This is a genomic window from Xanthomonas sp. F4, from assembly GCF_011761895.1.
Map to the genome: position 1 here is coordinate 57672 of NZ_JAASQX010000002.1, position 57671 is coordinate 115342.

Consider the following 57671-nt stretch of genomic DNA (forward strand, 5'->3'; position numbering starts at 1 on the left):
CAGGGCGCGAACGGGGCGTTGTAGGAAACTTTCTCCACCGGCGTCTCGTTGCCGGGCTTGGGCCACAGGTAGTCGACGTAGCCGCCGCCGGCCTCGGCCACCTTGACGAACTCGCGGAAGATCGGCTTGCCGTCGGCGCTGAGCACCTGGCCGATGTCCTTGCCGATCAGATCCTTGCGGGTGGGATGCATCAGCATGGTCGGGTGCAGGTCGTGCACGTAGAAGTAGTCCACGCCGTCGCGGGCTCGCATCGACTCCAGGGTGCGCAGGGCGGTGCGCTGCGCCTCCGCCAGCGGCATGCTGCCCTTGTCCACCTCGGCCGCATAGGCGCGTACCACGCCCAGCGCCAGCTCGATCTGGCTCTTCAGCGCCTGCTCGCGCGTGTTGCGGATGTCCAGGTACTGCATCCGCGCGGCGATCACCGCCAGCAGGACGATCCCGGCGCCCAACAACACGGTCTGCCACAGGAACTTGCGGCGCAGCGGCAGATCCGAGAGGCGGGTGAGCAACGAGCGAGACGACATCGACCTGTTCCTTGGAAAGGATCCCAGGGATTTAACGGCCCCGGGAACGATGAAATTGAGCGCGCGGCGCGATCGATTCGTAGACAATCCGCGCGCCGACGCGGCCATCAAAAAAATCCCCGGCGCGAGGCCGGGGAGAGGGATGCAGCGACAGGCCGGGCCGGTCTCAGAACTCCTGCCAGTCGGAATCGGCCAGCGCCGGTTCGACCTTGCGGGCGCGCACCGGCGCCGGCTTGGCGGAGGCGACAGCCGCAGGCTTCTTCGCCACCGGTGCCGGACGGGGTGCGGCCACGGCGTGCGGTGCATGCACCACCACGGCCTGGGCCGACTGCTCGACGCGGAAGATCGACACGGCCTCGGTCAGCTGACCGGCCTGTTCTTCCATCGAGCGCGCTGCGGCGGTGGCTTCTTCCACCAGGGCGGCGTTCTGCTGGGTGGTCTCGTCCATCTGGGTGACGGTCTGGTTGACCTGCTCGATGCCGGCGGACTGCTCCTGCGAGGCCGCGGCGATCTCGCCCATGATGTCGGTGACGCGCTGCACCGAGGCGACGATCTCGGTCATGGTCTGGCCGGCCTGGCGGACCAGGGTCGAGCCGTTGGTCACCTGGCCCACAGAAGCGTCGATCAGGCCCTTGATCTCCTTGGCGGCGTTGGCCGAGCGCTGGGCGAGGGTGCGCACTTCGCTGGCCACCACCGCAAAGCCGCGGCCCTGTTCGCCGGCACGCGCGGCTTCGACCGCGGCGTTGAGCGCCAGGATGTTGGTCTGGAAGGCGATGCCGTCGATCACCGAGATGATGTCGCCGATCTTCTTCGAGGACGCTTCGATGCCGCTCATGGTCTCGACCACGCGGCCGACCACGTCGCCGCCCTGCGAGGCCACCGAGGCCGCGCCTGCGGCCAGCTGGTTGGCCTGACGCGCATGTTCGGCGTTCTGGCGCACGGTGGAGGTCAGTTCCTCCATCGACGCGGCGGTCTCTTCCAGGTTGGCGGCCTGCTGCTCGGTGCGGCGCGACAGGTCGTCGTTGCCGGCGGCGATCTCGCCGGCCGCGGCGTTGATCGCGTTCGCCGACTGCTGGATGCGGCCGACGATGGCCGCCAGCTGTTCGGCCGTGGCGTTGGCGTCGTCGCGCATGGTCGCGAACACGCCCTGGAAGTCGCCGTGCATGCGCGCGGTGAGGTCGCCTTGCGACAGCGCGGTCAGCAGCTTGGACACTTCGCCGATGCTGTCGCCGTTGGCCTGCAGCAGGCCGTTGAGCTGCTGCGCCAGCTGCAGGAAGAAGCCGTGCTTGCCTTCCACGCCGACGCGCCCGCTGAGGTCGCCGGCGGCGGCCTCGCGCACGATCTTGGCCACTTCCTGCTCGACCTGCGCTTCCAGGGTGCGGTCGCGCGCTTCGCAGACGAAGCCGATGTGGTTGCCATGCGCATCGCGGATGGCGGTGATGGTCTGGGCGATGCGCGTGTCGGCATAGACCATCTCGCGCTCCATGACGCCGTTCTTTTCCAGCTCCGACAGGGTCTTGGGGTCGTGCTGGTTGCGGTACTCCAGTACCGTGACCGGCGAGCCCACCAGCGGCAGGCTCGAATCGAAGGCCGGCGCCACCGATTGGATCTGCTGGGCGTACTTGTCGGCCAGGCCCTGCATCGACGGGTTGGCGTAGACGATGTTGTAGTCCAGGTCGACGATGAACATGCCGGTGGAGGAATTGTCCAGCGCGGTGCGGATGCGCAGGTTCTCGGAGGCGACCGCGGCGTCGCGCTCGATGCGCCCGCGCAGGTCCTGCTGCATGCGCTTGAGCGCCTGCATCAGCTCGCCGATTTCGTCCTTGCCGTTGGCGTCGATATGTCCGTCGAGCTTGCCGCCGGCGACATCGCTGGCGACCTTGACCGCATCGCGCACGCTGTTGGCCAGCATCCGGCCGAACAGGAAGGCCATGCCGATCGCGGCGCCAAAGCCGATCAGCAGGCAGACCAGCAGGGTGGCGGCGGCCTTGCGGTAGGTGCCGCTGGCGGCGTCGGCTGCGGTCTTGGCCTGGCGGTCGTTCTCGCCGATCAGCGCGATGACGTCATCCATCACCTTGTTGTGCAGGGTGCGGGTCTCGCCGGTGAAGGTGTCGATGGCATCGTCGTGCAGATCCAGCTGCAGCATTTCGTCGACGGACTGGTAGGAGGCGCTGGCCTTCTTCCAGTCGGCGACCAGGCGATCATAGAGCGCCTTTTCCTGCGGGCTGGCGATCCTGGGGGGATACTTGGCCAGGATCGTATCCAACTGCTTCTTCAGCGCGGCCTGGCGCGCAGCCGATTCCTTCTTCAGTGCATCGCTGCTGCGGATCAGGCTCTGGTAGGCGGCATTGCGGTACTCGCCGAGGATGCCGCGCATTTCGCCGCCGGTGCGCACGCTCGGCACCACCTGCGTCGATACGTCTTTGGTCACGCCATCGAGCGCGTTCAGGCCGCGATAGGCGGCCACGCCCTGGATCAGCATCAGCGCCAGCACGACGCCGAATGCCAGCATCAGCTTGGGCATCACCTTGAGATCTTTTATCCACTGCATGAGCGGTTCCCGTAATTCGGAGGGGGGCGACAAGGGGCAAAAACGACAAACGCCGCCGTGCCGGACCGTCTGTGCGGGTCCAGCGCGGCGGCGCAAAGGCTTACTTGATGGTCGCCAGCTTCAGGCTGGACGGCGCGCTGACCTGGATTTCGGCACGCGAGCTGTCGCGCTCGATCTTGCCGATCACGCAGACGTCCTTGCCTTCCAGGGTCTCCGGCGCGAAGCCGAACTTGCTGCGGTCGGCGCCGGCGATGCGGGCGGAGAAGGTGTGGCGCGGGAACATGCCGCCCATGTACAGGAAGGTCGGCTCGCCTTCGGAGTTCTGCGCGTACTTGGCCTTCTCGACCTTGCCGCAGACCATGCCGTCCTTGCCGACGAAGCGGGTGGCCATCTCCGGCGGGATCATCTGCTGGGACTGGGCGAAGGTGCTGGGGCTGGCGGCGAGCAGCAGGACCAGCAGCATGGGAAAGCTCGGTTTCATGGAACGACTCCTTGGGGGCGGGGGCTGAAGTGAGGGCTGTGTGATGGCCAGCCACCTTTCAGCTATCGGCCTGAAACCGGTTAACTTGATTCTCACAAGTGATAAACAGTTCGCATTTCAAATAAAAAACCCGCCGTGAGGCGGGTTTCGTCTACAGCCGGGCCGGCCGTCGCCGTCAGGCGGCTTCGTCGACGTGGGCGTGCTGCTGGCCGAACTCGGCGCTGTCCAGCAGGGTCTCGATGTCCAGCAGGATCAACATCTTGTCGTCCTGGGTGCCGATGCCGGAGATGAAGCGGGTATCGACCGCGGCGCCGAACTCGGGGGTCGGGCGGATCTGCTCTTCGTTCAACGGGATCACGTCGGAGACGCTGTCCACGACGATGCCGACCACGCGGTTCTCGACGTTGAGCACGATCATCACGGTGAAGGCGTCATAGCGCGCCTCCTTCAGGCGCAGCTTCAGGCGCAGGTCGATCACCGGCACGATGGTGCCGCGCAGGTTGATCACGCCCTTGATGTACTCGGGGGCGTCCGGGACCCGGGTCACCGAGTCGTAGCCGCGGATTTCCTGCACCTTGAGGATATCCACGCCGTAGTGTTCTTCACCGAGGGTGAAGCTGAGGAATTCGCCGCCGGTGGCGCCGGAGGTGGAGGTGGTCTTGTCGTTCATCGTGTGCTCCTGGTGCGCACGGAATTGCGGTGGTGGCGGAATTGGGGAAGCGCGACTCTGATGCTAGATCGGCGCGTGGCCGCCGAACTTTAGACCTCGGCCGGTTGGCCGGGCCCGGCGTTCAGGAAAGCACGCCGCTCTTGCGGGCGCTGCGCTGGCGCTCGATGCGGAACACGTAGCGCTGGATCGCCGCGTCGGCGCCGCGCGGCAGGTCCAGGAAGCGCATGCCTACCCGCAGCGTGTCCTGGCCGTTGGCGAGCTTGGAGACATACATGTTGCAGACCTGCAGGGTCAGCCGGATGGCGTCGGCATCGGGCAACTGCAGCACGCAGTTCGGGTAGCGCTCCTGCACTTTCGGCATCGGCTGGCCGTGCACCAGCGCCACCGCCAGGCCGCCGCCGCTGATGTCCACCACGCGCAGCTTCAGTTCGACCTGGCCGGCGTCGTCCTCGATGCGCAGCACGCACAGCGGCGAGTCGGTGATGGGGGTCTCCAGGCGGAAATGCTCGCGCCGCTGCAGGTAGTACAGCGATTCCGGGAGCGGGGCGCGGAAGCCGTGCTGGCCGTCGTGTTCGACGCGCTGGGGGTGTTCGATGCGGAAACGCACCCGTACCTTGTCCAGTTGGGCGAAGCACAGCAGGTACTCGGCCTGTTCGGCGGCGCGATTGGAGGCTTCGTTGACGCTCAGGTCCAGCAGCACTTCGTCCTCGTCCAGCGCCAGCAGCGCGGTCGAGAAGGCCTGGTCGCGGCCGCCCACGTGCGCGCTGACCTGCGAACGCTGCTGGATCAGCGACTGCAGCAACTGGCGGATCTGTCGCGGCTTGTCCAGCAGGAAACGGTCGTCCTCCACCTCTTCTTCCGGCGAAGACGGGACGTGGGAGTCGCTGGGAGTGCCTTCGGCCATGGTGGACAGTGCGTACGGGAAGTGGGTGGGGCCGCACCGCATCGGCACGCCCCACGCATGCTATCGGCTGAGCTGGGCTTTTTTGTAGACCGGATGCACGTTGCCGCCGCTGGCGGAGACGCCCGACGGCGAGCGCTGCTCCAGGGTGAAGGATGCCACGGCCCGGGCCAGTTCGCCCGCCTCCTGTTCCATCGAACGCGCGTTGGCGCTGGCTTCCTCGACCAGGGCGGCGTTCTGCTGGGTCGCCTCGTCCATCTGGGTGACGGTCTGGTTGACCTGCTCGATGCCGGCCGACTGTTCCTGCGAGGCCGAGGCGATGTCGCGCATGATGTCGGTGACCCGCTGCACCGAGGTCACGATCTCGCTCATGGTGCGCCCGGCCTGGTCGACCAGCGCCGAGCCTGTGGCGACGCGGCCGACCGACTCGTCGATCAGGTCCTTGATCTCCTTGGCCGCACTCGACGAGCGCTGGGCGAGGGTGCGCACCTCGCTGGCCACGACGGCGAAGCCGCGGCCCTGGTCGCCGGCGCGCGCGGCTTCCACCGCGGCGTTCAGCGCGAGGATGTTGGTCTGGAAGGCGATGCCGTCGATGACGCCGATGATGTCGGCGATCTTCTTCGAGGACGCCTCGATGCCGTTCATGGTGGTGACCACCTGGCCGACCACGTCGCCGCCCTGCGAGGCCACCGCCGCCGCGCCGACCGCCAGTTGGTTGGCCTGGCGCGCATGCTCGGCGTTCTGCTTGACGGTGGAGGTCAGCTCCTCCATCGAGGCCGCAGTTTCTTCCAGGCTCGCCGCCTGCTGTTCGGTGCGGCGCGACAGGTCGTCGTTGCCCGCGGCGATCTCGCCGGCCGCGGTGTTGATCGCATCGGAGGCGCCTTGGATCTGCCGCACGATCGTCGACAATTGCTCGGCAGTGGCGTTGGCGTCGTCCTTCATGTTCGCGTACACGCCCTGCAGGTCGGCGTCGATGCGCCGCGACAGGTCGCCCTCGGCCAGCGCGCGCAACAACTGCTGGATGTGGCCCAGGCCGGAGGCGCTGGCAGCGAGCATGGCGTTGATCTGTTCGCCCAACTGCAGCAGGAAGCCGTGCTTGCCGTCCAGGCGGATGCGCCCGCCGAGGTCGCCGGCGACTGCGCCGCGCACGATGCCGGCGATCTCTTCTTCCACCGCCACCTCCTCGGTGCGATCGGCCCATTCCACCACGAAGCCCAGGCGGTTGCCCGCCGCGTCGGTGACCGGATTGACGATCAGGCGCATGGTGTGGCCGCCCACGCGGATCTGCGCACGGTGCGTGCCCTTGAGCTCGGCGAGCATGCGCGCCTGATGTTCCGGGTGGCGGTGGAACACGTCGATGGTCTGGCCCAGCAGTGCGCTGGCATCGAACTGCGGCAGATCGCGGCGCAGATCCTCCTGCACGTCGCTGAGCATCTGCAGCAGCGGCCGGTTGACGTAGACGATGCGGCGCTCGGCGTCGGCGATCATCACGTTGGTGGTGACGTCGTCCAGCGCGCTGCGGATGCGCTGGGTCTCGCGCTGGGCCTCGCTGTCCTGCTCGCGGCTGTGCAGCAGTTGCGCGTTGGCGGCGACCAGGGTGTGGGCGATGGAGCCTTCCGGCAGGGTCAGCGCGCGGATTGCGGCCGGCAGCGGCTGCTGCTGGGCGATGGCGCGCGCGGCCTGCGCCAGATCGTGCGGGTCGTGGCCCACATCCAGCAGTTGCCGGCGCATCTGCACCGCCATCGGCACCAGGATCGCCGCTTCCACCGCCACGTACAACGCGTGGATCGCCAGAATGCCGATTCCGGCCTCGGCGGTGAACACGCGCACCGGCAGGCCGCGATGCTGCAGCCAGAAGAACAACACGTGATGCACGGCGATCGCCGCGGCGGCGACCATGATCGGCCGCCAGTCGCGGTAGTACAGCAACAGCGCGATCAGCAGGATGACGCCGAAGTGCACCTCGATCATGCCGCCGGCCTGCTGGATCAGCGCGGCCGCCAGTACCATCAGGCCCAGCGCCACGGTGCAGCGGCTGAGCAGGCTGCCCGGATACAGCTTCACCTGCAGGGCGATGACCGCCAGGGTCGGCAGGCTGACCGTCAGCCACAACGTCCACGTGCCCTGATGCCAGGCGGCGCCCAGGCTGGCGAGGGTGGCCAGCACCGCCACCACCACGAACAGGCGGTCGGCCTGGGCCGCCAGTTTCTGCAGATAGACGTAGCGCTCGTTGCCGATGAGGAAATTGCCGTGGTGAGGCGACGCGCTCATGCGAGGGATTCCTTGGAGTCGATGGGACATCCGCACGAGGCGGGCGAGATCAGCGGCGAGACGCCGCTGGTGGCGAGTAGCCGGGGGATCAGCGTGGCGGCGGCGATGGAGCTGCCGCAGCCGGCCAGTTGTGCCGGGCCGGCATAGATCAGGCGGGACTGCGCATCAAAGACGATCAGCGCATAGGGCAGGGCCGGTGGTGCCGCACGGTCGCGCAGGTCGACGCTGCGGATGCCCGGCAGTGGCGCCGTCGTCGGTGCGGCGCATGCGCAGTCGGCCACGCGCAGGCGGAACGCGACGGCCTGGCCGGCGGTGACGGCGGCGGGCGCGAAGGCCAGCAGGCGCGCACGGATGGCCTCGGCGCTGTCGGCCGGGGGCGGCGTGGCAGACGCCACCAGGTGGGCGACGGCCCAGACGCTCCAGACCGCCAGCAGCAACAGGCCCGCCGGCAATCGCAGAACGTGCCGCGATCGGTCGGCATCGGTGGGGCGTGTCTGCATGGAAGACCGGCCTGGGCGGCGCCGGCATCTACCGGCTGTTCACGTTATCGACAGCGACCATCGTTCCTTAAGGTGGTATTCATTCCATTTCACGCTGTGGTCACGATACCGCTTTGGTGTGTCCGTACCGAAGCTGAATGTCTCAGGCTTGGAAACGATCGGCCGCGGGACGCCCGCAGCCGATCGGTCTTTCCAGTTGTCGCGTCGGTGGCAGGCGTGGCGCCGCCGGCCGGTGCCGGGCAGGCGGCAGGCTGGCTCCAGGGTGACCCTCGCGCGCAGGCTCAGGCGAGCGTGTGCGCCGGCCCGTGCGGGGACAGCACCGCCGGCGCGCGTGCCGAGGACGCGGTTTCCACCTTGAACACCGCCACCGCCTGGCGCAGCTGCCCGGCCTGATCTTCCATCGAACGTGCCGCGGCGGTGGCTTCTTCCACCAGTGCCGCGTTCTGCTGCGTGCTCTCGTCCATCTGGGTGACGGTGCCGTTGACCTGTTCGATGCCCGACGATTGTTCCTGCGAGGCGATGGCGATCTCGCCCATGATGTCGGTGACGTGCTGCACCGAGGTCACGATCTCCTGCATCGTGTTGCCGGCACGTTCGACCAGGGCCGAACCCTCGGCGACGCGCTCGACCGAATCATCGATCAGGCCCTTGATCTCCTTGGCGGCGCCGGCCGAGCGCTGCGCGAGCGTGCGCACTTCGCTGGCGACCACGGCGAAGCCTCGACCCTGTTCGCCGGCCCGCGCGGCTTCGACCGCGGCGTTGAGCGCCAGGATATTGGTCTGGAAGGCGATACCGTCGATGACGCTGATGATGTCGCCGATCTTCTTCGACGACGCCTCGATGCCGCTCATGGTCTGCACCACCTGGCCGACCACGTCGCCGCCTTGCGAGGCCACCGAGGCCGCGCTGGCGGCCAACTGGTTGGCCTGGCGCGCGCGTTCGGCGTTCTGCTTGACCGTGGAGGTCAGCTCCTCCATCGAGGCCGCAGTTTCTTCCAGGCTCGCCGCCTGCTGTTCGGTGCGGCGCGACAGGTCGTCGTTGCCGGTGGCGATCTCGGCCGCGGCGCCGTTGATGCTGATCGCGGCGGTCTGGATGCGCGCGACGATCGTCGCCAGTTGTTCGGTGGTGCTGTTGGCGTCGTCGCGCATGGTCGCGAACACGCCCTGGAAATCGCCGTGCATGCGCGCGGTCAAATCGCCCGCGGCGATGGCGCGCAGCAGGGACGACAGCGCCTGCAGGTTGCCGTCGGAGGTGGCCATCAACTGGTTGAGGCTGTCGACCATCAGCCGGAAGTCGTACTGGAAGCGCGCGGTATCGCCGCGCACGCTGAAGTCGCCGGCCGCGGCGGCGCCGGCCAGGTGCTTGATCTCGGTGTTCATCGCGGTCAGGTTGTGCTTGACCGTGTCCATCGTCTCGGTGAGACGCGCCTTTTCGCCCGGCAGGCGGTCCATGTCTTCGGACAGGTCGCCGATGGCGTAACAGCCCATGATCTGCGCCAGGCGCTCGGTCACCGCGATGTGCGATGCGGCCAGCGCATTGCTGTCGCGGACCATGCGCCCGTAGTCGCCCGGGAAGGTGCTTTCGTCCATGCGGTAACTGGTCTGGCCGGCATCGTGGCACTTGGCCATCTCGGTCTGCGCGGCCAGCACCTCGCGCAGCTGTTGCTGCATGCGTTGCATGTCGGCCAGCAGTCGCCCGCTTTCGTCGCGGCTGGGCACCACGATGCGGGCGTCCAGGCGGCCCTCGGCGATGTCGGCGGCGACGCTGGCGGCGCGGCGCACGTTGCGGGTCAGGGTGATCAGCGTATGCACGCAAACCGCCGCGATCAGCAGGGTCAGCAGGCCGAGCCCGGCAGCGGCGGCCCACATCGCCTGCAGCGAGGCGTCCAGGTGTCGTTGCGATTGGCGCTGCAGCGCCTGCAAGCCGGTGGCACTGAGGCTGTGCAAGGCGTCGTCCCAGCCATGCAGGGCCGCGTCCCAACGTTGATCGGCATCGGCGTTGCCGCCGTCCAGGGCCTGCGCCAGCTGCGGCAGCGCGCGATCGGCGACCGCCGCCTCGGCGGCGACCGCACGCGACAAGGCCGGATCCGGTTGCTCCAGCAGGCCCAGCGCCTTCTTCAGCTCATGCCGCAGGCGCGCGTGATCGCGGGCCAGTTCGGCGATCTGCGCGTGCAGCATCGGCGTCTCGGCGCCGGCCTGGGAGGGGACGTGCATCGCATCCAACCGGGTCAGCGTTTCGCTGGTGACCGGGGCGTAGATCAGGCTGCTGACCACCAAGTGGTAGCTTTCCACGTACGGCGTATAGACCAGCTGGCTGTCGTCGCGCAGGGCATCCAGCGCGTCGTCGGCCTGGTCCGCCACCGCCGCGAAATCGTTGCGCCTGGTCCGCAAGATCTGCTGCAGCTGCGCCAGCGCCGCCGTGCTGCGGTCGAAGCCGGGCAGGGACGGCACGGTCCGCTGCAGTTCGCGCAGCGCCCGGTCCGCGGTGTCGCGCGCTTTCGCCACGTCTGCGGCGTCGCCCACCTGTTCTTCCTGCAGCGCCCCGAGCAGGACCAGCATGTCGCGCAGCGGCGCGTAGCTGCGCAGTTCGGCGCGGCTGACCTCCACGCCGTCGCTGAGCGTGCGCGTGTACAGCAGCAGCGGAATGGCCAGCCCGATCAAGGCCAGGGCGCCGATCAGGCTGAGCTTGCGCGCGATGGGAAGGTCGTGCCAGACCCGCAAACGGGAGCGGTGTTCGGAGGCGAGCGGAGCGGCGTGGTTCGCGGGATGCGACGTCATTGCGCGGGTCTCTGAGGAAGAGCGAAAGAAGGCGGGCGATCCACAGGGAACCGCGCCATGGGAATGCGGGGTGCAACCGGATGGCCGCGGAACTTCGCCTGTCCAGGCGCGCGCATGCGATGGAATCGGCGGCGCTCGACCGGGTCGGGCAGATCTTTAGCGGCCGTCGTAGACAAATGTTGAACCTGTCATCATGACCGCGTTAAGCCGCCGCCCATGCTGTGCAACCCTTGGCAGAGGGACGCATCGGGCGGGACATACGCGGCCGGGCGTGGCCCGGATGCAGCATGCGTGAGTCTTTTCGCGTGCCGTGCCCGGTGGTCGGCGCCTCTCGGCCGGGCAGCGGCGTCGGGTCAGCTTTGTTCGATGGGGCCGCCCCGGATTGCAGCGTCGGCTGCCTGCGTGATCGGGTGGATTTGAGCGAGGCATTGCATTGCCGATGACCGCGACCGCGGAGTCGTGGCGGGCTGCACGCTTACCCGTGTGAGGGACTGTCGGTGACGTCCGAGATGAGGCTGGGATGAAGCCTCAGGCCGTCACGGCTGCAGTCAAACCGGGCAGACCGTGGCGGCATCGGCGTGAGCCTCGGGACATTGCGAGACGGCAGCCGATCGCAGTGTCGATCGGCTGCCAGGCGCGTCCTTGCGGGGGCGGTGCCAGGCGACTGGTCGCCGTGGGATCAGAACTCCTGCCACGTATCGCCATTGCTTGTCGCGGCCACGGTCGCGCGGCGCGCGGTCGGCGCTTGCGGGCCGACGCCGGCCTTCGCCACAGTCTTGATCGGCGGCTTGGCGCTCCGTGCGGCCGGCGCAGTGCGGACAGGCGCAGGCCTTGCCATCGCGGCGACATTGTCGATCTTGAACAGCGCGACCGCATCGCTCAGTTGCACGGCCTGCTCTTCCATCGAACGCGCGGCGGCAGTGGCTTCTTCCACCAGGGCGGCGTTCTGCTGGGTGGTCTCGTCCATCTGCGTCACGGTCTGGTTGACCTGCTCGATGCCCGCGGACTGCTCCTGCGAGGCGGCCGAGATCTCGCCCATGATGTCGGTGACCCGCTGCACAGAGGCGACGATCTCGTGCATGGTCTTGCCGGCCTGGTCGACCAGGGCCGAACCGGTGGCGACGCGGCCGACCGAATCGTCGATCAAGGTCTTGATTTCCTTGGCGGCACCGGCCGAGCGCTGGGCGAGGGTACGCACTTCGCTGGCGACCACGGCGAAGCCGCGGCCTTGGTCGCCGGCCCGCGCCGCCTCCACTGCGGCGTTGAGCGCCAGGATGTTGGTCTGGAAGGCGATGCCGTCGATCACGCCGATGATGTCGGCAATCTTCTTCGACGACGCTTCGATGCCGTTCATGGTCTCGACCACCTGACCGACCACGTCGCCGCCTTGCGAGGCCACCGAGGCGGCACCCGCGGCCAATTGATTAGCCTGGCGCGCGTGTTCGGCGTTCTGCTTCACGGTGGAGGTCAGTTCCTCCATCGACGCGGCGGTTTCTTCCAGGCTTGCCGCCTGCTGTTCGGTGCGGCGCGACAGGTCGTCGTTGCCGGCAGCGATCTCGGTGGCGGCGGCGTTGATGCTGACCGCCGCGGTCTGGATGCGGCCGACGATGCCGGTCAGCTGATCGGCGGTGGCGTTGGCGTCGTCGCGCATCTGCGCGAACACACCGTGGAACTCGCCGTCCATGCGCGCGGTGAGGTCGCCCGCGGCGATCGACTGCAACAAGGCCGACAGCTTGCCGAGGTTGCGATCGCTGACGTCCATCATCGCGTTGAGGTCCTGCACCATCAGTCGGAAATCGTGCTGGAAGTGCGCTGCGTCGCCGCGGGCGCTGAAGTCGCCGGCGGCCGCCGCCGCGGCCAGGCGCTTGATCTCGGTGTTGATCGCCAGCAGGCTGGCCTTGGCCGCATCCATCGATTCGTGCAGCACCGCGCGGCTGCCGGGCAGGCGACGGGCGTCGCGGCGCAGGTCGCCGTTGGCGTATTCGTTGAGTACGCCGATGGCGTCGACGATGGCATCCAGGTGCTCGAACATCATGGTGTTGATGCCCTTGCTCAGCTCGCCGTACACGCCGGGGAAGTCCTGCGGCATGCGGTGGCTCATGTCCTTGTCCGCATGCAGTTCGATCATCAATGCGGTTTCGCTGGAGAAGCGCCGCAGCTGGTTCTGCATCCGATCCATCGCGACCAGCAGGCGGCCGGGCTCGTCGCGCGCGGTGGTGCTCACGTCGTTGTCCAGGCGTCCGTCGGCGATGGCCTCGGCGGCGCGGGTGGCGCGGCTCAGCGGTCCAGTCAGGCTGCGGGTGATGGTCCAGCCCAGCAGGCCGCTGACCAACAGGACGGCCAGGCCGCCGGAGATCAGGACGATGCGCCCGCGCGCCATCGCCGCCGACGAGACCGCATAGGCCTCCTTGCTCAGGCGCCGCTGCAGATCGGCATTGGCGCGGATCGCGGCCTGCTGCTTCTCCATCGCCACCGATGCATCGCCGAGCAACAGCGCCTGCGCCTGCGCGTTCTGGTCCTTTTCGCCGAGCGCCAGCACCTGATTGTTCAGCTGCACCGATCGTGCGCGCGAGACCTCGATCGTATCCATGGCTTGGCGCTCGGCCGGGCTGGCCGGCATCGCCGACAAGGCATCGTGCGCGGTCTTGTAGCGCGCCCGGTTGCTCTTCACCATGTTGATCATCTTCTGGTTGGCCGCGTCGCCATCGACGATGGTGACGGCCATCAACCCAATCTGCACGTTGGTGTTGGCGTCGAGCATCTCGTTGGAGAGCCGCACCTTTTCCATGTTGTTGTTGACGATGCTGTCCAGCTCGCGATGCGCCCTGGCCATGGTCAACAGCCCCATGGCGACCAGCAGGCCGGACAACAGGATGAGGATGCCGAACGCCACACCCAGGCGCCGACCGACGTTGTAGCGTTGCAGAAGTGCGTTCATAACCGACCTTTGGGACAGAGGGGGAGTCGGGTCGTAAGCGCTGGCAAATCAGCAGTTGCGACGCGTCGTGGCGGTGCCTTGCCGCACCCTCAATATCGACGTGTCGGTGAGAAGTTGAGCAATTCTCACCGAATCGTTGGCGGTCGGTTAGGAAGCTGTCTGCCGGCTACATTGCACCTGGCGGGATGGGGGAAATCCGACGTTGTTCCGACATCCACTGCTGTGTAATGAGAAAGGCTGCATCTTGCCCTTGAGGCGCGCGGGTCGAACTACACCGCATGGCGCCGAGGCCGGTCGTCAGGCTGGCAGCCCGACGACCGACCGAACCGATCAGAACTCCTGCCAGTCCCCGCCGCCCGCGATGGCGACGCGCTTGGCTGGCTGCCGCAATGGACGCGCCGTCGTCTTGGCGGCATGCGCCGGCTTGGCCGCAACAATGGGTACCGATGCCGGTGCAGCGCGCACGCCGGCCACAGCGACGCCGGTGTTGTCGAGCTTGAACAACGCCACCGTGCTGGTGAGCTGGCCAGCCTGCTCCTCCATCGCGCGTGCCGCGGCGGTGGCTTCCTCGACCAGCGCGGCGTTCTGCTGGGTGGTCTCGTCCATCTGCATCACGGTCTGGTTGACCTGTTCGATGCCCGACGATTGCTCCTGCGATGCGGAGGAGATCTCGCCCATGATGTCGGTGACGCGTTGCACCGAGGCAACGATCTCGCTCATGGTCCGGCCTGCCTGGTCGACCAGCACCGAACCTTCGGCCACGCGCGTGACCGAATCGTCGATCAGGCCCTTGATTTCCTTGGCGGCGCCGGCCGAGCGCTGCGCCAGGGTACGCACTTCGGTGGCGACCACGGCGAAACCGCGGCCCTGGTCGCCGGCACGGGCGGCTTCCACCGCTGCGTTGAGCGCGAGGATGTTGGTCTGGAAGGCGATGCCATCGATGACGCTGATGATGTCGGCGATCTTCTTCGACGAGGCCTGGATACCGCTCATGGTTTCGACCACCTGGCCGACCACGTTACCGCCTTGCGAAGCCACCGAGGCCGCACCCACCGCCAACTGGTTAGCCTGGCGGGCGTGTTCGGCGTTCTGCTTGACCGTGGAGGTCAATTCTTCCATCGACGCGGCGGTCTCTTCCAGACTGGCGGCCTGCTGCTCGGTGCGGCGCGACAGGTCGTCGTTGCCGGCGGCGATCTCGGTGGCGGCGGCATTGATGCTCACCGCCGCGGTCTGGATGCGGCCGACGATCGTGGCCAACTGTTCGGCGGTGGTATTGGCATCGTCGCGCATTCTGGCGAACACGCCGTGGAAGTCGCCATGCATGCGTGCGGTCAGATCGCCGGCGGCGATGGATTGCAGCATCCGCGACAACGCCTGCAGGTTGCCGTCGACGGTGGCCATCAGTTGATTGAGGCTCTCGACGATGGCGCGGAAATCGTACTGGAAGTGCACCGTGTCTCCGCGCGCGGCGAAATTGCCGGCCAGGGCCGCGGCAGCGAGTTGGTTGATCTCGCCACTCATGCGCATCAGATTGCCCTTCACTGCAGCCATCGCCGTGGTGATGGTGGCCTTCTCGCCGGGCAGCTGCGGCATGTCCTGGGAAAGGTCGCCGATCGCGTAGCGTTCGATCAGGTGGACGGTCTGCATTTTCACCGCGATGTGATCGGCGACCATCTTGTTCGCGTCGTGGACCATGCGTGCGTAGTCGCCCATGAACGCGCCCTCGTCCATGCGGTAGCTGATCTCGCCGAGCTCGTGGCGGCGCGCCATCTCTTCCTGTGCCTGGAGCAAGTTACGCAATTGCGTCTGCATGGCGTGCATGGCATTCAGCAACCGCCCCGGTTCGTCGCGCATGTCGGTGGCGACGTCGTTGTCCAGGCGCCCGCTGGCGATGGCCTCGGCGGCGCGGGTGGCACGGTTCAGCGGCTGGGTCAGACTGCGGGTGATCGTCCACCCCAGCAGGCTGCTGGCGAGCAGTACCATGATGCCGCCGGCGATCAGCAGATTGCGGCCATTGGTGATGGCCTGCGTCGCCTTGGCGTAGGCGGCCTGCAATTGCTCGTTCTGCAGGTCCACGTTCTCGCGGATGTAGCCGTTCCAGGCCAGGGTGGCAGGGCGCGAGCGGTTGATCAGCAGCGCTTGCGCTTCGTCGTTGCGATCTGCCAGCGAGAGCGCAATGACCTGGTCGTTCAATGCGCGTGCTGTCGCCCGTGCCGCGTCGATCTTGGCACGCAGCACTTTGCCTTTCGCGGACGGAGGAAACTTGTCCAGCTCGGCGCGCAATTCGGTGTAGCGCTGACGGTTCTTCTTGACCTCGGCCAGTGCCTGCTGGTTGAGTGCGTCGCTGGTCACCATCGCCAGCGTCCCGAGCGCGCCAAGGATCTTGTTGTTGGCGTCGAGCATGTCGTTGCTGATGCGGGTCTTCTCGACGTTCTTCTTGACGATCTGATCCAGCTCGGTCTGGGCGCGCGACATGGAGACCGTGCCGGCGGCGACCAGCAGGCAGGACAGCAGGATCAGCAGGCCGAAGGCGCCACCGAGCCGGCGTCCCACGTTGTAGCGTTGCAGAAAGGAATTCATGCCGACCTCTTCGTTGACGATGTCCCTGGGACGTCCAGGTCCTTTTCCCTACGGGTTCCGGTGGCATCTGTGCGACCGGAGTGGTGGGCGTGGCAGTCAGAAAGCGAAGAGAGGAAAAACCAGTGCCTTGCTGTACAACATGATCCGCCGTCACCCGAATGTAATATCGGCGTGACGGCGCAATACTCGATACGTCGTTGGTCGTAAGACGATTCCCGACGCTGTCTAATTCAGTTCCCTACGCGGACAGCGGCTGCCATTGCGTGCCGATCGCGTCGGCGATCGCCTGGGCATTCGCCTGCGGCGCGTGCCTGACTGTGGTCGCCGTCGCCTGTGCCGGCGCCGCTGCCGCGACGGACGCCGTCGCGGGGGCCGCGCTGCGCGTGGCCTGCTGTTCCAGCCGGAACACCGCCACCGCGTCGCTCAGTTGCGCCGCCTGGTCCTCCATCGACCGTGCCGCGGCAGTGGCTTCCTCGACCAGCGCGGCATTCTGCTGGGTACTCTCGTCCATCTGCGTCACCGTGCGGTTGACCTGCTCGATGCCCGCGGACTGCTCCTGCGAGGCGGAGGAGATCTCGCTCATGATGTCGGTCACCCGGCCCACCGAGGCCACGATCTCCTGCATGGTCTGGCCGGCACGCTGCACCAGTTCCGCGCCGGTGGCGACGCGGTCGACCGAGTCGTCGATCAGGCCCTTGATCTCCTTGGCGGCGTTGGCCGAGCGTTGCGCCAGCACGCGCACCTCGCTGGCCACCACGGCGAAGCCGCGGCCCTGTTCGCCGGCACGCGCCGCTTCCACCGCCGCGTTGAGCGCCAGGATGTTGGTCTGGAAGGCGATGCCGTCGATCACCGAGATGATGTCGGCGATCTTCTTCGATGCGGTCTCGATCCCGCTCATGGTGTCGACCACCTGGCCGACCACCGCGCCGCCTTGCGAGGCGACTGCGGCGGCGCCGGCGGCGAGCTGGTTGGCCTGCCGTGCATGCTCGGCGTTCTGCTTGACCGTGGCGGTCAGCTCTTCCATCGAGGCGGCAGTTTCTTCCAGGCTGGCGGCCTGCTGTTCGGTGCGCTGCGACAGGTCGCTGTTGCCCTGGGCGATTTCGGTGGCGGCGCTGTGGATGTCGCCGGCGGCGCGCTGGATGCGGCCGACGATGTCGGCCAGGCGCTCGGCGGTGCCGTTGGCGTCGTCGCGCATGGTGGCGAAGATGCCGTGGAACTCGCCGTGCATGCGCGCGCCGAGGTCGCCGTCGGCCAGCGCGCTGAGCAGACGCGAGACCTCGGCGATGCTGATCGCATTGGCGTCGAGCAGGCCGTTGAGTTGCTGCGCCAGCATCAGGAAGAAGCCCTGCTTGCCGGTGCGGTCGATGCGCTGCGACAGGTCGCCGGCGGCGGCGCTGCGCACCACGGCGGCCACTTCCGCTTCGACCCGGGTCTCGGCGGTGCGGTCGCGCCATTCGCAGACAAAGCCCAGATGCGCGCCCTCGGCGTTGCGGATGGCGGAAATCTCCTGGGCGATGCAGACCTCGCGGTAGTGCACCTCGCGCTGCGCCGCGCCTTGCCGATCCAGCCGCTGGTAGATCTCCGCGTCCTGCGCATTGCCGACTTCCAGCAACGTCACCGACTGGCCCAACAGCGACGCGGCGCGGTCGAATGCCGGCGCGCAGGCGCGGATGTCCTCGGCGTGGGTCTGCAGCAAGGTCTGCAGCGCGGTATTGGCGTAGATGATGGTCAGGTCGGGATCGGCGATGTACATGCCGGTGGACGCGTTGTCCAGCGCGGTGCGGATGCGCAGGTTCTCGGCGGCGACGCTGCGCTCGCGTTCGATGCGCTCGCGCAGTTCGCGCTGCATCCGCGCCAGCGCCGCCATCAGGCTGCGGCCGTGCCTGGCCGCGACCGGGATGGGCTGGTCCAGGCGGCCTTCGGCGATGTGCTGGGCGGCGTCCATCGCCACCCGCGGCTCGCCGCCGAGCAACTGCGCGACCGAGCGCAGGATCCAGGCCGCGGCGGCGCCCAGGCACAGCACGGCGAGCAGCACCGCGCCGGCCTGCTGCCAGGTGGCGCGCTGGCTCTGCTGTTCGGCGGCGGTGCGACTCTGCTCGTTCAGCGCCAGGATGCGGTCGCTGATCGTGTCCATCTCGGTTTCCAGGCGCGCGAACTGCGCGGTGAAATCGGCATAGGCGGCGCTGCTGTCGCCCTGGGTCTCGGCCAGCGTCACCACCTTGTCGGCGGCGGCGATGTAGCGCTGCAGTGCCGGCCCCGCCGCATCCAGTTGCGCGCGCAGTGTGCCGTCCAGCGGCAGCTTCTGGTTGTCGTCCAGCGCCTTGCGGAATTCGCCGGCGTGTTCCCCCAGCGAGGCGCGCGCGGCCTTGACCCCGTCCGCATCCTGCCGTGCCGCCGCCAGCAGGGCGGCAGTGACGTCGCCGCGCAGGGCGTCGTGCATCATGTCGGCCTGCATGTGGTTGCGCAGCGCATCCGAGGAGGTGACCTGTGCCGCGACCGAGCGCAGCAGCCCTTGCTGCGCGGTGTAGCCGACCCCGCCGAGCGCGAGCAGGGCGAGCACCGCCACCAGCACCAGGATCCCGAGCATATGCATGATTTTCATCGGTGTGGCCCGATCAGAAACGGAAGGACAGGCCCGCGCCGAGCGCGTGGTCCGGCGAACGGTCGTTGAGGCCGCGGCTGTACACCACGTCCAATTGCACGTCCTGGCTGAGCAGCCAGGCCGAGCCGACGTCGAGCAGGGCGATGGTGCCGCCGTCGTCGGCATGGGCGATCTGCGGTAGCGCCAACTCCACGAACGAGCGGCTGCGGTCGGTCCAGGCCTTGCCCAGCACCACGCCGAAGATGCCGGCGGTGTAGCGATGCCCGCCGTCGCCTTCGTCGCGGATCACGCCGGGCATCATCCCCAGCGAAACGCTGTCGCTGAGTTCCCATTCGGCCACCAGGCGGAACGAGGGGCGGGCGCCGCTGCCGCGCACGTCGCGTGCGCCGCTGGGCAGGTCCACATGCAGCAGCCAGGCCAGCGAGGCGCCGCCGATCTCGCTGGCAAGGTGATGCTTGAGCCCGAGCGAAATGTCGGAGAAGCCGGAGACATCGTCGCCGACCGGGACGTCGACCGTCTGCCAGCCATCGGTCTCCACGCGCAGTTCCCAGGTCGGGCCGATGCCGTAGCGGAACAGGGTCGGTGTGGTGTAGCCATCGACATCGCCATCGCGTTCCCAGGCCACGCTGGTTTCCACCTGCAGGCGCCGGTCGCCGACGGTGAGGCTGGATTCGACGAAGTCGGGGCGATCGGTGGCGATCGGTTCGACCTCGGCGTGCGCCATGCCGGCGAGGCCGCACAAGGTCAGACAACTGGCGATGACGCGTAGCTTCATGTGCGGCTCCCATTGACGGTTCGGTCGGAACCGTGGGGCCGGGCGCAATGCGGCCGGCGCCGGGGCACGCCTGTCGCGGCGCCCATGGCATGGCAGTTCCGCTTTCTATATCGACCCTGAATACACTTTCTTTACGAGCGTGACGCGCTAAGCGCTCTGCGGCCGCCGTGACCAGGAGCCAGGCGGCCGGACCGCGAAGCGCGCAAGGCGCTCGCGGGAGTGGGTCGAGGTGCGGCTCAGAACTCCTGCCACTGCGCGTCGTCGGTCGACGCGGTCGCGCGCGGGACCGCCTGCAACGGCGTCGCGGCCGGCCGCCGCGGCGTGGCCGCCGCTGTGGCCGGCGCGGGCGACGCAGGGCGGCGCGCGGGCGCCGGCGCAGCGATCGCCACCCCGGTGCTGGTCTCGAGCTTGAACAGGGCCACGGCCTGATTGAGCTGGCCGGCCTGGTCTTCCATCGAGCGCGCCGCGGCGGTGGCTTCCTCGACCAGCGCGGCGTTCTGCTGGGTGGCCTCGTCCATCTGGGTGATGGTCTGGTTGACCTGCTCGATGCCGGCGGACTGCTCCTGCGAGGCCGCGGAAATCTCGCCCATGATGTCGGTGACGCGCTGCACCGAGGCGACGATCTCCTGCATCGTGCTGCCGGCCTGATCGACCAGCGCCACGCCTTCGGCGACGCGCTCGACCGAATCGTCGATCAGGGTCTTGATCTCCTTCGCCGCGTTCGACGAACGCTGGGCGAGGGTGCGCACTTCGCTGGCCACGACGGCGAAGCCGCGGCCCTGTTCGCCGGCGCGCGCCGCTTCCACCGCGGCGTTGAGCGCCAGGATGTTGGTCTGGAAGGCGATACCGTCTATCACCGAAATGATGTCGGCGATCCTCTTCGAGGAGGTCTCGATGCCGTGCATCTTCTCCGAGACCTCGCTGGCCAGTCTGCCGCCCTGCGAGGCGACCGAGGCCGCGCCGGTTGCGAGCTGGTTGGCCTGGCGTGCGTGCTCGGCGTTCTGCTTGACGGTGGAGGTCAGCTCCTCCATCGAGGCGGCCGTCTCTTCCAGGCTGGCCGCCTGCTGCTCGGTGCGGCGCGACAGGTCGTCGTTGCCGGCGGCGATCTCGGCCGCGGCGCCGTTGATGCTGGCCGCGGCGGTCTGGATGCGCGCGACGATCGCTGCCAGTTGCTCGGTGGTGGCATTGGCGTCGTCGCGCATGGTCGCGAACACGCCCTGGAAATCGCCGTGCATGCGCGCGGTCAGGTCGCCAGCGGCGATGGCCTTCAACAGCGTGGACAGCGCCTGCAGGTTGCCGTCGGCGGTGGCCATCAGCTGGTTGAGGCTGTCGACCATCAGGCGGAAGTCGTACTGGAAGCGCTCGGTGTCGCCCCGCACGCTGAAGTCGCCGGCCGCGGCGGCGCCGGCCAGGTGCTTGATCTCGCTGTTCATCGCCGTCAGGTTGCGCTTGACCGTGTCCATGGTTTCGGTCAGCACCGCCTTTTCGCCGGGCAGCCGATCCATGTCCTCGGACAGGTCGCCAACGGCGTAACGGCCCATGATCTGCGCCAGGCGCATCTTGACCGCGATATGCGAGGCGGCCAGCGCATTGCTGTCGCGGACCATGCGGCCGTAGTCGCCGGGGAAGGCGCTTTCGTCCATGCGGTAGCTGATCTGGCCGGCATCGTGGCGCTCGGCCATCTCCTTCTGCGCGTCGAGCACCGCGCGCAGCTGCTGCTGCATGCGCTGCAGCGATCCCAGCAACTGCCCCAGTTCGTCGTTGCGCGGATACTGGATGCGGCTGTCCAGGCGGCCGGCCGCGACCGCGCTGGAAACTTCCACCGCACTGGCCAGGGGCTTGACCACCAGCCGCCGCAGCAGCAGGTAGAGGCCGCCGCTGAGCAGCAGCGCCGCGCACAGGCCGACCGCCACGATGGTCCACAGCAGGTTGCGCGCCTGCGCCATCAGCACCGCCTTCGGCACCGCCACGCCCAGCGCGAAACGCTCCTGGGCCTGGCCGATCTGCAGCGGCACGTACACTTCCACGTCGGTGGCGCCGGTCTGCGGATCGACGCTGTCGCGGCCGACGGTCTTGCCCTGGGCGATGTCGGCCAGCAGGGCGCGGGTGGCCGGATCCTGCAGTTTCTTGCCGACCAGCGCGGGATCGCGGTCGGCGACGATGGCGCCGCCGGGCGACAGCAGGCGCACGCGGCCGGCACCGAGCGGACGCAGCTTGGCGACGCGCTGCTGCAGCGCGGCCAGGCCGAAATCGGTGGTGACCACGCCCAGGAACTTGCCGTCTTCCAGGATCGGCGTGCTGACCGTGGTCATCAGCACCTTCTTGCCGGCGATCTCGTAATCGTAGGGTTCGGCGACGGTGGGCCGCAGCAGCTTGCGCGGATTCAGATACCAGTCGCCGGCGCCGGCCACCTCGTAGTCGTGCAGCGGATCGCGCACGAGTTCCCCGTTCTGCCAGGACCAGTACACCATGTAGCGGCCGCTGGCGTCGTGGCCGGCGCTGTTGGCGTAGTCCGCGTCCTTGCCGTCCAGCGCCTGCGGTTCCCACAGCGTGCCCAGGCCGGTCCAGTCGGGGTGCTGCTGCAGTTCGCGGCGCAGGCTCTCGCTGAACAGGTCGCGCGCCTTGTCCTGGCCGCGCTGGGCGAGCAGGGCATTGGCCAGCGCCTGGTTGGAGACGGCGGAGGCGCCGATGGTGTTGCCGATGCGCTCGGATTCCAGGCGCGCGGTGTCGGTCATGCCGACCTTGGCGGAGGCGAGCAGGGCGGAACTGCTGCGGGCGTAGATGATGGCGGCGGTAATGCCGAAGCACAGCAGGGCGATCGCGGCCACGCCCAGCATCAGGCGGGTGGCGACACTGCTCGGGCGTGTGGAGGACGTCGTGGGCATCGCGGTCGTCTCGATGGGAGGATGGAGAGATCGCGCCATCGCCTCGGAAAGCGTCTTGCTTTCGGACAAGCCAGGCAGGGAGCATGCGCGATAGTGCCGTTATCGGCACCGCGTCCCAGAAATATAGTCGGTGCCTGTGGTGTGCCGCGCCGGGCGGGCGCATCCGCGCGGATGGCGATGTCGGATCCGGACCCGCCGTCTACCGCGGCGCATGCCGCGGGGAGGGGAAGGCGCGCCTTGGTGGCGCACCGTGTGGCGGCCAGGCGGCGAAAGCATGGCGGCAATAAAAAAGCCCCGGGAGCGATCCGCTCCCGGGGCCATTGGTGCGAGACGAGCGGCAGGGATGCGCGCTCAGAACTCCTGCCAGCTGTCGTCGCCGGCCGCGACCGCGATCGGCCGGGCCGATGACCGCACCGGGCGCGGGGCGGGCTTGGCCGCCGGCTTGGCGGCCGACCGGGCGACCGCGCGGACCGGCGCGCTCGCTGCGCTGGCGATGGCCGGCTGGCCGGCGTGGTTGCTGCTGGCATCGATCTTGAACACGGCCACGGCCTGGCTCAACTGCCCGGCCTGGTCTTCCATGGAACGCGCCGCGGCGGTGGCTTCTTCCACCAGGGCGGCGTTCTGCTGGGTGGTCTCGTCCATCTGCGTGACGGTCTGGTTGACCTGCTCGATGCCGGCGGACTGCTCCTGCGACGCGGCGGCGATCTCGCCCATGATGTCGGTGACGCGCTGTACGGAGGCGACGATCTCGTGCATGGTCTTGCCGGCCTGGTCGACCAGGGCCGAGCCCTGCGCGACGCGACTGACCGAGTCGTCGATCAGGCCCTTGATCTCCTTGGCGGCATTGGCCGAGCGCTGCGCCAGCGTGCGCACTTCGCTGGCGACCACCGCAAAGCCGCGGCCCTGTTCGCCGGCGCGGGCGGCTTCGACTGCGGCGTTGAGCGCCAGGATGTTGGTCTGGAAGGCGATGCCGTCGATCACCGAGATGATGTCGCCGATCTTCTTCGAGGAGGCCTGGATGCCGCTCATGGTCTGCACCACCTGGCCGACCACATCGCCGCCCTGCGAGGCGACCGAGGCGGCGCCGGCAGCCAGTTGGTTGGCCTGGCGGGCGTGCTCGGCGTTCTGCTTGACGGTGGAGGTCAGCTCCTCCATCGAGGCGGCGGTTTCTTCCAGGCTGGCGGCCTGCTGCTCGGTCCGGCGCGACAGGTCGTCGTTGCCGGCGGCAATCTCGCTGGCGGCACCGTTGATGCTGACCGCGGCGGTCTGGATGCGCGAGACGATGGCCGCCAACTGCTCGGCGGTGGCATTGGCGTCGTCGCGCATGGTGGCGAACACGCCCTGGAACTGGCCGTGCATACGTGCCGTCAGGTCACCGGCGGCGATCGATTGCAGCAGGGACGACAGCGCCTGCAGGTTGCCATCGGAGGTGGCCATCAGCTGGTTGAGGCTCTCGACCATCAGCCGGAAGTCGTACTGGAAGCGCTCGGTGTCGCCGCGCACGCTGAAGTCGCCCGCGGCAGCGGCGCCGGCCAGGTGCTTGATCTCGCTGTTCATCGCGGTCAGGTTGAGCTTGACCTTGTCCATGGTCTCGGTGAGCACGGCCTTTTCGCCCGGCAGGCGGTCCATGTCCTCGGACAGGTCGCCGATGGCGTAGCGGCCCATGATCTGAGCCAGGCGCAGCTTCACTGCGATGTGCGAGCCGGCCAGGGCATTACTGTCGCGGACCATGCGGCCGTAGTCGCCCGGGAAGGCGCTCTCGTTCATGCGGAAGCTGATCTGGCCGGCGTCGTGGCGCTGCGCCATCTCGGCCTGCGCGGCGAGCACCGCCTGCAACTGGCTCTGCATCTTGTCCATGCTCGTCAGCAGCACGCCGGCCTCGTCCTTGCTGCGCAGGTCGATCGTATTGTCGAGCTTGCCGCGGGCAATGGCGTCGGCCACGTCGATCGCCGTGCCCAAGCGCTTGAGCAACTGGCGGCGAATTACGATCGCCATGCCGATCGCTGCCAGGATCACCAGCAGATTGCCCAGCAGCACGGCCCACTTGTTCTGCGCGCGCACCGTGTTCAGGGTTTCGCTGCGCTTGGCCAGCAGGCCGCTTTCCTCGTTGCGAAAATCAGCGAGCAGGCCGCGGATCGCCTGCATGGCCTTGCGGTCGCGCGCTTCGCGGAACACCGAGGCGATCTGCGCCGGATCGGTGGATTCCTCGCGCAGGGCCGTTACCTGCTTCTCCACGCTGACCAGATCGTCGAATGAGGCGTGTAGCTTCTCCAGCCGCGCCTGCTGCCGCGGATTGTCGGCGGTCAGCTGCTTGGCCTCGGCGAAGTTCTTGTCGAAATTGGCCTGGCCAGTGATGAAGGGCTGCAGATGCTGCTTTTCGCCGGACAGCATGTAGCCACGTGCGCCGGTTTCGACGTTCAAGGCGTCGATCCCCATCATGTCGCCGGTGGCCATCACCTTGTAGGTGTGGTCGTTCATGTCGGCGGCCGTATTGAGCGAGGACAGGCTGCTCAGGCTGATCGAGCCGATGATCACAGTGATCAGCACGATCACGGCAAAACTGAGCGCGAGCCTGGCGGAGAGACTGAGGTTCTTGAGCGTCATCGTCGTATTCCTGGTGGAAGAGTGGAGCGTTGGGGGATGGCGTACCCCGTGCCTGAGTCGATGTCCGCGGAGGCGTTGGGCGCTGCCTTATCTATTTCGGCTGTGAATCAAAATCATCCAATTGATAGTTTTCAGAACATCAATAGATTTTAAAGATCGAAAAAATCACTCTGATTGAACTTGTCTTGCTTTAGCGGCGTCGCTGCAAATTTTGTTCAAATTTGTAGACAATTTGTGTGCGCAACTTCCGTATCGGCATCGCGCCTAGGTTCTTTAAGCGTCTAGGGCGCGTATTTAGCTTGTTTTCACGGTTGCTTCATACAAGCAGGGATGCGCTTCTCGTTCCGAGGATCGCTGACGCCGCCGATTCCCTCGCGACCGGGCCAAGCCGGTCGAAAAAAGACCGGGAGTTGGCGCTCCCGGGCTCGATGTCATGCAGGTGTCTGGACGCGTCGGTAGCACGCGATCAGAACTCCTGCCAATCGGTAGCGCCGGCCGCAACGGCGACGTTGCCCGTGGCGGTCGGCCGGTGGGCGGCCGCGCGCGGGGCAGACGCCTTGACCGGTCGCTGTGCGCCGGCGCTGGCGACGACCGCCGGCTTCGGGGCGGACGCGCGGCGGGTCACCGCCGGCGCCTGCTGGTCGATCTTGAACAGGGCCACGGCCTGGCTCAGCTGCCCGGCCTGGTCTTCCATCGACCGTGCCGCGGCGGTGGCTTCCTCGACCAGGGCGGCGTTCTGCTGGGTGGTCTCGTCCATCTGCATCACGGTCTGGTTGACCTGCTCGATGCCGGCCGATTGCTCCTGCGAGGCGGCCGAGATCTCGCCCATGATGTCGGTGACGCGCTGCACCGAGGTCACGATCTCGGTCATGGTCCGGCCGGCCTGATCGACCAGGGCCGAGCCCTGGGCGACCCGGCTGACCGAGTCGTCGATCAGATCCTTGATTTCCTTGGCCGCATTCGACGAGCGCTGGGCGAGGGTGCGCACTTCGCTGGCCACGACGGCGAAGCCGCGGCCCTGTTCGCCGGCGCGGGCCGCTTCCACCGCGGCGTTGAGCGCCAGGATGTTGGTCTGGAAGGCGATGCCGTCGATGACGCTGATGATGTCGCCGATCTTCTTGGACGAGGCTTCGATGCCGTTCATGGTCTGCACGACCTGACCGACCACGTCGCCGCCCTGCGAGGCGACCGAGGCCGCACCCGCGGAGAGCTGGTTGGCCTGGCGCGCATGCTCGGCATTCTGCTTGACCGTGGAGGTCAGCTCCTCCATCGAGGCGGCGGTCTCTTCCAGGCTGGCGGCCTGCTGCTCGGTGCGACGCGACAGGTCGTCGTTGCCGGTGGCGATCTCGCTGGCCGCGGCATTGATGCTCACCGCGGCGGTCTGGATGCGCGCGACGATGGCGGCCAGTTGCTCGGTGGTGGCGTTGGCGTCGTCGCGCATGGTCGCGAACACGCCCTGGAAGTCGCCATGCATGCGCGCGGTCAGGTCGCCGGCGGCGATGGAGCGCAGCAAGGACGACAGCGCCTGCAGGTTGCCGTCGGCGGTGGCCATCAGTTGATTCAGGCTCTCGACCATCAGGCGGAAGTCGTACTGGAAGCGCGCGGTGTCACCGCGCACGCTGAAGTCGCCGGCCGCGGCCGCGCCGGCCAGGTGCTTGATCTCCGTGTTCATCGCGGTCAGGTTGTGTTTGACCGTATCCATCGTCTCGGTGAGGCGGGCTTTCTCGCCGGGCAGGCGCTCCATGTCCTCGGACAGGTCGCCGATGGCGTAGCGGCCCATGATCTGCGCCAGGCGCTCGGTCACCGCGATGTGCGCCGCCGCCAGCGCATTGCTGTCGTGGACCATGCGCCCGTAGTCGCCGGGGAAGGCGCTTTCGTCCATGCGGTAGCTGATCTGGCCGGCGTCGTGGCGCTGCGCCATCTCCGCCTGCGCGGCGAGCACCGCCTGCAACTGCTGCTGCATGCGGCCCATGGCGTGCAACAGGCGGCCGGTTTCGTCGCGGGCCTCCGTGCGCACGGCATTGTCCATGCGGCCATTGGCGATCGCCTCGGCGGTCCGCGTGGCCAGGCGCAGCGGCGTGGTCAGGCTGCGGGTGATGGCGAACGCCAGCAGGCCGCTCAGTGCCAGCGTCAGCAAGGCTCCGGTGATCAACAGTATTTGGCTGCTTTGCATCGACGACAAGGCGGCCTGGTAGGCCTTTGCGGCCTGATCTTTCTGGCGGTTGGCGAAGGTGCGGATCGCGTCCTGCCAGGCCAGCGTGGCAGGAGTCGCTGACGCGTTCAACAACTTCAGCGCCTTGGTGGTGGTGTCGTCGTTCGTACCCAAGGCTACGATTTGGTCGTTGATGTCCTTGGCAATAGCACGTTTTTCATCAATCTGCTTGCGTATTGCGTTGCCAGCGGCCGCCATCGACATGGTGTCGATCTTGGCGCGGGCGTTGGCGTAGTTTTCGCGCTGTGATTTGAACTGCTCCAGCGCCCGCTGCCGTACAGCCGGGTCATCAGAGGTGGTGAAAGTGCTGAGTGCAATCAGCACGGATGAGTTGGCATCCAGCATCTGGTTGCTGAACTCGATCTTCATCATTCGATCGAGCACGATCTTGTCCATCTGCTTGCGTGCATCGGACATGCCCCAGAGACCAACTAGTACCAGCAGAACGGAAAGCAGGATGAAAAGGCCGAATGCGGCCGAGAGGCGAACACCGACGTTGTAGCGTTGCAAAAAACCGATCACATCAATCTCCTCGAAAAGCGGGTGCTACGCACTGATTTGTAGCGGCGTGCGTGGGATGCCATGCAGCGCATGGAGCAACTGCGGCATCGCGGCGGCCGCGCGGGAGCGGCCGTATGAATATGGCGCGTGGCGATCAGAACTCCTGCCAGTCGCTGGCGGTGGCCTGGGCGAGCACGGCGGAACGTACCGGTGCCGGTCGCGGCTTGCGTGACGGCGCGACCGGCGCGCTGCGCGGAGCAGGGCGGGCGGTCCGCGCCGGGACGACGGTGGCGGCTTGCGTGATGGGATGGGACGTGTCCAGCTTGAACACCGCCACCGAGTCGCGCAGGTGTCCGGCCTGTTCTTCCATCGAGCGTGCGGCGGCGGTGGCTTCCTCCACCAGCGCGGCGTTCTGCTGGGTGGTCTCGTCCATCTGCATCACGGTCTGATTCACTTGCTCGATGCCGGCGGACTGCTCCTGCGAGGCGGCGGCGATCTCGCCCATGATGTCGGTGACGCGCTGTACCGAGGTCACGATCTCGGTCATGGTGCGACCGGCCTGGTCGACCAGCGCCGAGCCCTGGGTGACGCGGCTGACCGAGTCGTCGATCAAGGTCTTGATCTCCTTGGCGGCGTTGGCCGAGCGCTGGGCGAGGGTGCGCACTTCGGTGGCGACGACGGCGAAACCGCGGCCCTGATCGCCGGCGCGCGCCGCTTCCACCGCCGCGTTGAGCGCCAGGATGTTGGTCTGGAAGGCGATGCCATCGATCACCGAGATGATGTCGGCGATCTTGCGCGAGGAGGCCTCGATGCCGCTCATGGTGTCGACCACCTGGCCGACCACCGCGCCGCCCTGCGAGGCCACGGAGGCCGCGCCCGCGGAGAGCTGATTGGCCTGGCGCGCGTGTTCGGCGTTCTGCTTGACCGTGGAGGTCAGCTCCTCCATCGACGCGGCGGTCTCCTCCAGGCTGGCGGCTTGCTGCTCGGTGCGCCGCGACAGGTCGTCGTTGCCGGTAGCGATCTCGCTGGCGGCCGCATTGATGCTGACCGCAGCGGTCTGGATGCGCGCGACGATCGCCGCCAACTGCTCGGTGGTGGCGTTGGCGTCGTCGCGCATGGTGGCGAACACGCCCTGGAAATCGCCGTGCATGCGCGCGGTCAGGTCGCCGGCGGCGATGGCGCGCAGCAAGGACGACAGCGATTGCAGATTGCCGTCGGCGGTGGCCATCAACTGATTGAGGCTGTCGACCATCAGGCGGAAGTCGTACTGGAAGCGCTCGGTGTCGCCGCGCATGCTGAAGTCACCGGCCGCGGCCGCGCCGGCCAGGTGCTTGATCTCGTTATTCATCGCGGTCAGGTTGTGCTTGACCGTGTCCATCGTCTCGGTGAGATGCGCCTTTTCGCCGGGCAGTCGCTCCATGTCCTCGGACAGGTCGCCGATGGCGTAGCGGCCCATGATCTGCGCTAGCCGCTCGGTCACGGCGATGTGCGCGGCGGCCTGCGCATTGCTGTCGCGGACCATGCGTCCGTAGTCGCCGGGGAAGGTGCTTTCGTCCATGCGGTAGCTGATCTGGCCGGCGTCGTGGCGCTGCGCCATCTCCGCCTGCGCGGCGAGCACCGCCTGCAACTGCTGCTGCATGCGCCCCATGGCGTTCAACAGGCGGCCGGTTTCGTCGCGCGCCTCGGTGCGCACGGCATTGTCCATGTGGCCATTGGCGATGGCCTCGGCGGTACGCGTGGCCAGGCGCAGCGGTGTGGTCAGGCTGCGGGTGATGGTCAGCGCCAGCAAGACGCTGAGCACCAGCGCCAGCACGGTGCCGCCGATCAACAGCATGCGGCCACGGTGCATCGAATCCAGCGCGGCCTGGTAGCCGGCGGCGGCCTGCGACTTCTGCCGATCGGAGAACTCGCGGATCTTGCTCTGCCACGCCAACGTCGCCGGCAGTGCTTGCTGGTTCAGCATCTCCACCGCCTGGGCGTTCTCGCCCTTCTCGCCCAGCGCGACGATGGCGTCGTTGATCTTCTTCGCGGCGGCACGCTTGGCGTCCATGTCGGCGCGGATGGCGCGGCCTGCGGCGGTGCTGGACAGCGTGTCGATCTTCGCGCGGGCTGTGGCGTAACGTTCGCGCTGGCGGTTGAAGGTGTCCAGCGCCGCTTGGCGCATCGCGGGGTTGCTGGAGGTGGTGTAGGTGCTCAGCGCCACCAGCACGGAGGAATTGGCGTCGAGCATCTGGTTGCTGAATTCGATCTTCGCCATGCGGTCCAGCACGATCATGTCCAGGTGCTTGCGCGCCTCGGCCATGCCGGACAGCCCGATGATCACCAGGACCACCGAAAGAAGAATCAGCAGGCCGAAGGCCGCCGATAGGCGGACACCGACGTTGTAGCGTTGCAGAAAACGGGTCATTTCAATCTCCAAGGGGCAGAAAGGCAGGTCGGCGCATAGGGATGCGGCGTCGGCGGTTTACTCGGGCAGACGCGGACGGCCTGCGCTGGAGGCGGCGGCAGTCACATGGCGTGATGACTGACGACGCGCAGGCAGGTCGTGCGAAAGCGCCGCAATCGCGACGGTGGCCATGGCGTTGCCATGCCCGATCTGCACCTGGAATCGCCGATGGCGTCCATGGGTCGTCTCGGTGGATGCGTCTTGCTGTCGCGAGAGCGCATGCATGGTGGGCCCCGTGTACGAAGGAAGAAACGACGCGTCTTGCGATGCGCCGGGAATCCGGGGTGTGATGCAACCTGACGAAACGTCTGGCAAAAAAATGCAAGTCGAGTCCGCGCGCGTGCCAAGGGCATGCGCAAAAAGATCAGCCGTCAGGGCGGCGTCCTTTCCCCGTTCGTTCGACTTCAGCGACCGGCAATGTGCACCGATCGATCCCCCCTGAAGCGCCGGCCGACCTCCCCAGGCCATGCCGGCACGCACCGATGTAGACAAAAAGCGTGCGCTCAACCTGGTATCGACGGGAGCACAGGATTCTTTAGCGTCGCAGGCGCCGTAGGACGGCGTGTTCATCCTGGCACTGCCGGTAACGCCGACGCTGCTTGTTTGAAGCATCCGGCGCCTTGCCGTACTCGGCATTGAGGAAGCTGGCGCAAGTGTCATGCGCATCGGCCGCATGCGCGTCGAGCGGCCGTGCGATGCATGCACGGCCGCTCGGTGAGCACTCGGAACGCCTGCCAGCCCGGGCAAGCGCAACGGACCGCGCCGTGCCCGGTGCCGGTCATGACGTGCGCGACTACGCGGAGCGCACGCTGCGTGGGGCAGGGCGGGTTGCCGGCGCGATGGCGATCGATGCGATTTCGGGCAGTGCGTCCAACTTGAACACCGCCACTGCGTCCTGCAATTGCGTGGCCTGTTCCTCCATGGAACGCGCGACGGCGGTGGGCCTGACGCTGATGCGGACGTCGATCACTGTGCTGGAGCGATGCACGGGCGGCGCGACGAGCGCCTCGGCAGGTGGGCGTCGAGGCGATCCGTGATCCGCAGCGCCCACAACGCAAAAGCCCCGGCATCGCTGCCGGGGCTCGTCTGTGGCGTGACGCGGGAGGGTGGGGCGGTCAGGCCGCCTGCTGTACCCGCAGCGAGCGGACCAGGCCGCCGATGTCCACGATCAGGGCGACGCGGCCGTCGCCGAGGATGGTCGCGCCGGAGATGCCGCTGATGCGCCGGTAGTTGTTCTCGATGTTCTTGACCACCACCTGCTGCTGGCCGATCAACTCGTCCACTTCCAGCGCCAGCTTCTGCCCGTCGGCCTCCACCACCACCACCAGCGGTTCTTCGCTCTGCTCGATGCGGCCGAAGCCGTAGGAGTCGCTGAGCGAGAGGATCGGCAGGTATTCGCCGCGGACCCGCAGCACCCGGCCTTCGCCGGCCATGGTGCGGATGTCGTCGGCCTTCGGCTGCAGCGCTTCGATGACGTAGGCCAGCGGCAGGATCAGGGTCTCGCCGGCGACCGCCACGGTCATGCCGTCGAGGATCGCCAGGGTCAGCGGCAGGCGGATCAGCACGCGGGTGCCGCGGCCGGATTCGCTCTCCAACTGCACTTCGCCGCCCAGGCCCTGGATGTTGCGGCGGACCACGTCCATGCCGACGCCACGGCCGGACAGGTCGGTGACCGCATCGGCGGTGGAGAAGCCCGGGGCGAAGATCAGGTCCCAGACCTGCGCATCGCTCGGGTTGTCCGGCACGGCGATGCCGCGTTCGGCGGCCTTGGCCAGGATGCGGTTGCGGTTGAGGCCGGCGCCGTCGTCGCTGACTTCGATGACGATGTGGCCGCCCTGGTGCGACGCGGCCAGGGTGATGGTGCCGGTCTCGTCCTTGCCGGCGGCGCGGCGCGCCTCCGGCAGTTCCAGGCCGTGGTCGATCGAGTTACGCACCAGGTGCACCAGCGGATCGGCGATCTTCTCGATCAGGCCCTTGTCCAACTCGGTGCCCTCGCCGATCGTGCGCAGGCGCACCTGCTTGCCCAGGCGGGTGGAGAGGTCGCGGACCAGGCGCGGGAAGCGGCGGAACACCGCGTCCACCGGCAGCATGCGCACGCCGATCACAGCCTCTTGCAGGTCGCGGGTATTGCGTTCCAGCAGGTCCAGGCCGGCGAACAGGCGTTCGGCCACGGCCTGGTCCAGGCCGGTGGAGACCTGCTTGAGCATGGCCTGGGTGATGACCAGTTCGCCGACCAGGTTGATCAGCGCATCGACCTTGTCGACGCTGACGCGGATCGAGCTTTCCGCTTCGTGCGCGGCGGCGGCGTTGCCGGCCGGCGCATTCGCGGCCACGGCGGCGGCCGGCGCCGCGGTGGCGGCGGTCGGCGGCGCGGTCAGCACCGGTGCCGGCGCGGTGGCCAGGCTCGGCGGCGGCACCGGGCGGATCTCCAGTTCGCAGTCGTCGATGACCCAGGCGAAGGTGTCTTCGATCGCGCTGCGCGGAATCTTGCCGACCAGGCCCAGATCCCAGGCCAGGTAGGCCTCGAGCGGATCGAGTTCGGAGAAGCCGGGCATGCGCGTGCTGCGGCAGGCGACCTGCAGCGGGCCGAGGTGTTCGAGTTCGCGGATGATGCGCAGCGGATCGTTGCCGCTCATGAACAGCGACGGCGCCGGGGTGAAGCCGATCTGCCAGGCTTCCGGCTCGGCCGGCTGGTTCGCCGCCGGGGTGGCGGCGGCCGGCGCGGCGGGGCCGCCGTTCAACGCGTGCTGCAGGCGCTCGTGCACGGCCTTGACCGCGGCCGGATCGGCCGGGACGCCGTGTTCGGCTTCGCGCAGCAGGGCGCGCAGCACGTCCACCGAGCCGAGGATGGCATCGATCGCATGCGCCTCGACGTCGCGCTTGCCGGCGCGCAGCTCGTCGAGCAGCGTCTCCAGCACATGGGTGAGGCCGGCCATCGCTTCGAAGCCGAAGGTGGCGGCGCCGCCCTTGATCGAGTGCGCGGCGCGGAACACCGAGTTGATGGTCTCGGGGTCGCGATTGCCTTCTTCCAACGACAGCAATCCGGCTTCCATCGCATCCAGCCCTTCGCGGCTTTCCTCGAAGAAGGTGGCGTGGAAACGTTGCAGGTCCATGCTCATGGGGCGGGAATCCGGAAAAGGAGGAGAGGGATCAGCCCAGGACTTTCTGGACGGTGGCGATCAGCTGTTCGGGATTGAACGGCTTGACCAGCCAGCCGGTGGCACCGGCGGCCTTGCCCTCGGACTTCTTCTCCGCCGCCGACTCGGTGGTCAGCATCAGCATCGGGGTGAACTTGTAGTCCGGCAGCTGCCGCAGTTCGCGGATCAGGGTGATGCCGTCCATGTTCGGCATGTTGACGTCGGTGACCACCGCGTTGAAGCGCTGGCCCTTGGCGCGGCCCAGCGCGACCGCGCCGTCTTCTGCTTCTTCGACGGCAAAGCCGGCCGAGGTGAGGGCGAAGGAGACCATCTGGCGCATCGACGCCGAATCGTCCACTACCAAGATACGTGCGCTCATGCCGCGTTCTCCACAGATTTCAGATTGTCAGGGGTTGCAGGAAGGCCCAGCGATTCGCTGACCCCTAGCAGGCGTGCCGCGTCGCGAAAGGTGGCGTTGCAGGCCTCGAATTCGGTGCGCTTGCCATCCTTGCGACGGGCGTCGACGAATGCGCACAGCACCTGGACGGACGCGGTATGGATGCGGCGCACTTCGCCGGCGTCCAGACGCAGCACGTCGTCCGCCGCAAGGAACGCGGTCAGGCGTTGTTTCAGGTCGGCGCTGGTCTCGATGCCGAGATCCTCGCCAAGAGGGACTGTGCTCATCATTACTCCGCACCAATGGTTCTATGGCAGATAACGGCCGTGGCCTGAAAAGCTTTAGCGGCGGTTGGAAAGTGCGGCACCGTTCCCAGTTGCCGCCCGCCGCATCGCTCAGTGCAGCAGTTGCTCGGCGTCGAGCAGGATCATCGGCTGTTGCGCCAGACGCGCCACGCCGCGGAACAGATGGTTGGAAATGCGGCAGATGCGGGCGTTGTCCGGCGGTTCGATCTGCTGGTCGCGCAGGCTGGCCACGTCTTCCACCGCGGACACGCGCAGGCCCAGGGTCTCGCCGTTCTCTTCCAGCACCACCACCCGGGTCAGCATGTCCATCTCGATCGGCGCCGCGCCCAGGTGCAGGCCCAGGTCGATCACCGGCACTACCTGGCCGCGCAGGTTCATGATGCCCAGCATCGCCGGTGGCGTGCCGCGCAGCGCCAGCAGCGGCACCGGCAGCACCACTTCCTGCACCTTCAGCAGTTCCAGTGCGTAGGCCTGCTCGCCGCAGCGCAGGCGCAGCCAGCGTGTGCTGCGCTCGGCCAAGCGCTCGGGGGCGATGGCCGAGCCGTGCGGCACGCTCGGCGCCATGAAGGCCTGCAGATTCGGCGGCAGCTTCGCTCCGGCCGCCTGTGCGCGGCTGGCTTCTGCGCGCCGTTCCGGCGGCACCGCCATCGGCGGGCGCTGGACCGCACGCGCGGCGGCGGCATCGTCTTCGGCGGCGAGATTGCGCGGCGTTGTGGCGCGTTGCCGCTCCATCGCCGCGACCACGTCCAGGTCGGCCTGGCGCTCGGCCTGCTCGGCCGGCGTGAGCGCGGCAACGGGTGCCTGCTGCGACATGATCCCGGCCAGGGCCGGATCGGAATCGGCTTCGGCCAGGACCGCGGCAGCGATCTGTTCGGGCGTCGGACCGGCCGGCGCGGGTGCGAGTGCCTGCTGGGACATGATGCCGGCCAGGGCCGGATCGGAATCGGCTTCGGCCAGGACCGCGGCGGCGATCTCTTCGGGCGTCGGGCCGGCCGGCGCGGGCGCGAGCGCCTGCTGGGACATGATGCCGGCCAGGGCCGGATCGGAATCGGCTTCGGCCAGGACCGCGGCGGCGATCTCTTCGGGCGTCGGGCCGGCCGGCGCGGGCGCGAGTGCTTGCTGCGACATGATGCCGGCCAGGGCTGGATCGGAGTCGGCTTCGGCCAGGACCGCGGCGGCGATCTGTTCGGGCGTCGGACCCGCCGGAGCGGGCGCGAGCGCCTGCTGGGACATGATGCCCGCAAGGGCTGGATCGGAGTCGGCTTCGGCCAGGACCGCGGCGGCGATCTGTTCGGGCGTCGGGCCAGCGGTGGCGAGTGCCGGGATCTCGGCGTCCGCGTCCACGTCGGCGACCGCGACCGGCGCGGGGTTCGCTGGCGGTGCCTTCTGCTCCTCGGCGATCACGTCGTGGAGCAGGCCTTCCAGGTAATCGTCGATGATGCCGGGGGTGCTCATGCGGCTTGCTCCATCGGCGTCGCGTCGCTGGCCAGCAGCCATTCCAGCGCGCGGCGGTAGGCGGCCAGACCGCGGCCGGGGTAGTCGCCCGCCGCGCCGGCCACGGTCAGCGCCTTGACGTTGCAGATCTTGGTATCGACCGGGATCGCGTCTTCCCACACCCGTTCGCCGTAGCTGTCCTGCATCTGTCGCAGGGTCTCGTTGCCGGCGCGGGTGCGCTTGTCGAACAGGGTCGGCAGGATCGAGGCGGGCAGCGGCCGGCGCCGCGAGCGTTCGACCATGTCCACGGTGCGGACCATGCTGGCCAGGCCGTGCAGGGCCAGCGGCTCGGCCTGGGTCGGGATGATCACGCGGTCGGCCGCGGCCAGCGCATTGATCATCAGCAGGCCCAGGGTCGGCGGGCAGTCGAGCAGGATGTAGTCGTGCTGGCCGGCGTGGCGGGCCATGGCCTGCTGCAGCGCCAGGCCCAAACCGGGCTGGTTGGCGCTACGCCGTTCCAGCGTGGCCAGCGCGGTCTGCCCGCAGACGAAGCTCAGGCGCTCGACCGCGGTGTCGCGGGCCAGCGCGGCCAGTTCGCCCGGCGGGGTCCCGAACAGGTCCAGCACGCCCGGCGGCTGCGGTTCCTGCGGCACGTCGAAGGCCCGGGTCAGCGAGGCGTGCGGATCGAGATCGAGCATCAGCACGCGGTGCCCGAGCATGGCCAGCCCACGGCCCATGGCCAGCGTGGTGGTGGTCTTGCCCACGCCACCTTTCTGGTTGGCGATCGCCCAGATGCGCATCAGTTGACTCCTTCAATGGCAGGTACTGCGCGGGAACCGCCGGCATTGCCGGCGGCCGCCGCGGCGGGGGGTGTCGAAGTGGCCGGCGCGGCGCCGGCGCTCAAACGGTCGGGGGCCGACGGCGTCGGATCGCTGCTGTCGCCGGAATCGGCCAGGATCACCAGCACCACGCGGCGGTTGGCGTTGCGGCCGGCCGGCGTGTCGTTGCTGGCGCGCGGGCGGAACTGGCCGTAGCCGATCATCGACAGCCGCGAGGGCTGCAGGCCCTGGTCGGCGAACAGGTGGACCACGCTGGCCGCGCGCGCCGCCGACAGTTCCCAGTTCGACGGGAACTGCAAGGTGGCGATCGGGGTGTTGTCGGTGTAGCCCTCCACGCGCACCCCGTTGGGCACGCCGGCCAGCACCTGCGCCAGTTCCGCCAGGGTGGCGCGCGCGCTCTGGTCCAGCGCGGCCGAGCCGGAGCCGAACAGGATGTCGCTGTTGATCTCCACTTCGATCCACAGCCCGGCGCGGCGCACGGTGATCAGCTTCTTCTGGATCAGCGGCGCCAGCGCGGCGCCGAGACGGTCGGCGATGCTGTCGAGCTGGCGTTGCGCGCGGCGCAACTGCTGCGCGTCGCGCAGGTCGTCGCCGCGCTGCGCATTGCCGGAGGGCAGGCGGTTGGGATCTGGCAAGGTCAGCGCCGGGCTGGACTTGATCGGGGTCGGGCGCTCGCCGCCCTGGCCCTGCAAGGCCTGGTCGCCGACCTGCACCGGGCGCAGGGTCTTGGGGGTACCGCCGAACGCGGCGCTCATCGCGTCGGCCATCACCCGGTACTTGGCTTCGTTGATCGTGGACAGCGCGTACATCACCACGAAGAAGGCGAGCAGCAACGTCATCAGGTCGGCATAGGGGATGGCCCATGCCTCGTGGTTGGCGTGCTCGTCGTGGGAGTGCTTGCGGGCCATTGGCAACTCAATGCAAGAATCCGGCCAGTTTCGATTCGATGTTGCGCGGGTTCTCGCCCTGGGCGATGGCGATCAACCCTTCGATGATCATTTCGCGCTCGCCGCAGCTGTGCTTGATCACGCTCTTGAGCTTGGCGGCCATGGGCAGGAACAGCAGGTTGGCCGAGGCGATGCCGTAGATGGTGGCGGTGAACGCGGCGGCGATGCCGTGGCCGAGCTTGCTCGGGTCGGCCAGGTTCTTCATCACCGCGATCAGGCCCAGCACCGCGCCGATGATGCCCAGGGTCGGCGCGTAGATGCCCATGCCCTCGAACACCTTGGCCGCGGCCAGGTCGCAGTGTTCCTGGCCTTCCAGGTCGATCTCCAGCATGTGCCGGATGGCTTCCGGCTCCACGCCGTCCACCAGCATCTGCAGGCCCTTGCGCACGAACGGATCCTGCTGCTGCGGCACCTGGTTCTCGAGGCCGAGCAGGCCCTGGCGGCGGGCGATGTTGCTCCATTCCACGATCTGCTTGAGCAGCGCCTGGCGATCGCTCGGCGGCGGCCACAGCAGCCACTTGGCGATCTGGAACGCACGCCGGAACACGGAAGGCGGGGTATGCACCAGGATCGCGGCGACGGTGCCGACGATCACGATCACGAACGCAGCCGGCGACCACAGCGCCGAAATGCCGGCGCCCTTGAGGATGCTGCCACCGATCAGCGACAGAATCGCCAACAGCAGGCCAATGAGACTGAGCTTGTCCATGCAGGAGGTATCGGCCAGGGGGCGGGGGACTTGATGGGTTGGGGATTCGGGATTCGGGATTGGGGAGTCGCAAGCGCGCGAGCGCGGCGGGTTGGTCGGTGTGTCGTAGGAGCGGCTTCAGCCGCGACGCGCTGACCTTGGCGCGTGCCTATGCACGATCGTTCGGATCGTGTCGGTAGGGAGTAGTGCGCCGCGCGTGCGATCGCCAAGCTCCGATCCCGGCTTCACGGCGTCGCGGCTGAAGCCGCTCCTACAAGGGAACCGATGCGGCGGCGAGCCGCTTTTGCGATTCCCCAATCCCGATTCCCGAGTCCCAGCCTCACCGCGTCGCGGCTGAAGCCGCTCTACAAGAAGCAGAGAAGCGCCAGGGATGCCGCTGTTGCGAATCCCCAATCCCGATTCCCCAATCCCGGCTCGTCAGGCCTTCAGGCCATCCACATCCAGGATCAGCGCCAGGCGGCCGTCGCCGATGAGGGTGGCGCCGGCGTAGCCGGGCAGGCCGCGCAGGGAGCGCGGCAGCGGCTTGATCACCACTTCCTCGCGGCCGCGGACCTGGTCCACGACCAGGCCCATGCGCGATTCGCCGGCCTGCAGCACCACCACGGTCAGCAGCGGCAGTTGCGGGGCGTCGATGTTGAGCCACTGGCGCAGGTCCACCAGCGGCAGGGTGTGCGACTGCCGGTCGAGCACGGCGCGGCCGTCGAACCAGCCCAGCGAGCGGCGCGGGGCGTGCAGCACTTCCACCACGCGCGCCAGCGGCAGTGCGTAGACGGTGTCGCCGGCCTGCACCAGCAGGGTCGGCAGGATCGCCAGGGTCAGCGGCACGCGGATCAGGAAGCGGCTGCCGCGACCCAGTTCCGACTGGATCTGGATCTGTCCGCTGAGCTCGCGGATGCGCGACTGCACCACGTCCATGCCGACGCCGCGGCCGGAGATGTCGGTGACTTCGGCCTTGGTCGAGAAGCCGGGCAGGAACACCAGGTGCAGGCATTCCTCGGTGGTCAGGCGGGCGGCGGCCTCGGGGTCGATCAGGCCCTTCTCGCGGGCCTTGGCGCGCAGCCGTTCCGGGTCGATGCCGGCGCCGTCGTCCTGCACCTCGATGCTGACGTAGTCGCCTTCCTGCTGCGCCGACAGGCGCACGTGGCCGCCGCGCGGCTTGCCGGTGGCCTCGCGCAGCGCCGGCGCCTCGATGCCGTGGTCGATGGCGTTGCGCACCAGGTGCACCAGCGGATCGGCCAGCGCCTCGACCAGGTTGCGGTCCAGTTCGGTATCGGCGCCGATCAGTTCCAGTTCCACTTCCTTGTTGAGGGAGCGGGCGACGTCGCGCGCGACCTTGGGGAAGCGCGAGAACACCTTGCCGACCGGCTGCATGCGCGTGCGCATGACCGCCGACTGCAGGCGCGCGGTGGCGATATCCAGGCTGCTGACCGCGCGGTCCAGTTCCTCGTCGCGCAGGCGCACGCGCAGGGTCTTGAGTCGGTTGCGCGAGAGCACCAGTTCGCCGATCAGGTTGACGATCGCGTCCAGGCGCTTGGTGTCCACACGCACGGTGTGTTCGGGTTCGGCGGCCTTGGCCGGGGCGGCCGCGGCCTTGGGCGCGGCGCTGGGCGCGCGCGGCGCCGGCTGCAGCGCCTGCGGCGTGGCCGTCGGCGGCGCATCGCCGTGCAACTGGTCCAGCAGCGCTTCGAATTCGTCGTCGCTGATCAGATCCCCCGCGGCCGCGGCGGTGGCCGCTGCGGGGGCGGGTGCCGGCGCGGCGCTCTTGGCCGGGGCCGGGGCCGGGGCGGCGTCGCCGTGCGCGTCGAACTGCGCGATCAGTTCCGGCGGCGCACGCGGTGGCTCCTGGCCGCTGCCGAAGGCGTCGAGCATCGACTGCAGGTAGTCCAGCGACTGCTGCGCGGCGTCGAAGTGCCGCGCCTGCAGGGTGGCCTGGCCGGCGCGGGCCATGCCCAGGGTTTCCTCCGCGGCGTGGCACAGTTCGACCATGGCGTTGATCGCCAGGAAGCCGGCGCCGCCCTTGAGCGTGTGGAATCCGCGGAACACGGCGTTGAGCTGGCCGCTGTCCTCGGGCGCCTGCTCCAGCGACACCAACTGCTCGCCGAGCCGGTCCAGGATCTCCTGGGCCTCGATGATGAAGTCGGCAGCGATGTCGTCGGGTACGGCGCTCATGGCATTACAGTCCCAGTCCGGACAGCAGGTCGTCGGCGTCGTTCTGCGACACGCCGTGGCGGTCCAGACCGGGCAGGGCCGGGCCGGCCAGGCTGCCGTCGGGTTTGCGTTCTTCCTTCGGCGGCAGCCCCAGCGCGCCGAAGCCTTCGTGCACGCGGCGCACGATGCCGGCGACGCGGCGGATGATCTGCCCGGTCAGGTCCTGGAAGCTCTGCGCCAGCGCCATTTCGGTGAGGTTGTGGCGGATCTTGTCGAGGATCTCGCCCTGGTCGCCGCTGAGGCCGCCGGCGGCGAGCTGGTTGGCCAGCGCGCGGCATTCCTCGGCCAGGTCCAGGGTGCGGTGGCTGGCCTGTTCGGTCATCTCCACCACGTGGTCCAGACGCGAGCAGGCGTCGTCCAGCTCGCCGGCCTCGCTGGGCACCACCGGCAGTTCGCCGAGCGCCTGACCCAGATCGCGCGCGAGCCGGCTCAGGCCCTGCATCATCGGCCGCGTGCGCCAGGCGGCGAGGGTGTCGATCTCCCTGCGCCAGCCGGCCTCGTCGCCGTTCTCCAGCGCGTCCAGCGCGCCTTGCAGGCGTTCGATCAGGGCGGTACGTTCGGCGGTGGCTTCCATTTAGGCGGTCGCTCCCAGGCGTTCGAAGATCTTGCCCAGCTTCTCCTGCAGCGTCTGCGCGGTGAACGGCTTGATGATGTAGCCGTTCACGCCGCACTGCGCGGCCTCGATGATCTGCTCGCGCTTGGCCTCGGCGGTGACCATCAGCACCGGCAGGTGCTTGAGCTTGTCGTCGGCGCGGATGTTGCGCAGCAGATCGATGCCGGTCATGCCGGGCATGTTCCAGTCGGTGACCACGAACTCGAACGGTGCCGAGCGCAGCGCGGCCAGGGCGCTGTTGCCGTCTTCGGCCTCGGCGGTGTTGGTGAAGCCCAGATCGCCGAGCAGATTCTTGACGATGCGCCGCATCGTCGAGAAATCGTCCACGATCAAAATCCGCATGTTCTTGTTCACCACTGACTCCTAAGGGTTCCTATTCTTCGTCTTCCAGACCGGCATCGGCGACACCGAACGCCTTCAGGCGTCCGCGCAACCGTACCGTGGCCTGGCCATGGATCTGACACACGCGCGACTCGCTGACCCCGAGTACCGCGCCGATTTCCTTGAGGTTCAATTCCTGCTCGTAGTACAGCGACAGCACCAACTGCTCGCGTTCGGGCAACTGCGCAATGGCCTTGCCCAGCTCGCGGCCGAATTCGCTGCGCTCGAGCATCTGCTGCGGATTGGGTCCGCCCTTGGCGATGGTATCCAGCTCGCCATGGTCCTCGATGCGCGACTCCAGGCTCAGCACCTGGCCGCGGGCGGCATCTTCCATCAAACGCAGGTATTCGGGAAGCGGCATGTCCATCGCCGCGGCCACTTCGTTGGCGGCGGCGGCGCGGCCGGTGCTCTGTTCGATCTTGCGGATCGCCGAGGCGGCGTCGCGGGCGCGGCGGTGCACCGAGCGCGGCACCCAGTCGCCGCGGCGGATCTCGTCGATCATCGAGCCGCGGATGCGGATCGAGGCGTAGGTCTCGAACGAGGCGCCCTGTTCGGCGTCGTAGCTGCGCGAAGCCTCGATCAGGCCGATCATGCCGGCCTGGATCAGGTCGTCGATCTCGACGCTGGCCGGCAGTCGCGCCGCCAGGTGATGGGCGATGCGCCGGACTAGGTCCGAGTGCTGGGCGATGTAGTCGTTGGCGCTGTTGCGCTGGACGGCGCGGTAGTGGGCGGCGGCGTTCATGCGGCCACCCCGCGCTGGATGATGCGTTCGACGAAGAACTCGACGTTGCCGCGCGGGGCGGTCGGCGCCTGCCAGCGCGCGGTGCGCCGGGCGATCTCGGAGATCGCCTGCGCCGACGGGCTGGACGGGTAGGCCTTGACCACCGGCTGCTGGCGCTGCACCGACAGGCGCAGCCAGTCGTCCTGCGGCACGCAGCCCAGGTAGTTCAGCGACACGTCGCCGAGGAACTTCTCGCAGACCCGGCTCAGCTTGTCGTACAGCAGGCGGCCTTCGTTGAGGTCGCGCACCATGTTGGCGACGATCTGCACCCGGTCCACGCCGCGCTCGCGCGAGAGGACCTTGATCAGGGCGTAGGCGTCGGTGATCGAGGCCGGCTCGTCGCAGACCACCACCACCGCGTCCTGCGCGGCCTGGCAGAAGGTCAGCACGCTGTCGGTGATGCCGGCGGCGGTGTCGACGATCATCACGTCCAGCTCGCGCTGCAGCTCGGAGAACACGTTGACCAGGCCCACGTGCTGGGCCGGCGGCAGCTCGGCCATGTAACGGCGGCCGGAGGCGGCGGGCACCACCATCAGCCCGTTGGGCATGTCGATCAGCACTTCTTCGAGGGTGCAGCGCCCGGCGACCAGGTCGGCCACGGTGAACTTGGGCGTCAGCCCCAGCAGCACGTCGACGTTGGCCAGGCCGAGGTCGGCGTCCAGCAGCAGGGTGCGCTTGCCCATGTCGGCCAGCGCCATGGACAGGTTGACCGAGATGTTGGTCTTGCCCACGCCGCCCTTGCCGCCGGTCACGGCGATGGTGCGCACCGGACCCAGCGGTTCGCTACGCGTCGCCGACAGGGGGAAGGCATTGGTCAGATTGACGTAGTCACGCGACGGCATGGGTCTGCTCCGGAGTACAGGGCTTATCGGCAGCGCGCCGCAAATCTTCAAGGCGCAATACCAGGCTGGCGGCGTTGGCGCGGTGCAGGTCGTCCGGCACGCGCTGTCCATCGGTCACCCAGGTGATGGGGAGGCGGTGGTCCACGACCACCGACAAGGCACTGCCGAACCGCCCGGTCTCGTCCAACTTGGTCATGATGACCCCCTGTGGGTCGGCGCCGGCGAACCGGCGCACCACCTCGTCCAGGTCGGAGAAATGGGCATTGGCAGGCAGTACCAGCAAGGATCGGACCACACGCGAGGCGCGCAGCCAGTGCAGCTGGGCGGCCAGGGCGCGGTCGCGCTGGCCCATGCCGGCGGTGTCGATCAGCACCAGCTTGTAGTCGGCCAGGCGCTCCAGCAACTGCTGCAGCGCGGCGTCGCTGTCGGCCTCGTGCACGGCGATGCCGAGCTGGCGGCCGTAGCTGTGCAACTGTTCGCGGCCGCCGACGCGGACCGTGTCGGTGGTCACCAGGGCCACGTCGCGGGCGGCATGGCGCTCCAGGAAGCGCGAGGCCAGCTTGGCGATGGTGGTGGTCTTGCCGGCGCCGGTGGGGCCGATCAGGGCGATCACGCCGCCTTCCTCGATCGGGTCCAGCGGAGCGATCGGCAGGCGCTTGGACAGCAGGCCCAGCATCAGCCCGCGGCCGCGGTGCAGCTCCAGGTCGGCGGGGATCTGCATGACCACGTCGCGGGTGATGCCGCTGTCGAAGCCATAGTCGTCCATCAATTCCAGGGCCTGGGCGCGGACCGGCGAACCGCGCAGGCGTTCGTCGGTGAGGCGGTTCATCTCGCGCTCGATCATCTGCCGCATCAGCGCCAGTTCGTCGCGCAGCTGCGTCAATTGTTCGTCGTTCTGCGGGGCCGGGAAGGTCGGCACCGCCGCCAGCGTCGCGGCCGCCGGGATTCCGGCAGTGGCCGGCGCGTCCGGCTTGGCCGCGCTCGGCGCAGGCACGGCCGGGGCCGGGCTCGCCACCGGGGTCAGCGCCACCGCGGCGACGTCGTCGCGCCAGGCCGGCACGGCCTCGGCGGCCGGCGCCGCGGTGGCGGCGGCGAACGGGCTGGGCATGGGCACGCTGATCGGGGCGTTGCGGAACACGTCCTCGGGGATGCTGAAGTCGGCGCGGCCCGTGGCCGGTGCCGGGGCCTTGGCCGCTGCGGCCGGGCGCGCTGCGGCAGCCGGGGCGGCCGCGGCGGGCATGGCCGAGGCGGCCAGCGCCGCCGGCTGGGTCAGCGGCCGCGCTGCGGCAGCGGCCGGTGCGGTCGCCGCGGCGCCACCACGGCGCTCGCTGATCGCGGCCATCATCGCCATCGCCGGGCTGGCCGCGGCCTTGTCGCTGCGGGCGGCGCGCGGTGCGGCAGTGGCCGGTGCCTGCGCCGCGGCGGCGGCGCGTGGCGCCTCGTCCGGGCGCACCGAATCCAGCGCCCGCTGCACCAGGGCCTCGTCGTAATTGCTGGCGGCGACGATCTCGATGCCCTCGTCGGTACGCCGGTTGGACAGGATCACCGCATCCGGACCGTGCTCGTCGCGCACCATCCGGAAGGCGGTGCGCATGTCGGGGGCGACAAAGCGTTTGATCTTCATGGGTGAGTGCCGGGATTCGGGATTGGGGAGTGGGGATTGGTTGCGGAGGCCGCCATGGCATGGCTGCTATCCGGTCGCCTTGCTCTGGTTGTGTTCGTTCGTGTCATTGCTGTCTCTCTCCGCGTGCCGGGCCCGCTGTTGCGACTCCCGAATCCCAAATCACCAATCCCCGCCAATCAGCTGATCGTGCCGACCAACTTCAGCCGCTTGTCCTCCGGCACTTCGCTGTAGGACAGGACCGACAGCGCGGGGACGCTGTGGCGGACCAGGCGGGCGAGGGCGGCGCGGACCTGCGCCGGCACCAGCACCACTGCCGGTTCGTTGCGCGCCTCCTGCTTGCTCACGCAGTCCGCCAGACTTTGGTGCAAGCGTTCGGCCAGTCCGGGTTCCAGCGCCGCGCCGTTGCCCTGGGTAGAGTCCTGCAAGACACGTTCCAATTGCGGGGCCAGGGTGAACACCGGCAGTTCCGGGGCCATGCCGGCGATCTCCTGGACGATGAACCGGCCCAGGGCGTTGCGTACGGCGGCGGTGAGTGCGCCGGGTTCCTGACTCTGCGGCGCGTGCTCGACCAGGGCCTCGACGATCTTGCGCAGCTGCCGCACCGGGATCTTCTCGATCAGCAGGTTCTGCAGCACCCGCACCACCACCGACAGCGGCAGCGCCTTGGGGGTGAGGTCCTCGACCAGCTTGGGCGCGCTCTTGGCCAGGGTCGCCAGCAGTTGCTGCACTTCCTCGTGGCCGAGCAGTTCCGGGGCATGTTCGCGGATCAGGTGCGAAAGGTGCGTGGCGATCACCGTCGCCGGGTCGACCACGGTGTAGCCCATGGTCTCGGCCTGGGCGCGCAGGTGCGGCTGGATCCAGGTCGCATCCAGGCCGAACGCCGGATCCTTGCCGGCGATGCCGTCGATCTTGCCGAGCGCGCCGCCCGGGTCCAGCGCCAGTTCGCGGTCCGGGTGGATGTCGGCGGTGGCCACCGGCACCCCGTGCACCAGCAGGCGGTAGGCGTTGGCGGGCAGTTCCAGGTTGTCGCGGATGTGTACCGGCGGCACCAGGAAGCCGATGTCCTGGGTCAGCTTGCGGCGTACGCCCTTGATGCGCGCCATCAGCTCGCCGCCCTGGGCCTTGTCCACCAGCGGGATCAGCCGGTAGCCGACCTCCAGGCCCAGCGGGTCGATCGGACGCAGTTCGTCCCAGCCCAGTTCGGCATTGGCCTGGGCCGCGGCCGCAGCCTGCGGCGCCGCCTCGGCGGCGGCCGGGGTCGGCTGCAGGCTACGCTTCCACATCTTCCAGGCCAGCAGGCCCAGGATCAGCGCCAGCGTCAAGAAAGCGACGTTGGGCATGCCCGGGATCAGGCCGACCAGGCCCATGATCGCCGCGGCCACCGCCAGCGCCTTATGCTGGCCGAACACCTGGCCCATCATCGACGCGCCCATGTCCTGCGAGCGCGAGGCGCGGGTGACCAGCATCGCCACCGCCGAGGACACCAGCAGCGCCGGCAACTGCGCGACCAGGCCGTCGCCGATCGACAGCAGAGTGTAGGTGGAGGCGGCCTGTCCCACCGGCATGCCATGCTGCAGCACGCCGACCGCCATGCCGCCGATCAGGTTGATGAACAGGATCAGGATGCCGGCGATGGCGTCGCCGCGGATGAACTTGCTGGCACCGTCCATCGAGCCGTAGAAGTCCGCTTCCTCGCGCACTTCCTCGCGGCGGGCCTTGGCTTCCTCGCGGGTCAGCAGGCCGGCGTTGAGGTCGGCGTCGATCGCCATCTGCTTGCCGGGCATGGCGTCGAGGATGAAGCGTGCGGTCACTTCCGACACGCGCCCGGCGCCCTTGGTGATGACCACGAAGTTGATGATGGTCAGGATCGCGAACACCACGATGCCGACCGCATAGTTGCCGCCGATCACGAATTCGCCGAAGGCCTCGATCACCTTGCCGGCGGCGCCGTGGCCGTCCTGGCCGTTGATCAGGATCACGCGGGTGGAGGCCACGTTCAGCGCCAGGCGCAGCATCGTGGTCATCAGCAGCACGATCGGGAAGATGCTGAACTCCAGCGGCCGCTTCACGTACACCACCGCCAGCAGCACCATCAGCGAGATGGCGATGTTGAAGGTGAACAGGGCGTCCAGCACCGGGGCGGCCAGCGGCACCACCACCATCGCCAGCATCAGCAACACGATCACCGGGGCGCCGAGCCCGTGCTTGATCATGTCCATGACTTTGCGCGTATTCATCTGCGCGGCGGGCTGACTCATGGCTGGCTCCCCGGGGCGAATTCATCCACTTCCAACGGCGGCAACGGCGGCATCGGCCCAGTGCGCCAAGCGCGCAACTGGTAGACGTACGAGAGGACCTGCGCCACCGCGGAATACAGTCTCACGGGAATTTCCTTGCCGAGTTCGCCTTCCCTATACAAGGCGCGTGCCAAAGGCGGCGCCGAGATCACCGCCACCCGATGCTGCTCGCCGACCTCGCGGATGCGGAAGGCGATTTCGTCCACGCCCTTGGCCACCACGGTGGGCGCGCGCATGCGCCCGCTCTCGTACTTCAGCGCCACCGCATAGTGGGTGGGGTTGACCACCACCACGTCGGCCTTGGGGATGGCTTCCATCATCCGCCGCTGTGACATCTGCATCTGCATCTGGCGGATGCGGCCCTTGACCTCGGGGCTGCCGTCGCTTTCCTTCATTTCCCGGCGCACTTCCTCGCGGGTCATCTTCAATTTGCGGATGTAATTCCACTTCTGATAGGGCGCGTCGATCGCGGCCAGCAGCGCCAGCGCGCCGGCGGTGTACAGCAGCAGCCGCAGGGTGAAGCCCAGGCCGTGGCCGACGGCCTGTTCCAGCGGCTGCAGCAGCAGCCCGCGCAGGAAATCGACGCTGCCCCACAGGCACAGCATCGCGGCGCCGCCGACGAAGCCCATGCGCAGGATCGATTTCAGCAGTTCGGCGATGGTCTCGGCGCCGTACATGCGGCTCAGCCCGGCCATCGGGTTGAGCCGGTCGAACTTGGGGATCAGCGCCTGGCCGGAGAAGCGCAGGGTGCCCATCAGCACGGGCGCGGCGAAGCTGGCGGCAAGGCAGATGCCGACCAGCGGCAACACCACCCAGAGCAGGTTCAGCAGCAGCTCGCCGAAATGGCCGAACATCGCCTCCGGATGGGCGCGCATCGACAGGTCCGGGCGCAGCGCCTGCTTCAGCCAGGACACGACGCCGGCGGTCAGCGAGGTGGACAGGCCCATCAGCGCGAAGACGCCGGCGCTGAACACCGCCGCCGTCGCCAGCTCGCGCGAATGCGGGATGTTGCCCTGTTCGCGGGCTTCGCGCAGGCGTTTGTCTGTTGGCTGTTCTGTGCGCTCTGCGCCTTCTTCGCTCTCGGACATCGGGGATGCGCTCGGCCAGGATCGACCCTGCGCACTGCAAGGACCGTGCCGGTCCTGGCCCGACTCTCCGAGACTGCCGCGGCGGGGCCTTCCGGCCGCGGCTAGGCGGGCTGCAGTTCCACCCGGTCGCGGCCCAGGCGCTTGGCCTGGTACAGCGCCGCATCGGCACGCGCCAGCAACTGCTGCAGGGATTCGCCGGGCCGGTACCAGGCCACGCCGATCGAGGCGGTGATCGCCAACTGCCGCTCGCCGATGCGCAGCGGTTGCCCGGCGATGGTGGCGCGCAGGGCCTGCAGCCGCTCGCCGCAGCTCGGCGGCAAGCCGGGCAGCACCGCCAGCAGTTCCTCGCCGCCGTAGCGGCCGACCAGATCGGCGTCGCGCAGATTGGCGCCCAGGCGCCGCGCCACCTCGATCAGCACCGCATCGCCGACCAGGTGGCCGTGCTCGTCGTTGATCCGCTTGAAATGGTCCAGGTCGATCATCGCCACCGCCAGCGCGGTCTGTTCGGCCTCGCTGCGGCGCATCTGCGCGGCCAGCGCCTCGAGGATGCCGGCGCGGTTGAGCAGGCCGGTGAGGGCGTCGTGCGAGGCTTTCACCGCCAGCGCGGCGCGGGCGATCTCCAGTTCGCGCTTGTCGTGCTCCAGTTCCTCGGTGCGCCGCGCCACCAGGTCGGCCAGTTCGCGCTGGCGCTGGTGCAGGCGGCGCTCGCGCCAATGCAGCAGCGCCACCATCAGGCCGCCGCCGAGCAGCAGGTAGAGCGCCAGCATCGGCTGGCTGCGCCACCACACCGGCGCCACCGAGAACGCCACCCGTAGGGGAGCCGAGGCGCTACGCCGGTAGGCGTCCAGCAACTGGATCTCCAGCACGTAGTGGCCCGGTGCCAGCGGCGGTTGCTCGAACTCGAAGTTGGGCGTATGCAGCCAGCGGGTGTGTGCGCCCTCGAAGCGATAGCGGAAGCTGATGCGGTTGCGCTCGTCGTACAGGTCCGGCGAGCCGACCGCGATGTGCAACGGATCCTCGCTCCAGGGCAGGCGCGCGCCCGCGGCGATGGCCACGCCGCCGCGACTGAACTCCTTGAGCGCCAGCCGCGGCGCCTGTGCCGGGAACAGCCGCGTCGGATCCTGCAGGTGGGTGACGCCGCGGCTGCTGCCGATCCACACCGAGCCGTCGCCGTCCTCCAGGAAGGCCGATTCGGAAATATCGTTCCAGAGCAGGCCCTGCGCCTGGGTCAGCCGCGACCAGGCGCGACCGTTGAACACGTCCACGCCCTGGTTGTGGCAGATCCAGATCCAGCCATTGCGGGTGCCGCGAAGGGTGTAGATCTGCAGGTCGCGCAATTGCGCATCGGCAGGCTGCAAACGCAGGGTGTCGCCGTCGAGCCGGCCGTGCCAGGCGCCGGGACCGTACAGGCTGGCCCAGGCCTGGCCGTCGTCCTGGACCAGCAGCTTGCTGAGCACCGCCTGCGATGGCCTGCCGTCCACGACCAGCCGGATCGGGGTCCAGGTGTCGCCGCGCAGGCGGAACAGCCCGGCGACGCCGGTCACCAGCACGCTGCCGTCCTGCCGCTGCTGGATATCCGAATACTCGCCGCCGGGCAGCGTCGACAGCCGTTGCGGCTCCGCGTCTGCATTCGCCTGCGCAAGCAGGTACACGCCGTCGTCGCTGAGGATCCAGACCCGGCCGGTCGCATCCACGAGCAGTTGCTTGGCGATCACCAGTCGCTGTCGGCCGCTGCTGCGCAGCGGAGGATAGACGCGCAGCAATCGACCCTGCGCGTCGTAGTGGCGCAGCACGCCTACCGAGCCGATGCTCCACAGGGTGCCGTCGGCGGCACGCTGCAGCCCGATCATCTGTGTGCCGTTGGCGCTGGCCCTGCGCTGGAAGCGCCCGTCTTCGCGCAGCCGATCGATGCCGCCCTCGTTGCCGGCCAGCAGATCGCCCTGCTGGGTGCGCTGGATGCTCCAGGTCGGTGCGCGGCTGATGCCCTGCGACACGTCCCAGTTCTCGATCCAGCCATAGCCGGTCCAGCGCAAGACGCCTTCGCCGTCCATGCTCAGCCACAGGTCGCCGGCCTGGTCGAAGCGCATGGCGACGATATTGCCCTCGGGCAGGCCATTACGGCGGTCGAAGCTGTGCCAGCGGCCGTGCTCCCAGCGCGCCAGGCCTCTGTCGGTGCGCACCAGCACGCGGCCCTGTGGGTCGAGCAGGATCTGCGTGCGCCGCGTCAGCAGGCCCGGTCCGTCCAGTCCAGGCGGCGTCTGTTCCTGGAAGCGTGAGGCGCCGGCCGGCAGCCGCATCACTTGGCGCTCGCCGAGCACCCACAGGGTGCCGGCGCGGTCACGCACCGCGCTGCGCCAGACCTCGCGCTGCAAGCCCTGGGCTTGGTCGTAGCGGGTCGCGTGGCCGTCGGCATCGACCCGGCACAAGGCCTTGCCGCAGCCCAGCCACAGCACGCCATCGGCGACGAACAGGTCGTGGACCTCGGCCAAGTCCGGTTGCCGCGCCAGCGTCGCCGGATCGAACAGCGGGTGCAGTTCCCAGCCGATGCCGTCGGCCTTGCGCGCGGCGCGCAGCAGGCGGCGCCCGTCCAGCACCACCGTGCCCCAGCCCGGCGCGGCCAGACGCGGGCGATTCAGTTGGTGGTGCGACGGCAGGCGGTCGTGCTCCAGCGGCATCCAGCCCGCCGGCGTGCCGTCGTCGACGTAGATCGCATCATAGGTGGCCATCCACAGCCGTCGCTGGGCGTCCTCGACGGCATCGGAGATGTAATGGCCGCCGCGGCCCTGCAGCGGCACCTGCTGGAACTGGTTGCCGTCGAAGGCGTACAGGCCGCTCTCGCTGCAGACCAGCAGGCTGCCGTCGCGGCGCTGCAGCAGGCAGGTGCCGGCGAGGCCGAGCAGACCCTGGTCCTGCGCGTAGTGCCGCAACGGGATGACCTGGGCCTGCGCGGCTCCGGCGCAGCCCAGTGCCGACAGCAGCAGCCATCGCAGGCATCGATCCATGACCCTGCGCATGCGGCGCTCAGCCGCCGCTGTGCCGCCGTGCGAGACGGCGAGGGCAGACACGAGCGAACGCGGACGAGCAATGGGGCATGGCGGGGGCGGTATCGGCAAAAGAAAGGGCGGGCGGCGACGACCGGCAGTGTAAGGACGGGCGGCAGCGCCATCGCTCATCCAGGCGTCACACCAATGGCCTTCTGCCGGTATCGGCCGCAGTACGGCGCAGCTTGAGTGCCGGCTAGGCGGTGATCGCGCGCGCCGCGTCGAAGGCGGCGTCGAACAGACGCTGCACCGGCGGCCCCATCTCGCCGACCAGGACTGCCAGCAGCGCCAGACCGAGCACCACCGCCACCGGCAGGCCGAGCTGGATCGGGTTCAGCGAGGGCGCGGCCTTGGCCAACGCGCCGAAGGCCAGGTTCACCGCCATCATCGCCACTATCACCGGCAGCGCCAAAGTCACCGCACCGCGCATGATGCTCATGAAGAAGTTCGGTGCCACCGACGCCATCGCCTGGGCGTCGGGAAGGGCGGTGCCGATCGGCAGCGCCTTGTAGCTGTCCACCAGCAGCGACACCACCGCCAGATGCCCGTTGGTGGTGAAGAACATCAGCCCGAAGACCAGGTAGAACCACTGGCCGATCACCGGCGAGTTGACCCCGCGCAACGGGTCGGCCATCTGCGCAAAACCGAGGCCAGTGCTCTGCGAGACCAGTTCGCCGGCCATCGCCCCGGCCTCGAAGATCATCCGCAGCATGAACCCCATACTGGCCCCCACCGCCAGCTCCCGTGCCACGCTCAGCACCACTGCGGCATTGAACCCATCCCAGTCCGGCACCGGCGGCAGGATCGGCGCCAGCGCGATGGCCAACGTCCCCGACAGGATCACCCGCACCCGTCCCGGCACCGCCTTGGTGCCGACCAACGGCATCACCGTGAACATCGCCCCGATCCGCAGCATCGTCCAAAGCACGGCCCCGATCATCGCGAACGCCCGCGACCCATCGACGACCATTTGCGTGGCGGCATCCATCAGCCCGAGGCCCCGGCAGACATCACGAAGGAACGGCCAGCACTAACTGCGAGACGCGGGCGCCTTGCAGCCGAAGACAGACCGGCGAACCCCCAAACAACCAGGGGCACAGCACGACCGACAATGGAGCCAAAGCCAAAGCGGCTATAGCCGTAGCCGTAGCCGTAGCCGTAGCGGTCGCTTTTGCGGTTGCCGTCGTTTTTGCTGTTGTTTCGCTCTTGATCCACCGGGTCCCCTCCGCAGCGGCGGAGCTGGCGGGCAAAACCCCCCGCAGGGGGGCGGCGCACAGGGATGTGCGCCGTTTTCGGCCGGGGCAGGGCTCGCCGGGAAAAGGCGAAGCACTGCTTCGCCCCGGCGGGCGGGCTGGCGCCGCGAGGCGACTGCCCCGGACTTGGCTGCGAAGCAGACAAGCCCCGTCCGAAAATCCCGTCAGCGGAGCGGACCCGCGTAGCGGGCGCTGCGGCGGGGTGTGCTTGATCAGCCATTCGGCTGCTGTAAAGCGGCTTCTTTTGGTTACTTTTCTTTGCACAAGCAAAGAAAAGTGACTCGCCGCCAGGCGAAAGCTTTTGTCTTTCAAACGGCTTGCCGCGAGGCGAAAGTCGTTGCTGTTCCTGCCCAACAACCGAGGACATCAACACGCCGGCAAGCGTAGTCGCAGACGCAGCCATCCCAGCTACCCAATCAAATGCGGAATACGCTGAAACAGCATCGTCGTGTACTCCACCAGATGCGCCAGCAACATACTCCCCGTCGCGAACAACATCGCCGTCAACGCCACCACCTTCGCGATGAACGCGATCGTCGGCTCATTGAGCTGCGTCGCCGCCTGGAACACACCGATCACCACACCCACCGCCAACATCGCCAGCAACAACGGCCCCGCCACCCACAACACCGTGATCAGCCCGCCACGCAACTCGGTCAACGCCAGTTCCGGACTCATCGCCTCAGACCCCGTTGAAACTGGCGGCCAGCGTGCCGACCGTCAGCACCCAGCCATCGACCAGCACGAACAGCAGGATCTTGAACGGCGCCGAGATCAGCATCGGCGACATCATCATCATGCCCATCGACATCAGCACGCTGGCCACCACCAGATCGATGATCACGAACGGAATGAAGATCAGAAAGCCGATCTCGAACGCCGTCTTCAGCTCGCTGGTGACGAACGAGGCCACCAGCACCTGGAACGGCACCGCGTCCGGGCCGCTGTAGGTGCCGTTGCCGGCCATGCCGGCGAAGGTCATCAGGTCGGTCTCGCGCACCTGCGCCAGCATGAAGGCGCGCAGCGGCTGCGTGGTCAGCGTCCACGCGGTCTGGAAATCGATCTGGCCGTTGAGATACGGGCTCATGCCCTGGCCCCAGGCCTTTTCCCAGACCGGCATCATCACCAGCGCGGTCAGGAACAGCGCCAGGCCCATCAGCACCTGATTGGACGGCGTTTGCCCGGTGCCCAGCGCCTGCCGCAGCAGGCCGAGCACGATGGTGATGCGGGTGAAGGCGGTCAGCACCAGCAGCAGCGACGGCAGCAGGGTGATGGCCGTCATCAGCAGCAGGGTCTGCAGCGGCAGGCTCACCGGCTGCGCGCCGATCTTGCCGACGTTGACCTCCGGCAGCGAGGGCAGGGTGGGCGCGGCGTTCTGCGGGTTCTGCGCGGTCGGCGTGGTGGCCGGCGCCGGATTGGCCTGCGCCCAGGCGAAGGCGGGCAGCAGGCTCAGGGCCAGCAGGATCAGCAGCAGGCGCAGGCGGCGAGCGTTGCGGTTCCAGAAAAACGGCATGGTCATTTGTCCTTGCGCAGCTTCTGCGCCAGAAGCTGAGCGAAATCGGGAAGCTGCTTGAACTGCTTGAGCGAAGGCAGGGTCGGCGCGGGGGCCTGCGGCAGCGGCTCGGGCAACTGATGCAAGGTGCGTACCCCGCCGGGCGACACGCCGAGCAACAGCTGTTCGCCATTGACCTCGACCACCACCACCCGCTCCTTGGCGCCGACCGCCAGGCTGGCGACCACGCGCAGGCCCTGGGCCGGGCGGAAGCCGCTGCCGGGCAGGCGCTTGAGCACCCAGGCCATGGCCAGGATCAGGCCCAGCACCAGCAGCAGCGCGAACACCGCACCGAGCAGGCTGGGCGCCGACGGCGCCGCGTTGCCGACGCCCGCACCGTGCTTTGCGGTCTGCGTGGCGACGGCGAGCAGCAAGCTCACCGCAGTCTCCGGATGCGCTCGCTGGGGCTGACCACGTCGGTCAGGCGCACGCCGAAACGGTCGTTGATGGTCACCACTTCGCCGTGCGCGATCAGGGTGCCGTTGACGTACACGTCCAGCGGCTCGCCGGCGCCGCGCTCCAGTTCCACCACCGAACCCTGGTTGAGCTGCAGCAGGTTGCGGATCGGAATGCGGCTGCGGCCCACTTCCAGCGACAGCGTCACCGGCACATCCAGGATCACGTCCAGGTTCAGGTCGTTGGACTCGGCCGTGGCATCCGGCTGCAGGCTGTCGAACTGGGCCGGCGCCGGCTGGGTGGGATCGGTCTGGGTCATGGCAGGTCTTCCTGGAGAGCGGGACGACGGCGCAGCGCGCCGGGGGGATGGGTGGCGGTGATCTTCACCGCGTTCTGGCCGCGCGAGATGCCGAACTCGCCGGTGAACACCGGGATGTTCTCCACGCACAGCGGCACCTGCTTGGGCAGGTCGATCGGGAGCACGTCGCCGATCTTCAACCGGGTCAGCTCGCGCAGGCTCATCTGCTTCTGCGCCAGCACGCTGGAAATGGTGACCTCCGAGCCGAACAGCTGCTCGCGCAGCATGATGTTCCAGCTTTCGTCGCGGTCGACGCGGTCGCTCTGGATGCCGGCGTCGAGCAGTTCGCGGATCGGCTCCAGCATCGAGTACGGCAGGGTCACGTGGATCTCGCCGCCGCCGCCTTCCAGCTCCACGTGGAAGCGGCTGACCACCACGTACTCGCGCGGGGTGACGATGTTGGCGAAGTGCGGGTTGACCTCGGAATTGATGTACTCGAAGTCCACCTCCATCACCGGCGCCCAGGCTTCGGCCAGGTCGGCGAAGGTCTGCTTGAGCATCAGCTGGATCACCCGCATCTCGGTCGGGGTGAATTCGCGGCCTTCGATGCGGGTGGGGTAGCGGCCGTCGCCGCCGAAGAAGTTGTCGACCACGGTGAACACCAGGGTCGGCTCGAACACGATCAGGCCGGTGCCGCGCAACGGCTTGAACTTGATCAGGTTCAGGTTGCTCGGCACGTACAGCGAGTGCATGTAGTCGTTGAACTTGATCAGGTCGATGCCGCGCACCGACAGGTCGGCCGAGCGCCGGATCAGGTTGAACAGGCCGATCCGCCACAGGCGTGCGAAGCGCTCGTTGACCATCTCCAGGGTCGGCATGCGCCCCCGGATGATCCGGTCCTGGCTGGAGAAGTCGTAGTTGCGCGCTTCACCCGGCTCGGCCGCCGCCGGCTCGGTATCCACCACGCCGGCATCGACGCCATGCAACAGGGCATCGATCTCGTCTTGGGAAAGCAGGTCGGTCATCGCGGCATCGCCTTACTGGGTGACGAAGCTGGTGAACAGCAGTTCTTCCACGCACTTCTTGCCGGTCTCGGCGGTCATCAGCTTCTGCGCATCGGCCAGCGCCGCGGCCTGCAGCTTCTTGCGCCCGTCGATGTTGGCGATGTCCGTTGCCTGCACCTGCGAGAACAGCATCAGCAGATGCGCGCGGATCGCCGGGGCGTTCTCGGTGATCAGCTTCAGCTCTTCCGGATCGCGGGTCATCAGCTGCACTTCCAGCTGCAGGTAGTGCGGGCCGTCTTCGGCGCCGCCGTTGAGGTTGACCACGAACGCCGGGTCCATCGCGAAGTACTGCGCGGGCTTGGGAACCTCGGCGGTCTTCTCCTCGGCCTTGGCGTGGCCGCCCTCGGGCTTCTTCAGGAAGAAGAACGCGCCGGCACCGCCGCCGCCCAGCACCAGCACCGCCGCGATGACGATGATCAGCAGCTTTTTCTTCGACTTGCCGCCTTCCGGGGCGTCCTTGGCGTCTTTCTTGGATTTGTCGGGGGCTGACACAGTGCGGCGTCCTGAAGGGGGTCTGCCCCTGAGGATGCAATCGCCGTGCCGAAACCGGGCACCGAGCGCGCCGGGTGTTTGACGGTGCCGCCGCGTGCCGCGCAGGCGTGGGCCGAGACCGTTGTGGGAGAAGGGATCCGGAGTGGGAAGGGGGTCAGCCCCGACGCTTTTCGGAGGAAAGCGTCGGGGCTGACCCCCTTCCCACAAAAGGCCTTATCCCGATCCGGTTGGCGGCAGCGCCGCCAGGATCAGGCGTAGGCGTCGAGCAGCCCGCGCTGGCGCAGCACCATCGCCGGAATCCCGACGCTGCCGGACAGGTCGTCGGCAAGCTCGCCGCCGCTGCGGCTGCCGCCCTGCGGCGTGCTCTGCGCATTGGCCTGCTGTTGCTGCGGCTGCTGCTGGCCGACGTCGGCCTGGCCGAGCTGGAAGCCATGCTGGCCGAGCATCTCGCGCAGGCGTGGCAGACTGTTCTCCAGGGCCTGGCGCACGTCGGCCTGGTTGCTGCTGAAGCTGGCGTTGACTTGGTCGCCGGTCATGTGCAGGCGCACCTCGACCGGGCCCAGCTCGGCCGGATTCAGCTTGATGTGGGCGTGGCCGATCTTCTGGTCGGCCAGCCAGCTGATGCGCGCGCCCAGCTCCTCGTCGAACTGGTTGCCGTGCAGGTTCGGGGTCGGCGTGGGCGAGCCGCTGAACGGCTGCGCATCGGCCAGCCGCGTGGTGGCGTGCAGCGGCGTGGCCGCCGCGGTCGGCGCGATCGCGCTGGGATCGGCGGCGGGCGCGGCGTCGCCGCCTTCGCCGGTCTTGCCGCTGGCCGCGGCGGCGATGGCCGCCAGTGCCGCCAGCGGGGCCGCGGTCTCGGCACCGCCGGCCTTGTCGGCCGATCCGCCCTGCGCCAACAGCATCGCGCCGAAGCCGCCGGCGGCCGAGGCCGGGGCGGTGCCGGCCGTCGCGCTGGCGGTGCCGGCGGTGGCCGCATTCGGATCGGTGGCGCCCGCCGCGGTCTGCGGCAGCGCGTCGCCGCCGCCGAGCAGGGCGGCCGCGCCGCTGGCCACGGCGCCGGCGACGCCGACGGCCAGCCCGGCCGCCGCGCCCAGCGGGGTCGCCGAGGCGGCCGGCAACACCGCCGCGCCGATCGCCGGCAACAGGCCCAGGCCGATCCCGGCCAGCCCGGCCGGCGGCCAGGCGGCCTCGTCGGGCTTGGCGTCGTCGCGCTTGTCCTCGGCCTTGCCCTTGTCCTTGCCCGAGGCCTTGGTCTCGGTGCTGCTCTTCTCGGTGTCCTGGGCGACCTTGTCGCCGGCCTGCGCGGTGCGCGCGGGATCGCTGGCGGTGTCGTCGGTGGCCGCCGGGCGCTTGTCCGCCTGGTCCTTGTCGGCCGGTTGCGCCGGCTTGGCCGTCTCGCGGGCGGCGGGCTTGGGCGCGGTGGTGCGCGCCGAGCCGCCGCTGCTGCCGCCGAGCAGCTTGGCGAAGTCCTTGTCCTTGCCGCCGTTGCGGTCCAGGCCCGGGGTGTCGTTGCCGCCGCCGATCTGGCTGGCGCGGCCGCTGCCGCCCAGCGCGGAAAGCGCGTTGTTCATCGTCCGTCTCCGTTCTCGTGTTCGTCGGCGGTGGCCGCCAGGCGCGCGCGGCGCGCGCCGAGGTCGTCCATCTCGCGCTGGCTGCGGCGGTCGTCGACCTTGCGTTCCTGCGCGCGGTAGCTGGCCGCGAGCTGTTCCAGCACCTGCTTGTCGCGACTGGCCAGCAGCAGCCGGCTGCGCTCCA

General features: G+C 68.5%; 43 protein-coding genes (2 of these 43 cut by a window edge). 1 reads left to right on the forward strand and 42 read right to left on the reverse strand.

Annotated elements, in window-relative coordinates; all coding sequences use genetic code 11:
- From FHR66_RS08195 to FHR66_RS08275, 17 genes are all read right to left on the reverse strand, one after another.
- Positions 1 to 524, reverse strand: partial view of a methyl-accepting chemotaxis protein gene (locus FHR66_RS08195; RefSeq protein ID WP_160967782.1) — the beginning only. Its footprint begins 1702 nt before the window's first position; only the first 524 of its 2226 coding nucleotides appear in the window; its start codon is at positions 522 to 524; its stop codon lies beyond the left edge, outside the window.
- Between the two features lie 166 nt (positions 525 to 690).
- Positions 691 to 3075: a methyl-accepting chemotaxis protein gene (locus tag FHR66_RS08200; RefSeq protein ID WP_160967784.1), complete on the reverse strand. Its 2385-nt coding sequence runs from the start codon at positions 3073 to 3075 to the stop codon at positions 691 to 693.
- 100 nt (positions 3076 to 3175) lie between these two features.
- Positions 3176 to 3556 carry a hypothetical protein gene (locus FHR66_RS08205; RefSeq protein ID WP_026143867.1) on the reverse strand — a complete coding sequence of 127 codons (381 nt, stop codon included), beginning with the start codon at positions 3554 to 3556 and terminating at the stop codon, positions 3176 to 3178.
- A 175-nt stretch (positions 3557 to 3731) separates the two neighbouring features.
- On the reverse strand, positions 3732 to 4226 hold the full coding sequence (locus FHR66_RS08210) for a chemotaxis protein CheW (protein WP_019796102.1): 495 nt from the start codon (positions 4224 to 4226) through the stop codon (positions 3732 to 3734).
- 121 nt (positions 4227 to 4347) lie between these two features.
- Positions 4348 to 5130 carry a flagellar brake protein gene (locus FHR66_RS08215; RefSeq protein ID WP_167087699.1) on the reverse strand — a complete coding sequence of 261 codons (783 nt, stop codon included), beginning with the start codon at positions 5128 to 5130 and terminating at the stop codon, positions 4348 to 4350.
- 60 nt (positions 5131 to 5190) lie between these two features.
- Entirely contained in the window at positions 5191 to 7398 is a 2208-nt protein-coding gene (locus FHR66_RS08220; protein WP_160967785.1) for a methyl-accepting chemotaxis protein, read from the reverse strand.
- Positions 7395 to 7898 carry a hypothetical protein gene (locus FHR66_RS08225; protein ID WP_237475344.1) on the reverse strand — a complete coding sequence of 168 codons (504 nt, stop codon included), beginning with the start codon at positions 7896 to 7898 and terminating at the stop codon, positions 7395 to 7397. The genes FHR66_RS08220 and FHR66_RS08225 overlap by 4 nt, the downstream gene beginning before the upstream one ends.
- 281 nt (positions 7899 to 8179) lie before the next feature.
- Positions 8180 to 10675, reverse strand: a complete 2496-nt coding sequence (locus FHR66_RS08230; RefSeq protein WP_237475345.1) for a methyl-accepting chemotaxis protein — start codon at positions 10673 to 10675, stop codon at positions 8180 to 8182.
- 679 nt (positions 10676 to 11354) lie between these two features.
- Entirely contained in the window at positions 11355 to 13613 is a 2259-nt protein-coding gene (locus tag FHR66_RS08235) for a methyl-accepting chemotaxis protein (protein WP_160967787.1), read from the reverse strand.
- Positions 13614 to 13943: 330 nt separating this feature from the next.
- Positions 13944 to 16193: a methyl-accepting chemotaxis protein gene (locus FHR66_RS08240; RefSeq protein WP_160967789.1), complete on the reverse strand. Its 2250-nt coding sequence runs from the start codon at positions 16191 to 16193 to the stop codon at positions 13944 to 13946.
- 238 nt (positions 16194 to 16431) lie between these two features.
- Positions 16432 to 18795, reverse strand: a complete 2364-nt coding sequence (locus FHR66_RS08245) for a methyl-accepting chemotaxis protein (protein ID WP_167087702.1) — start codon at positions 18793 to 18795, stop codon at positions 16432 to 16434.
- A gap of 13 nt (positions 18796 to 18808) precedes the next feature.
- On the reverse strand, positions 18809 to 19570 hold the full coding sequence (locus FHR66_RS08250) for a transporter (RefSeq protein ID WP_160967791.1): 762 nt from the start codon (positions 19568 to 19570) through the stop codon (positions 18809 to 18811).
- A gap of 236 nt (positions 19571 to 19806) precedes the next feature.
- A complete protein-coding gene (locus tag FHR66_RS08255; RefSeq protein WP_160967793.1) occupies positions 19807 to 22455 on the reverse strand; it encodes a methyl-accepting chemotaxis protein in 2649 nt (882 codons plus the stop codon).
- Positions 22456 to 22806: 351 nt separating this feature from the next.
- Positions 22807 to 25059 carry a methyl-accepting chemotaxis protein gene (locus FHR66_RS08260; protein ID WP_160967795.1) on the reverse strand — a complete coding sequence of 751 codons (2253 nt, stop codon included), beginning with the start codon at positions 25057 to 25059 and terminating at the stop codon, positions 22807 to 22809.
- A 466-nt stretch (positions 25060 to 25525) separates the two neighbouring features.
- On the reverse strand, positions 25526 to 27793 hold the full coding sequence (locus FHR66_RS08265; protein ID WP_160967797.1) for a methyl-accepting chemotaxis protein: 2268 nt from the start codon (positions 27791 to 27793) through the stop codon (positions 25526 to 25528).
- A gap of 133 nt (positions 27794 to 27926) precedes the next feature.
- Positions 27927 to 30179 (reverse strand): methyl-accepting chemotaxis protein, encoded by a 2253-nt coding sequence (locus FHR66_RS08270; RefSeq protein ID WP_160967799.1) that lies wholly within the window; start codon positions 30177 to 30179, stop codon positions 27927 to 27929.
- Between the two features lie 57 nt (positions 30180 to 30236).
- Positions 30237 to 30788: a hypothetical protein gene (locus tag FHR66_RS08275; RefSeq protein ID WP_160967801.1), complete on the reverse strand. Its 552-nt coding sequence runs from the start codon at positions 30786 to 30788 to the stop codon at positions 30237 to 30239.
- A gap of 215 nt (positions 30789 to 31003) precedes the next feature.
- Here FHR66_RS08275 and FHR66_RS08280 point away from each other — a divergent pair, with 215 nt between their 5' ends.
- Positions 31004 to 31255 carry a hypothetical protein gene (locus tag FHR66_RS08280; protein WP_160967803.1) on the forward strand — a complete coding sequence of 84 codons (252 nt, stop codon included), beginning with the start codon at positions 31004 to 31006 and terminating at the stop codon, positions 31253 to 31255.
- A 78-nt stretch (positions 31256 to 31333) separates the two neighbouring features.
- Here the strand turns inward: FHR66_RS08280 and FHR66_RS08285 are convergent, their stop codons facing one another.
- From FHR66_RS08285 to fliJ, 25 genes are all read right to left on the reverse strand, one after another.
- Entirely contained in the window at positions 31334 to 33337 is a 2004-nt protein-coding gene (locus FHR66_RS08285; protein WP_160967805.1) for a chemotaxis protein CheA, read from the reverse strand.
- Between the two features lie 31 nt (positions 33338 to 33368).
- Positions 33369 to 33734 carry a response regulator gene (locus FHR66_RS08290; RefSeq protein ID WP_010341778.1) on the reverse strand — a complete coding sequence of 122 codons (366 nt, stop codon included), beginning with the start codon at positions 33732 to 33734 and terminating at the stop codon, positions 33369 to 33371.
- Complete coding sequence (locus FHR66_RS08295; protein WP_160967807.1) at positions 33731 to 34039, reverse strand: STAS domain-containing protein; 309 nt, start codon at positions 34037 to 34039, stop codon at positions 33731 to 33733. The genes FHR66_RS08290 and FHR66_RS08295 overlap by 4 nt, the downstream gene beginning before the upstream one ends.
- A 108-nt stretch (positions 34040 to 34147) precedes the next feature.
- Positions 34148 to 35512, reverse strand: coding sequence for a chemotaxis protein CheW (locus tag FHR66_RS08300; protein ID WP_167087704.1), 1365 nt, complete (start codon positions 35510 to 35512; stop codon positions 34148 to 34150).
- Positions 35509 to 36291, reverse strand: a complete 783-nt coding sequence (locus tag FHR66_RS08305; RefSeq protein ID WP_167087706.1) for a ParA family protein — start codon at positions 36289 to 36291, stop codon at positions 35509 to 35511. The genes FHR66_RS08300 and FHR66_RS08305 overlap by 4 nt, the downstream gene beginning before the upstream one ends.
- A complete protein-coding gene (motD, locus tag FHR66_RS08310) occupies positions 36291 to 37238 on the reverse strand; it encodes a flagellar motor protein MotD (protein WP_160967812.1) in 948 nt (315 codons plus the stop codon). Before motD ends, FHR66_RS08305 begins: the two co-directional genes overlap by 1 nt.
- 7 nt (positions 37239 to 37245) lie before the next feature.
- The gene (locus FHR66_RS08315) at positions 37246 to 37986 is read right to left on the reverse strand and encodes a flagellar motor protein (RefSeq protein ID WP_160958704.1); all 741 of its coding nucleotides are present in this window, start codon (positions 37984 to 37986) and stop codon (positions 37246 to 37248) included.
- A gap of 417 nt (positions 37987 to 38403) precedes the next feature.
- Positions 38404 to 40155 carry a chemotaxis protein CheA gene (locus FHR66_RS08320; RefSeq protein WP_167087708.1) on the reverse strand — a complete coding sequence of 584 codons (1752 nt, stop codon included), beginning with the start codon at positions 40153 to 40155 and terminating at the stop codon, positions 38404 to 38406.
- Between the two features lie 4 nt (positions 40156 to 40159).
- Positions 40160 to 40768 carry a protein phosphatase CheZ gene (locus tag FHR66_RS08325; RefSeq protein WP_160967575.1) on the reverse strand — a complete coding sequence of 203 codons (609 nt, stop codon included), beginning with the start codon at positions 40766 to 40768 and terminating at the stop codon, positions 40160 to 40162.
- On the reverse strand, positions 40769 to 41161 hold the full coding sequence (cheY, locus tag FHR66_RS08330; RefSeq protein WP_010341542.1) for a chemotaxis response regulator CheY: 393 nt from the start codon (positions 41159 to 41161) through the stop codon (positions 40769 to 40771).
- A 19-nt stretch (positions 41162 to 41180) separates the two neighbouring features.
- On the reverse strand, positions 41181 to 41930 hold the full coding sequence (locus FHR66_RS08335; RefSeq protein WP_160967573.1) for an RNA polymerase sigma factor FliA: 750 nt from the start codon (positions 41928 to 41930) through the stop codon (positions 41181 to 41183).
- Positions 41927 to 42811, reverse strand: coding sequence for a MinD/ParA family ATP-binding protein (locus tag FHR66_RS08340; protein WP_010341540.1), 885 nt, complete (start codon positions 42809 to 42811; stop codon positions 41927 to 41929). Before FHR66_RS08340 ends, FHR66_RS08335 begins: the two co-directional genes overlap by 4 nt.
- On the reverse strand, positions 42798 to 44435 hold the full coding sequence (flhF, locus tag FHR66_RS08345; protein ID WP_167087711.1) for a flagellar biosynthesis protein FlhF: 1638 nt from the start codon (positions 44433 to 44435) through the stop codon (positions 42798 to 42800). Before flhF ends, FHR66_RS08340 begins: the two co-directional genes overlap by 14 nt.
- 176 nt (positions 44436 to 44611) lie before the next feature.
- Positions 44612 to 46672: a flagellar biosynthesis protein FlhA gene (gene flhA / locus FHR66_RS08350; protein WP_184448123.1), complete on the reverse strand. Its 2061-nt coding sequence runs from the start codon at positions 46670 to 46672 to the stop codon at positions 44612 to 44614.
- Between the two features lie 17 nt (positions 46673 to 46689).
- Entirely contained in the window at positions 46690 to 47820 is a 1131-nt protein-coding gene (flhB, locus tag FHR66_RS08355) for a flagellar biosynthesis protein FlhB (protein WP_160967567.1), read from the reverse strand.
- Positions 47821 to 47921: 101 nt separating this feature from the next.
- Positions 47922 to 50822: a ligand-binding sensor domain-containing diguanylate cyclase gene (locus FHR66_RS08360; protein ID WP_160967565.1), complete on the reverse strand. Its 2901-nt coding sequence runs from the start codon at positions 50820 to 50822 to the stop codon at positions 47922 to 47924.
- 235 nt (positions 50823 to 51057) lie between these two features.
- Positions 51058 to 51849, reverse strand: a complete 792-nt coding sequence (gene fliR, locus FHR66_RS08365; RefSeq protein WP_160967563.1) for a flagellar biosynthetic protein FliR — start codon at positions 51847 to 51849, stop codon at positions 51058 to 51060.
- A gap of 673 nt (positions 51850 to 52522) precedes the next feature.
- Entirely contained in the window at positions 52523 to 52792 is a 270-nt protein-coding gene (locus FHR66_RS08370; protein WP_010343869.1) for a flagellar biosynthetic protein FliQ, read from the reverse strand.
- Between the two features lie 4 nt (positions 52793 to 52796).
- A complete protein-coding gene (gene fliP, locus FHR66_RS08375) occupies positions 52797 to 53627 on the reverse strand; it encodes a flagellar type III secretion system pore protein FliP (protein WP_160967586.1) in 831 nt (276 codons plus the stop codon).
- A 2-nt stretch (positions 53628 to 53629) separates the two neighbouring features.
- Positions 53630 to 54046, reverse strand: coding sequence for a flagellar biosynthetic protein FliO (gene fliO, locus FHR66_RS08380; RefSeq protein WP_160967561.1), 417 nt, complete (start codon positions 54044 to 54046; stop codon positions 53630 to 53632).
- Complete coding sequence (gene fliN, locus FHR66_RS08385) at positions 54043 to 54381, reverse strand: flagellar motor switch protein FliN (RefSeq protein WP_160967559.1); 339 nt, start codon at positions 54379 to 54381, stop codon at positions 54043 to 54045. Before fliN ends, fliO begins: the two co-directional genes overlap by 4 nt.
- Positions 54378 to 55385: a flagellar motor switch protein FliM gene (gene fliM / locus FHR66_RS08390; RefSeq protein ID WP_160967557.1), complete on the reverse strand. Its 1008-nt coding sequence runs from the start codon at positions 55383 to 55385 to the stop codon at positions 54378 to 54380. The genes fliN and fliM overlap by 4 nt, the downstream gene beginning before the upstream one ends.
- 12 nt (positions 55386 to 55397) lie before the next feature.
- The gene (locus tag FHR66_RS08395) at positions 55398 to 55916 is read right to left on the reverse strand and encodes a flagellar basal body-associated FliL family protein (RefSeq protein ID WP_160967555.1); all 519 of its coding nucleotides are present in this window, start codon (positions 55914 to 55916) and stop codon (positions 55398 to 55400) included.
- A 248-nt stretch (positions 55917 to 56164) separates the two neighbouring features.
- A complete protein-coding gene (locus FHR66_RS08400) occupies positions 56165 to 57487 on the reverse strand; it encodes a flagellar hook-length control protein FliK (RefSeq protein ID WP_167087713.1) in 1323 nt (440 codons plus the stop codon).
- A protein-coding gene (gene fliJ, locus FHR66_RS08405) for a flagellar export protein FliJ (protein WP_167087715.1) crosses the window boundary here: on the reverse strand, positions 57484 to 57671 show its final stretch. It continues 274 nt past the right edge of the window; only the last 188 of its 462 coding nucleotides appear in the window; the start codon falls outside the window, past its right edge; its stop codon occupies positions 57484 to 57486. The genes FHR66_RS08400 and fliJ overlap by 4 nt, the downstream gene beginning before the upstream one ends.

Coding starts and splice junctions, on each gene's coding strand:
- FHR66_RS08240 (WP_160967789.1), bottom strand. CDS start 16,193: ATGAATTCCTTTCTGCAACGCTACAACGTGGGACGCCGGCTCGGTGGC.
- FHR66_RS08230 (WP_237475345.1), bottom strand. CDS start 10,675: ATGACGTCGCATCCCGCGAACCACGCCGCTCCGCTCGCCTCCGAACAC.
- FHR66_RS08220 (WP_160967785.1), bottom strand. CDS start 7,398: ATGAGCGCGTCGCCTCACCACGGCAATTTCCTCATCGGCAACGAGCGC.
- FHR66_RS08215 (WP_167087699.1), bottom strand. CDS start 5,130: ATGGCCGAAGGCACTCCCAGCGACTCCCACGTCCCGTCTTCGCCGGAA.
- FHR66_RS08270 (WP_160967799.1), bottom strand. CDS start 30,179: ATGACCCGTTTTCTGCAACGCTACAACGTCGGTGTCCGCCTATCGGCG.
- FHR66_RS08290 (WP_010341778.1), bottom strand. CDS start 33,734: ATGAGCGCACGTATCTTGGTAGTGGACGATTCGGCGTCGATGCGCCAG.
- FHR66_RS08300 (WP_167087704.1), bottom strand. CDS start 35,512: ATGAGCACCCCCGGCATCATCGACGATTACCTGGAAGGCCTGCTCCAC.
- FHR66_RS08250 (WP_160967791.1), bottom strand. CDS start 19,570: ATGAAGCTACGCGTCATCGCCAGTTGTCTGACCTTGTGCGGCCTCGCC.
- FHR66_RS08260 (WP_160967795.1), bottom strand. CDS start 25,059: ATGACGCTCAAGAACCTCAGTCTCTCCGCCAGGCTCGCGCTCAGTTTT.
- fliP (WP_160967586.1), bottom strand. CDS start 53,627: ATGCCGTTTTTCTGGAACCGCAACGCTCGCCGCCTGCGCCTGCTGCTG.
- FHR66_RS08305 (WP_167087706.1), bottom strand. CDS start 36,291: ATGCGCATCTGGGCGATCGCCAACCAGAAAGGTGGCGTGGGCAAGACC.
- FHR66_RS08245 (WP_167087702.1), bottom strand. CDS start 18,795: ATGAAAATCATGCATATGCTCGGGATCCTGGTGCTGGTGGCGGTGCTC.
- FHR66_RS08225 (WP_237475344.1), bottom strand. CDS start 7,898: ATGCAGACACGCCCCACCGATGCCGACCGATCGCGGCACGTTCTGCGA.
- flhB (WP_160967567.1), bottom strand. CDS start 47,820: ATGTCCGAGAGCGAAGAAGGCGCAGAGCGCACAGAACAGCCAACAGAC.
- FHR66_RS08205 (WP_026143867.1), bottom strand. CDS start 3,556: ATGAAACCGAGCTTTCCCATGCTGCTGGTCCTGCTGCTCGCCGCCAGC.
- motD (WP_160967812.1), bottom strand. CDS start 37,238: ATGGCCCGCAAGCACTCCCACGACGAGCACGCCAACCACGAGGCATGG.
- FHR66_RS08235 (WP_160967787.1), bottom strand. CDS start 13,613: ATGAACGCACTTCTGCAACGCTACAACGTCGGTCGGCGCCTGGGTGTG.
- FHR66_RS08340 (WP_010341540.1), bottom strand. CDS start 42,811: ATGCCGTCGCGTGACTACGTCAATCTGACCAATGCCTTCCCCCTGTCG.
- FHR66_RS08315 (WP_160958704.1), bottom strand. CDS start 37,986: ATGGACAAGCTCAGTCTCATTGGCCTGCTGTTGGCGATTCTGTCGCTG.
- FHR66_RS08255 (WP_160967793.1), bottom strand. CDS start 22,455: ATGCCCACGACGTCCTCCACACGCCCGAGCAGTGTCGCCACCCGCCTG.
- FHR66_RS08295 (WP_160967807.1), bottom strand. CDS start 34,039: ATGAGCACAGTCCCTCTTGGCGAGGATCTCGGCATCGAGACCAGCGCC.
- FHR66_RS08200 (WP_160967784.1), bottom strand. CDS start 3,075: ATGCAGTGGATAAAAGATCTCAAGGTGATGCCCAAGCTGATGCTGGCA.
- FHR66_RS08275 (WP_160967801.1), bottom strand. CDS start 30,788: ATGAACACGCCGTCCTACGGCGCCTGCGACGCTAAAGAATCCTGTGCT.
- FHR66_RS08335 (WP_160967573.1), bottom strand. CDS start 41,930: ATGAACGCCGCCGCCCACTACCGCGCCGTCCAGCGCAACAGCGCCAAC.
- FHR66_RS08285 (WP_160967805.1), bottom strand. CDS start 33,337: ATGAGCATGGACCTGCAACGTTTCCACGCCACCTTCTTCGAGGAAAGC.
- FHR66_RS08320 (WP_167087708.1), bottom strand. CDS start 40,155: ATGAGCGCCGTACCCGACGACATCGCTGCCGACTTCATCATCGAGGCC.
- flhF (WP_167087711.1), bottom strand. CDS start 44,435: ATGAAGATCAAACGCTTTGTCGCCCCCGACATGCGCACCGCCTTCCGG.
- fliN (WP_160967559.1), bottom strand. CDS start 54,381: ATGACCCAGACCGATCCCACCCAGCCGGCGCCGGCCCAGTTCGACAGC.
- FHR66_RS08325 (WP_160967575.1), bottom strand. CDS start 40,768: ATGGAAGCCACCGCCGAACGTACCGCCCTGATCGAACGCCTGCAAGGC.
- FHR66_RS08370 (WP_010343869.1), bottom strand. CDS start 52,792: ATGAGTCCGGAACTGGCGTTGACCGAGTTGCGTGGCGGGCTGATCACG.
- fliR (WP_160967563.1), bottom strand. CDS start 51,849: ATGGATGCCGCCACGCAAATGGTCGTCGATGGGTCGCGGGCGTTCGCG.
- FHR66_RS08400 (WP_167087713.1), bottom strand. CDS start 57,487: ATGAACAACGCGCTTTCCGCGCTGGGCGGCAGCGGCCGCGCCAGCCAG.
- flhA (WP_184448123.1), bottom strand. CDS start 46,672: ATGAATACGCGCAAAGTCATGGACATGATCAAGCACGGGCTCGGCGCC.
- FHR66_RS08360 (WP_160967565.1), bottom strand. CDS start 50,822: ATGGATCGATGCCTGCGATGGCTGCTGCTGTCGGCACTGGGCTGCGCC.
- fliM (WP_160967557.1), bottom strand. CDS start 55,385: ATGACCGACCTGCTTTCCCAAGACGAGATCGATGCCCTGTTGCATGGC.
- FHR66_RS08210 (WP_019796102.1), bottom strand. CDS start 4,226: ATGAACGACAAGACCACCTCCACCTCCGGCGCCACCGGCGGCGAATTC.